Genomic DNA, 56,302 nt, shown 5'->3' on the forward strand with positions numbered 1-56,302 from the left:
GCCGGCCCCGGCCGCGGCACCGGCAGCCGCCACACCGCCGGCGTCCCCCCTGCCCGGGGAGCGCGAGCCGCAGCAGGCCCCGGGGCCCTACCACCCGCCGCGGGCCTACCAGGCGCAGCCGCCGACGGGGGCCGTACGCCGTCCGCGGACCGGTGCGAGCACTACCCCTCGCACCCGCAAGGCGCGGCTCAGAGTGGCGAAGGCCGACCCGTGGTCGGTGATGAAGGTCAGCTTCCTGCTCTCCATTGCGCTCGGCATCTGCACGATCGTGGCGTCGGCGGTGCTGTGGATGGTCATGAACGCGATGGGCGTCTTCTCGACGGTCGGCAGCACGATCTCGGAGGCCACCGGCTCGAACGAGTCGAACGGCTTCGATCTGCAGTCGTTCCTGTCCCTGCCGCATGTCCTGATGTTCACGACGATCATCGCGGTCATCGACGTCGTCCTGGCGACCGCCCTCGCGACGCTCGGCGCGTTCATCTACAACCTCTCCGCGGGCTTCGTGGGCGGCATCGAGCTGACGCTGGCCGAGGACGAGTAAGAACGCGGTCGCAGAGCGCATCCCTGTCGGCGATGCGCTCTCTTGACTTCCGGCCGTCGCCATCGCGGTCCCGGGCAGGATGGAGCCCGCCCCCTGACTATCGATTTTGGGACTTCCCACCTCGTGCGCTAATCTTCAGGGGTCAGCGCGCGGGACACACACCGCAAAGCGCGGCGGGGCTATAGCTCAGTTGGTTAGAGCGCATCCCTGATAAGGATGAGGCCACAGGTTCAAATCCTGTTAGCCCCACAGATGAAGATCCGAGAAAGCGGGCGTTCCCGATGGGAAACGCCCGCTCTTCGTTTTGGGGCTCTGCTGCGGCCTCAGGGAGCTGGTTTTTCGGCGGCTGTGTCAGCGGCGTCTTGGACCCCGGCACGCACATCTGCCGCGTTGCCGGCGCTCTGCCCCAATCTCTCGGACCTCGCAGCTGCGCGCACCGGACCCTGTTCGACTCGGACAGGACGCGCTGCTTGCGGTCGATCCGATCCGCTGAGCAGGTCGTGGTCCGGCCGCTTCACATGACCGATCCGAGCCGTGGCCGTGCAGTGAGTGTCACGGCGCCGGCCGCGGCCCGCGTCAGTTCCGGACGTCCCAGGACGTCTGTGCTGTCGACGAACTGGTCCACCGCCCCGACCACCGGCAGGTCCCGCAGGGCCGGGTCCTTGATGCGCGCCGTCAGCGCCTGCGTGAAGCGTTCGGCGCGCAGTACGCGGAACGGTCGGGAGTGGTAGGCGCGCGTGGTCGGGTCGACCTGATCGGTGAGTTCCAGCTGGTTGTGCATGAGCGCGACGATCTCGTACGCGTGGGCGAGGTGGTCTTCGCGGGTACGCCAGTCCGTGGCGGCGAGGGCGGCGGTGAGTACGGGGGTGAGCCGAGGGGCGGTGGGGGTGCGGGCGAAGGCGCTGCCGAGCCATTTGCCGTACGGGGGGTAGCGCCGGTCCATCAGCAGGCAGAGCCGCATGAGGTCGCGGACCAGGCGCGCGGCGATGACGGCGGAGCCCAGTTCGTCGCCGACTTCGCCGCAGCGGCCGACGAAGGCTTCTTCCTGGGAGACGCGCTGCCACTGGCAGGCGAGGACGTGGAGCCAGATGTCGTGGGGGTACCAGCGCAGGGCGGTCCGCAAGGGGGAGAGGACATGGAGACCGTCGTGGAAGACGGCGCCGGCGGTCACCTCGGCGAGGAGCTGGGTGGGCGTGGCGAGCCAGTCGGCGGGGGTGATGCCGGATGCCGGGTCGAAGCCGAGGGCGGCGGTGAACCAGGAGGAGACGCTGGTCACTTCGACGCGGTGGTGAACGGGGCCGTCGGTGACCTGCATGACGCGGATGTCCCCGTCGCCCGTGGGGGCGAAGTGGGTCGGGTAGCCGTGGAAGATCTTCGGGAGGTGTTCGGCGAGCACATGTCTGATGTGTGCGGCGTGGCGGGGCACGTCATGGGGGTGGAGGAAGAGCTGCAGGCGCGGGCCCCATTCGTGGTCGGCGGAGCGTGCGGTGTCGTAGCCGAGAACTTCGGAGCCGCTGCCGATGCGGGCCCCGGAATGGGGAATGCCGGGGGCCGCTTCCTCCAGCAGGGGGCGTACGGCTTCGGTGTAGAAGCGGCGGGAGAGTTCGAGGCCGGGTATGAAGGCTTGCATATGTGCTCGGCTCATGCCGGGACACCTGCCCCGGTTGTGCCCGGTAAAGCACGGGGCTTTCACGCCTCCGCCACATTGCTGCCGCCTCGTCTGCACCGAGGCCGGTGATCGGGGCCGCCCGCGTGTCGGCCGGCTCCCGGTCGTCGCCGAGGCGCCTCTGCCGGGCCGCACCCGAGCCGTGGTCCTCAACGTCACCGCATACGTTTCGCTGTCGATCAACAACGGTCTGTGTCCAAAGGCCGGTGAGAGTACGGCTTCAGTGAATCTGTACATCGAATGCGCAACCGCGGCACGGCGTGCGAAGAATCTGCACAAGTGCCTGCCGGATGTTGCTCTCTTGGCGTCGAGTGTCCCGTTCTCCATCCCGGTGGCAAGACCAGTCACGTCCCCGGTACCGAGCAGCATGTGGAGAAGCCGCCCTCAACCCGTGTGCACGCCTGCACGAATGCGTAGCCTGCGGGTTCAACTGCCGTGATGGGAGTGCCGATTGATTGGATGCCCGGCGCGCTCCGTGCTTTCATCCTTTGCGCCGCGGGCGTCTCGCGAGGGTTTCCGGGAACGGGTGTCGCTCGCCCGCGGTGGCGGCCCGCCACCTGTCCCAGCCGGGCCTGCTCCCCCCTTGTGGAACATCCATGCGAAGGGAAGTCTGATCATGAATTCCGCTCCCCGTATCCAGACCGCTGAGATCTCCGACGCCGAGCTCGACAACGTCTCCGGCGGCCTGAGCCCGCATGCCGGCGTCATCGTCGGCCCCACGGCGGTCAGCGACTCGGATGTCCTGGCTCAGATCGGCGCAGCCCAGAGCGAGGTCCTGGGCACCGTCGGCCAGTACCACCAGGCAGGCTTCAGCGTCTCCTTCTGATCTGCGGCTGAGCGCCGGTCAGTGGGCCCTGGGCCACAGGTCCGAATCCTGTCAGCCCCACCAGGGAAAAGGCTCCCAACCGATCAAGGTTGGGGGCCTTTGGCATCTACGGCTGACATCAGCCGATGAGTGGATCTTCCAACAGCTCGGCGAGCAGGAGACCCGTCGTGCCGGAGGATCGCCTGAGCGACCTTGGGATGCACCTCCGGGAAGGCCGGCTCTTGCAGCTTCCGACGCCCGACCGCTGATTTCTGGCCATGCCGTACGGCATTGGCGGCTCATGTCACCATGTCAACGGCCCGGCACCGTGAATCAGGTGCCGGGCCGTTTGCCATGCGGGGCGTTGTACGCAAGATCGCCGGTGGTGCGTCCGCGATGGCGGTGGGTGGTGGGGGGTCGTTGGCGCGGCGGGGAGAGAGGTGCGGATCAGCGCCTGAGGTGAGTGGGCGGCTCGAGGTGGCCGGCGGGTTCGGAGAGGGGCCGGCGGGCGCGAGGGATGATCTGGCCCGCTGTGAGGGTGTCCGCGTGGCGTCGGTGGCGGCAGGCCGGGGCGGAGCCGTGGGCCTCGGCGTGGATGCGTTGCTTCATCGTGGGAGGCAGCGACCGGCCGCGGGACCATCTGCCGTGGGCCGGCCTCGGGAGCATCACGTGCGTCCCGGTGTTGCGCGCCGGCTGGGTCTGGGGCACGGCGGCCTGGGCGGCGGTGGCGGTGGTGGAGACGAATCCGAGCGCGGTGCACAGCGCCAGGAAGGCGGTGACGACGGCGGTCCACAGCTTCATGACCTTGTTCCGGGCCATGGCCCCTCACTTTCGGGTCGGGCGATTTGCGTACTTTCCTCATGATGTGTAAGAGGGATCCGAAGTGGTGGACCAACGCCCGTGGCGCGTCGTTCTTCGGATGAACACCACCCGGATGGACGCACAAGGCCCGGAAAATCCATGAATGGCGAGGGAGGGCGGTGAATGTCACAGCCTGTGGGGGTGCGATCACCGGCAGATCGGAGCGATCCCGTCCGGTTGTACTGCGGTATGCCGGAGGGGAGTTGAGGGCCGACGCAGGTCACCGATCGATATCGATCGGTGTGTATAGTCGGGCGCCAGAGGTCCCCTACGTCAAGGAAAGACGAGGTCGCGCGGTGAAGAAGCTTCTCCTGGTCGCACTGGCCGCCATCGGCGGGCTCCTCGTGTACCGCCAGATCCAGGCGGATCGCGCCGAGCAGGATCTGTGGACGGAGGCGACTGACTCCGTGCCCACGGGTTCGTGAGTCCCGCCAGACAACAGGTTCAGAGCAGGCCCCGACCGCCGATGCGGTCGGGGCCTTGTGTTGCGCCGGGTGCGGACGGGTCGTAAGGGGCGATCGCCCATGGCGTGCGGTCCTTACATCGTTTCGCGTGAGCGGAGAAAACGCTTGCGATGGCACATTCGATGCCCTTGGGGGGAACGTTTCGGCCGCTCGTCCGCAATGCGCGGATGCCGCCGTGGCGTGCGGGGCAGGATGGGCGACGGCCGGCAACGGTCCGGGGCTACGTACGGGGGTGGCACGTGATGAGGCGGCGTACGGAGGCGGGGCGCGGGCACGTCGGGCGCGGTCGGATGCCGGCGCGCGTGACGGTGGCCCTGTGTCTCGCGGCGGCGCTCGGCGTGACCGTGACGCTCCCGGCGCGGGCCGCCCAGGCCTCCGCGGCCGGTACGCCGACCCCGTACGCCTTCGACCGCGACGCCAGGAGGGTCGAGGGCGCCGCGGGCACCACGGACGCCGTACGCCTGGATCCCGGCCGTACATACCGCAGTGGCCTGCCCGTCGCGGGCAAGCGCTACTACCGCCTGGAACTCGACGCCACCACCAACGCCTACGTCTCCGCGACGGCCGTCCCCCGGCCCGGGGCGGCCGTCTCCTCCTCCGACGGCCTGAAGATCTCCCTCCAGGACGCCCACGGCACCACCTGCTCCTCCGGGACCGCGTACTTCGGCCCCACCCAGAGCCCGCACCCGATCGCCGCCCTGGCCTCGCGCGAGACCGGCCCCGGTACGTTCGTGTGCAAGGGGGCGGGGGCGTACTACGTGGTCGTCGAGCGGCGCGACCTGTCCGCCTCCGCGCCAGGCGACTGGGACCTGGAGCTGGACTACGCGTCCGAGCCGGCGCTGCGGCAGACCGGTGCGACGACCCCGCCCGGAGCCTGGAACTCCGCGACCCCCGAGGCCGTCCTGGGCGACGCCAGGAGGCGCGCGGGCGGGGCGGGCTTCGCGGCGGCGAGCGCCCTGGGTCAGGGCGTATGGCAGGACGCGATCAAGCCTGGGCAGACCCTCTTCTACAAGGTGCCCGTCGACTGGGGCCAGCAACTGTCCGCCACTGTCGAGATGGGCAGCTCCACCGGCGGCGACGGCTACGTGGGCACCGCCCTGGCCATGTCCCTGTACAACCCCGTCCGCGCCTACGTCGACGACGCCGACGCCGGTTACAGCGGCGCCCAGACCTCGGCGGCGCTCGAACCGCTGCCGCCCGTCGACTACGCCAACCGCCATGCCGTCGGCAACCGTGTGAGCGGGATGCGGTTCGCGGGCTGGTACTACCTCGCCGTGCACCTCGGCGCACCCGTCGCGGTCCGCTTCGGGAACGGGCCGTTCGGGCTGACGCTTCGTGTGCGGGTGAACGGGACGCCGAAATCGGGGCCTGCGTATGCGGGGCGGTCCGCACCGCGCGGCGTGTTCGAGGTCACGGCGGCGGACCGGGAGGTGGCCGCGGCGGCCGGGACGGAAGGGAACGGCACGGGAGGCGGCTCCGCGGGGCCCAGGGTGACCGCGTCGGGCAGCGGCAGCGGCAGTCCCGACAGCGCCGACATCGGAAAGGGCGGAGGAGGCGGGGACACCCGCACGATGCAGCTGGTCGCGGCGGGCGGGATCGGCACCGGGAGCGTACTGGTCCTGGGGCTCGGGGTGTGGACGCTGGCCGCGCGGCGGCGGGCGCGGGGCCGATGGGCCGGATGACCGCCGCTCAGATCCGCGTGAGAGCCCAGAACCCCACGATGTAGCAGGCGAGCGCGAGGAGCAGGACGGGCACGGCGACCTTCGCCGGAGGCCCCGGGCGCCGCGCGGCCCGTCTTCTGCCGCGCCGCGCGATCTGCCGCGGCTGTGTGGCGGCGTGCGGGGACGGGACGGCGTACGCGTAGGACGCGTACGCGGACTGATGCACCGCGGCAGTTGGGGTCATGGACGGGCCGAGGGAGGGAGCCGTGTACGCCGGGGCCGGGACCACGACCGCGGCGGGTGGAGTGGGCGGCTGCTCGGGCGGCCGCGGCACCGCAGGGAACGCCTCTCGCGGCAGCGGTGGCGGCAGATGGAAACTCCCGGTGTCCGACATCGTGGCCGGCCGCGGGGGCGGTGCCGGATCGACCGCGGGTCTGGGCGGTACGACGGGGGGCGCGGACTCCGGCCGTTCAGCAGGGGGAGGAGGCGCGGGCGTGACCGCGGACATGCCGGTGCCGGGGGCTGCGGGGGCGGTGGTCGGCCGCGGGGGTATCGAACCGGCCGTGGGCCGTGCCGGTCCGCTGTCCTCCGTCCGAGGGGTGCCTGTGTGGGGCGCCTGCCGGGGCGTATCTGCGGTGCCGGACGGTGTCTCCTCCGGGGCCCGGCCGACGGATGGCGTTGCTTCAGCCCCGACGAACGCCCCGCCGGACACACCGCCCGAGGTGCGTCCCGGACCCGTCCCGGAGCCCCCAGCCACCCCGGACGCCGTACGCAGCGGCCCCTCGGGGCCGAACCCCGCCGGGAGCGGCCCGAGTTGGTCGAAGATCTCCACCTGCTCGTCGTCGGGGCCCGGCTCGGGCAGCAGCTCGGCGGCCGCGGTGAGCGCCTTGCGCGCCCCCGTGGCGGTGCGGAACCGCGCGGCCGGGTCCGGCTGCAGCAGCGTCGCCACGACCTCCCACAGGGGCCCGGGTATGCCGCGTGGCGCCCCCGGTGTGCCGTTGGCCACGAAGTGCTCGATCAGCGCCCTGGTGTCGGGCTTGGCGCCCTCCAGCAGATACACCGCGACCAGACCCACGGCGAACAGATCGGCGCGGAAGTCCGGCTCAGCGCCCATCAGTTGCTCGGGCGCGAGGTAACCGGGCGTGCCCACCACGTAGTCGGTCTCCGTCAGCCGTGGCTCGCCCAGGCGCATCGCGATGCCGAAGTCCGACAGGCGCAACCGGGGCCGGGCGGTGCCGGTGGCCTCGAGGAGCACATTGGCGGGTTTGATGTCCCGGTGCACCACGCCCTCCGCGTGCACGGCGGCGAGCCCGGACAGCAGCTGGTCCAGCAGGGTGCAGACGAAGGCGGGCGGCAGCGGGCCGTAGTCCCCGACCAGGTGGACCAGCGAGCCCCCGCCGACCAGGTCCATGGTGAACAGGACCTTGTCGTCGTCGGCGGCCCAGCTGGCGGGTGCGAGCACATGAGGGTGGTCGATGCGCAGCGCCTGCTCGCGCACGAACCGCAGCAGCGAGTGGGCGTCGCTCTGCTGCAAGACCTTGGCGGCCACATAGCGGCGACGCCGGTGGTCCCAGGCGCGCCAGACCGCTCCGACTCCCCCGCGCCCGATGGGGTCGACCAGTTCGTACCGTCCGGCGAAGACCTCACCCATGGTCGTGTGTCGTTCCCCCTTCCGGACGGCGATGAGGACTCCCGCGCACCCCCCGGCGCGAGAGTCCCCGGCGGCCGAGGCGCCGGCTTCAGTTCTGGTGGGACTGGTAGTGGGCGACCGCGTCGGAGGTGCGGCCGGCGCCGTACACCCGGAGGAACTCTGCCAGTTCCGGGTGGGTCGGGGCGAGGGTGTCCGCCGCCTCGATGATGTCCCCCGCCGCCGCCACCGAGCGCAGCAGCGACTGGATCTCGCGGACCACCCGCTTGACGGTGGGCGCACCCGAACTGCTCGTCGTCTGCGTGGTGTTGCTGAGCACGGAGCCCCCCTGCGACTTCCTGATCTCGTCCATCCGCTCGGTCGCCTCGGCGGCGCTCACACTGCCGTCTGCGACCTGTCCCGCCAGGTCCTGCAGCAGTTGCACCCGCTGTACCACCGCGGGATTGCCGATCTTGGCGCGCTGACCGCTCATCAGCTGCGACAGCATCGGAGCGGACAGCCCCAGCACGCCCGCGAGACGAGCCTGGTTGAGCCCCAGATCCTCGATGAGCTTACGGAAGAGCGCCCCCAACGGCTCTCCGTACCAGTTCCGCTGCAGCTCCCGCGCTCTGGCGGTGGCTTCCTGCTGTGCGGCGTCCATTGCGTCTCCCCATCGCTTCCCCAAGTACTGCGGTTCGCTGTAGCGAACCACGTCGAGCATCTTACGGAGAGTGGTCGTCCACGGGGACCCCCAATCTTTTTGTGAGATACGGGGGGTGACCCGGTACTCTGGTGCGCAGCGCCCGCCGGTCCGTGTCGTACCGGCCGGATGCGTCCTTTCGGGGCCTTAGCTCAGTTGGTAGAGCGCTGTCTTTGCATGGCAGATGTCAGGGGTTCGACTCCCCTAGGCTCCACACCTCACACCGGTCAGGTGCCCTTTGCGGCGGCTGACCGGTTTTTTCTTGGCGGTGACCCGCGTCACACGACAGAGTTTGCAGTCGTTGCATTCCTTTGCGCAAACATCTGCGGGACTGCAAGCCGTCGCGGACTCGTGCGCAGACCGCCAGGGTGGCCGGAGGGCGGTATGCGGCGCCATGCCGGACCTTGTATGAGGTGGTATGCCCCGTGATGCGTAAGCAGAAGGGTGCGCTCTGTAAGCGAAGTCTCCACGGAACTTGCACAGATGGTGCGTTGCAAACGTCACCATGAAGGGAACGGGTAAAGCCCTCTCGGGGTGTTCCACGTGAAACATCGCTGTGGGGCAGGAGACGCTCAAGTCTCCTGCCCCACAGCGATGTTGGAGCCGGATCTGCCAGTCGGGCTGGACTCAGTGGCGGTCGTCGCGGTCCGTGGAGTCCTCCTCGGCCTGCTTCGCCTGGACCTCGGGGTCCAGCACGCTCTGACCGCTGCCGTCCACCGACGAGAGGCGGTCGCCCTGCGGCACCTCGGTCGCGGCGGGCGGCTCGACCAGCCAATCGGGGTTGGCTTGCCTGTCCCACCACTTCCAGGCGGCGAAGGCGCCGCCGACCAGGGCGCCCAGCACGGCCAGCCCCTTCATGACACGGCCGGCCCTGGCCCGCCGCTCCTGCCGGCGCGCCAGTTTCTGGATCTGCTGAGGCGACACCTGGCCCCGCAGCGCCGCCAGTGCCGCGGCACCACGGGCCGCCGCCTCTTCCCGTACCGGACCGGCCGCGGCCACCGCGTGCTCGAGCTTGGGACGGGAGTAATCGGCGGCCTGTCGAGCGGCCTTGCGGGTATAGGTGGCCGCTCCCTGGGCAGCCTGGTCCACCATGGGCGGTACATGTGTGCGGGCCTGTTCCAGGCGCGGGGCGAGAAGGGCGTCGTACTGGACGCGAGCCTGTTCGGCGGCCTGCGACACCTTGGGCGCGAGACGGACGCGCGCCTCATGTGCGTAGTGCGCTGCCTTGTCCTTGGCCGTGTCGGCGTAGGGCGCCACCACTTCCGCGGCATGCAGCACGCTGTCCTTCGCCGAACCGGTCGCGGCGCGCACGCTGTCGATGCGGGTCACGGGTTCCTCCTTTTTGGTGGCGTACGTATTTCGACTTTCCAGCCTTTTACGGATCATGCCTCTCGAAGAGCGCCTGGGCATGCGAGGACAGGCATCCGGGTCATGCGGCCCATAGAAGGACGAATCCTTTCCGCATCCGGACGGGCGACGATCGGGATGATCATGTGCATCGGCTGATCACGTGCAATAGCGGATGAATACGGGGCAACAGGAGCTTGTCGACGACAATGCCACGGTTCGTCGCGCCGCGCTCCCGCGACGGGACGACTCGACCGGTTTTCTGCGCGGCTGGAGCCGTGCACGGACCCGTTCGTGCCCGGATCCGGCGCCCCCGTCACCCTGGTACACCTGGGGAACAATCCTCGGGTCTTCGCCCGGAGGCGGTGGCCGGACGACGCAGGGCGCGTACCGTGCGAGGATCGGGGGGTCACAAAGGACAACGGAAGGCAGATCGTGGCCGAGCAGCTTTACGCCACCCTGAAGACCAACCACGGCGACATCGTCGTCCGGCTCTTCCCGGACCACGCCCCCAAGACGGTCAAGAACTTCGTCGAGCTCGCCACGGGCGAGCGCGAGTGGACCCACCCCGCCACCGGCGAGAAGTCCACGGCCAAGCTCTACGACGGTACGGTCTTCCACCGGGTGATCAGCGGTTTCATGATCCAGGGTGGTGACCCGCTGGGCAACGGCACCGGTGGCCCCGGCTACCAGTTCGAGGACGAGTTCCACCCGGACCTGCGCTTCGACAAGCCGTACCTGCTGGCCATGGCGAACGCCGGCCCGGGCACCAACGGCTCGCAGTTCTTCGTCACCGTCGCTCCCACGGCCTGGCTGAACCGTAAGCACACCATCTTCGGCGAGGTCACCGACGCGGCCAGCCAGAAGGTCGTGGACTCCATCGCCACCACCCAGACCAACCCGCGCACGGACCGCCCGGTCAACGACGTCGTCATCGAGTCGGTCGTCGTCGAGACCCGCGAGGGCTGAGCCCCCCGGGGCACACCGCACGAGGGAACAAAAGCGCCCCGCCCGTCCGTAGAAGGAAGGGCGGGGCACCCCGTCGTACGGAGAGTGAGGGGACCCCATGGACCAGGCGCCAGGCAGCCCGCAGGGCCCGCAGAACCAGGGGCCGCACGGTGCCCGTGAGCTACCGGTCTGCTACCGGCACCCGGACCGTGAGACCGGCATCCGCTGCACCCGCTGCGAGCGTCCCATCTGTCCCGAGTGCATGGTCAACGCCTCGGTCGGCTTCCAGTGCCCCGAGTGCGTCCGCACCGGCTCGGGCACCGGCCATGCGCCGGCCGCCTCGCAGCCCCGTACGCTCGCGGGCGGCACCGTCACCGCCGACCCCCGGCTGCTCACCAAGCTGCTGATCGGTGTCAATCTGGCCGTCTTCCTGGTCCAGCTCTCCGTCGGCGACCGCTTCACCGACCGGTTCGAACTGCTCGGCCAGGCCTACGTCCCCCTGCTCGGCTCGGTCGAGGGCGTCGCGCAGGGCCAGTGGTACCGGCTGCTGACCGCGATGTTCCTGCACGGCAGCTATATCCACATCCTGTTCAACATGCTCAGCCTGTGGTGGATCGGCGCCCCCCTGGAGGCGGCCCTCGGCCGCGCCCGCTATCTCGCGCTCTACTTCACCTCCGGGCTGGCCGGCAGCGCGCTCACCTATCTGATCGCCGCCCCCAACCAGCCCTCACTCGGCGCCTCCGGCGCGATCTTCGGGCTCTTCGGCGCCACCGCCGTACTGATGCGCCGGCTCCGCTACGACATGCGCCCCGTCATCGCACTGCTGGTGATCAACCTGATCTTCACCTTCGGGTGGAGCAACATCGCCTGGCAGGCGCACATCGGCGGACTCGTCGGCGGTGTCGTGGTCGGCTACGCCATGGTCCACGCCCCGCGTCAGCGGCGGGCCCTCGTGCAGTACGGGGTGTGCGCGCTGGTGCTGGCCGCCGTGGTGGTCATGACAGTTCTGAGGACCGGCCAGCTCACCTGAGCGGCGGATATGCACAGGCCGTAGCCCCAGGTTGTACCCAGCGTTGTCCACAGTCCCTGGCGGATCTTGTGCATGGAGTGGGGAACATGCGTGCCCCCTGTCACCGACCGGAGTTTCCGCAGGTGGGACAGGGGGCGAACAGGTTTGCGGAGGCCGGTGATTCCGTCATACCGGCGTCAATGCCCGATGGGTTATCCACAGATCGTCGTTCTTTTTCCACTGGTCGTCGACTCTGTGGACAAGGCTGTGGATAACTCAGTGCATGGCCATGGGTAAAGCCGGCCGCGGGAGGACCGAAGCCGCTACTTCCACTGAGTGGAGACGCCGAACCCCGCCGCGATGAATCCGAAGCCCACCACGATGTTCCAGTTGCGCAGCGCGTGGATCGGCAGCGACCCGTCGGTCACATAGAAGACGACGATCCAGGCGAGACCGATGAGGAACATGGCCAGCATGACCGGTACGACCCAGCCGTGGCTGCTCAGCTTGATGTTCGCGGCCTGCTTCGACGGCGGCGGCGTGTAGTCGGCCTTCTTGCGGATACGTGACTTCGGCACGAGGGTCTCTCCTGTCGATGCGCTGCGTGGCCGCGCAGGGAAGTGGGGCGGGCTCCGGGGCAGCGTACAAGGGGACACTGAGTGCTCCCCCGGGCGTCCGTTAGCGTAGTGCTTCCGCGGCGCCGAAGGAGATAAGGGTACGTTGAGCAATACGGCCGACTCCCCCGAGACGGGTTCGGGTTCCCCGGAAACGGAGTCCACCTCCACCCGTACGCGTCATTTCCGGCCCGTGCGCGTGCTCACCGTGGGCGTTTTCGCCCTCGCCGGTCTTCTTTTCATCACGAGCTTCAACACGGCCAAGGGCACCAACCTCCGCACGGACTCCTCGCTGCTGAAGCTCTCCGACCTCATTCACGACCGCAGCCAGAAGAACGCCCGGCTCGACGAGTCCGACGCCGCACTGCGGGGCGATGTCGAGGCGCTGGCCAAGCGCACCGGCGGCCGCACCAGCAAGGCCGAGCAGGAGCGGCTCGCGGCACTGGAGAAGAACGCCGGCACCCAGAAACTCACCGGCAGGGCCGTCACGGTCACCCTCAATGACGCCCCGCCCAACGCCACCGCCAAGCTCCCCGGCTATCCCGAGCCGCAGCCCGACTATCTGGTCATCCACCAGCAGGACCTGCAGGCCGTGGTGAATGCCCTGTGGCAGGGCGGCGCCCAGGGCATCAAGGTCATGGACCAGCGGCTGATCTCCACCAGCGCCGTGCGCTGCGTCGGCAACACCCTGATCCTCCAGGGCCGCGTCTACTCGCCCCCGTACAAGATCACCGCGATCGGGAACCCGGACAAACTCCAGAAGGCGCTCGCCGCCTCGCCCGCTATCCAGAACTACATGGTCTACGTCAACGTCTACGGCCTCGGCTGGAAAGTCACCGAGGACGGGACGGTGACTCTTCCCGGCTACTCCGGCACAGTGGATCTGCACTACGCGAAGCCTGTGGACTAGAGCCCGGGAACAGCTGCCGCTGGGGGACCTGTGTCGGTGCGCTTGATCGTCCGGACCGTCAGCGAACTGTGCATCAGCGTCGGCGCCCTCATCGTGCTCTTCGTGGCCTACGTCCTGTTCTGGACCGGGGTGAAGGCCGACAGCGCGATGAACGACCAGATCGACCAGCTGCAGAGGCAGTGGTCGCAGGGGACGGTGAAGCAGACGGCCGCGCCCGGCAGCTCGGCGAGCCCGAAGAAACCGGCGCCGTACGCCCCGGGCAAGCCGTTCGCCATCATGTACATCCCGCGGCTCGGTTTCACGTGGAACAAGCCCGTGCTCGAGGACACCGCCGTGGACACCCTCAAGAAGGGTCTCGGCCACTACGCGGGCACCGCCCAGCTCGGCCAGGTGGGCAACTTCGCGGTCGCCGGCCACCGGCGCACGTACGGCGATCCCCTCAAGGACTTTCCGCAGCTGCGGCCGGGCGATGCTGTCGTCCTGACCGACGGGACCACCTGGTTCACGTATCGGATCGACAAAGGCCCCTACAAAACGGTTCCCACGGATGTCGAGGTGATCGACCCTGTGCCACGTACTTCCGGGTACACGCGCCCGGGCCGGTATCTGACGCTGACCACGTGCGATCCGGAGTGGGGGCACAGTCACCGGCTGATCGTCTGGGCGCACCTTGATTCCACACAGCCTGTGGAGGCAGGGAAACCGGCGGCTCTACGCCGTTAGTCTGGTGGCGTACGGCGTGAGTCTGGTGCCGTGGTGAGACGGAAGGGACGGCATGTACGGCTGGATCTGGCGGCATCTGCCGGGGAACGTGTGGGTGAAGGCGCTGATTTCCGTCGTGCTGATCCTGGCCGTGGTCTACATCCTGTTCCAGTACGTCTTCCCGTGGGCCGAACCGCTGCTGCCCTTCAACGATGTGACGGTGGACAACCAGTGAGTGCGCGCATTCTCGTCGTCGACAACTACGACAGCTTCGTCTTCAACCTGGTGCAGTACCTGTACCAGCTGGGCGCCGAGTGCGAGGTGCTGCGCAACGACGATGTGTCGACTGCGCACGCCCAGGACGGCTTCGACGGCGTGCTGCTGTCTCCCGGGCCCGGCACCCCCGAGGAGGCCGGCGTCTGCGTCGAGATGGTCCGGCACTGCGCAACGACCGGCGTACCGGTCTTCGGTGTCTGCCTGGGCATGCAGTCGATGCAGGTGGCGTACGGCGGTGTCGTCGACCGTGCGCCGGAGCTGCTGCACGGCAAGACCTCGCTCGTCGAGCACGAGGGCAAGGGCGTGTTCGCGGGGCTGCCGTCGCCCTTCACCGCGACGCGCTACCACTCCCTGGCCGCCGAGCCGGACACCGTGCCGGCCGAGCTGGAGGTGACGGCACGCACGCACGACGGGATCATCATGGGCCTCAGGCACCGTGAACTCCCGGTCGAGGGCGTGCAGTTCCACCCCGAGTCGGTGCTCACCGAGCACGGCCACCGGATGCTGGCCAACTGGCTGGTGGAGTGCGGTGACCAGGGGGCCGTGGCGAGGTCGGCGGGGCTCGCCCCGGTGGTGGGCAGGGCCACGGCGTGACCGCGCTGCGCCCCGAGCGCGAGAGCGGCGCCGCCTACGGGGACGCCGCAGAACCCGGATCCCCCTACGGGCAGCAGCCGTACGGGGGTTCCGGCGCGTGGCAGGGACAGGAGAGGTCCGGCTACGGCCAGGACCTCATGGGCGGCAGTGCGGGCTACGGGGAGCAGGCGTACGGGCAGCAGCCGCCGCAGCCCGCGTACGACGCGACGGCGGTGCTCCCCCCGTACGGCGAACCCGTGACCGTCGCGTCGTACGGCGAGCCCGTTTCGGCGCCCTCGTACGGCCAGCCGGCCCCCGTGGACGGATCCGGGTCCCTGGGCGGCCCCGTGGACAACGAGACCGTCGCGCTGCGGGCCTCGGACGTCGAGGAGGCGCGGCGGGCCGCCAACCGCGCAGAGGAGTCCCTGGCGGCCCCTGGCGGCCGTGCCGCGCGCCGTAAGGCGGCCCGGAGGCACGGGCGGCACGGGAGCGGGCCGCAGACGGCCGAGAAGCCCCCTGGGACGGCCGCGGAGGCGCCCCGGTCCCGGATGGAGGCCCGGCGGGCCGCGCGGGCGCAGAAGCCCGGTGCGGCGGTCATCGTGAGCCGTGTGGTCGGTGAGCTGTTCATCACCACCGGTGTGGTGATGCTGCTGTTCGTGACGTACCAGCTGTGGTGGTCGAACGTGCTGGCGCACCAGGAGGCGGGCAGCGCCGCGAAGCACCTCCAGCAGGACTGGGCGAGCGGCAAGCGGGCTCCGGGGGCGTTCGCGCCCGGGCAGGGCTTCGCCATCCTGCACATCCCGAAGCTGGACGTGGTGACACCGATCGCGGAAGGCACCAGCAAGGCGGACGTGCTGGACAAGGGCATGGTCGGGCACTACGGCGAAGGCACCCTGAAGACGGCGATGCCGGACGCCAGGACGGGCAACTTCGGGCTCGCGGGCCACCGGAACACGCACGGCGAACCGTTCCGGTACATCAACCGTCTCCAGCCGGGCGACGCGATCGTGGTGGAGACACAGGACGAGTACTACGTCTACAAGATGACCTCGACCCTGCCGGTGACGTCGCCGTCGAACACGACCGTGCTCGACCCCATTCCGAAGGGGTCCGGTTTCACCGAGCCGGGCCGCTACATCACACTGACCACCTGCACGCCGGAATTCACCAGCAAGTACCGGCTGATCGTCTGGGGCAAGATGGTCGAGGAACGGCCGCGCAGCAAGGGCAAGCCGGACGCGCTCATTTCGTAGGGCACGTGGACGCACGGGTACGTGGAACAGACGGGGCGGATGCAGTGGGAGTGACGACCGACCAGGACGAGCAGACCGACGTGCCGTCGCCGGGCTCCGACTCCCCGTCGGCATCGCGGCGCCGCGGGCGCGGCCGGATCGCGCAGGTCGTCAGCGTCTTCGGAGAGCTGCTCATCACGGCGGGCCTGGTGCTCGGCCTGTTCGTCGTCTACTCGCTGTGGTGGACGAACGTCGTCGCCGACCGCAAGGCGCACCAGCAAGGCGACAAGGTGCGCGACCACTGGGCGGCGGAGAAGGACAGCGGCCCCGGTGCGCTGGACACCGAGGACGGCATCGGCTTCCTGCACGTGCCGGCGATGAAGAACGGCGAGGTGCTCGTCGAGAAGGGAACGTCGACGAGCGTCCTCAACGACGGCGTGGCCGGCTACTACACGGACCCCGTCAAGGCGACGCTGCCGATGACGGGCAGGACCGGCAACTTCTCGCTGGCCGCGCACCGCGACGGGCACGGGGCGAAGTTCCACAACATCGACAAGCTGAAGAAGGGCGACCCGATCGTCTTCGAGACGAAGGACGACTGGTACGTCTACAAGGTCTTCGCGATCCTCCCGGAGACATCGAAGTACAACGTGAAGGTCCTCTCCGCGGTCCCGGACGAGGCCGGAGTGAAAAAGCCCGGCCACTACATCACTCTCACGACGTGCACCCCGGTCTACACGTCGGAGTACCGCTACATCGTGTGGGGCGAGCTGCAACGGGTGCAGAAGGTGGACAGCAAGCGGACTGTGCCGAAGGAACTGAGCTGAGCGGCACCGGTAACGACTGAGCCCCGGCGCCCTGAGCAGGGCGCCGGGGCTCAGTCGTCGTACCGGGGGCTCAGTTCCCGCCGATCACTCCGCCGAAGTTGTTCCCGCCGTTGCTGCCGCTCTGGCCGGCGGTGAGCAGGTTCACTGCGGTGCCCTGGGGGACTTGCGTGCCTTGGGCCGGGTTCGACCCCAGGACCACTGCGTTGTCGTCCTGGGAGCCGGTGATGTTGCCGACCTGGAGGCCCACCTGCGCCAGCGCCTTCCTGACGTCCTTGAGCTTCTGGCCCTGGATGTTCGGGACCGTGACCGGTGCGTTCTGGGCCTGCTTGCCGATCTGGATGTTGACCGTGGAGCCCTTCTGGACCTGGCTGTTGGCCGACGGGGAGGTCTGGATGACCTTGCCGACCTGGTTCGGGTCCTGGGTGTCCACCTCGGTGCAGTTGCCCGTCAGGCCGCTCGCCTGCAACTGCTGCTTGGCGGCGTCACAGGTCTGGTTCGTCACGTCCGGCACGGCCACCGTCTGCACGGCCTTGGCGACCGTGAGCGTGATCGTGGAGCCCTTCTCGACTTCCTTGCCGAACTTCGGGTTCGTCTCCAGGACCGTGCCCGCGGCCTGCGCGGACTCCTGCTGCTGGGTCACGACCTTGAACTGGTAGTCGTTGCCCTCCAGCTTCGTCGTGGCGTCGTCGACGTTCTGGCCGACGACGTCGGGCACCGTCACCTTCGGCGCGCCCGTCGACACCACCACGTTGATCGCGGTGCCCTTCTTGACCTCGGTCTTCGCGGCCGGGTCCTGGGAGCAGATATTGCCCTTCTGCTGGTCGGCGCAGGGCTTCCTGGAGACGGTCCCCACCTTCAGCTCGGCATTGTTCGCCTGCTGCCTCGCGTCATTGAGGCTCTGCCCGACGAAGTTGGGCACGGCGACGTTGCCGTTGTCCACGCCCCCGTTGCCGCTGAAGATCCACTTGCCGATGAGGATCGCGCCGACCAGCACCAGCACACCGGCGACGACAAGCAGGATCGTCGACGTGTTGTTGTTCTTCTTCTGGCGGCGGCGGTCCGGACGGTCGTCGTAGCCGAAGCCGCCGTCGTCCGGGCTCATCGGGGGCATCATCGTGGTGGCGCCGGCGTTCGGGTCGGAACGCAGGGCCGTCGTCGGCTGGTCGTCGGGGTAACCGCCGTAGCCGACGGAGCCCATGGCCGCCGTGGCCGCGACCGGCTGGCCGTCGAGGCAGGCCTCGATGTCGGCGCGCATCTCGTCGGCGGACTGGTAGCGGTAGTCCGGGTCCTTGACCAGCGCCCTCAGCACGATCGCGTCCATCTCGGGCGTGATCTCGGGATCGAAGACGCTCGGCGGCTGGGGCTCCTCGCGGACGTGCTGATAGGCGACCGCGACCGGGGAGTCCCCGACGAACGGGGGCCGCACCGTCAGCAGCTCGTACAGCAGACAACCCGTCGAATACAGGTCCGAGCGTGAGTCGACCTGCTCGCCCTTCGCCTGCTCCGGAGAGAGGTACTGGGCCGTGCCGATGACCGCCGCGGTCTGCGTCATCGTCATGCCCGCGTCGCCCATGGCGCGCGCGATGCCGAAGTCCATCACCTTGACCTGGCCGTTGCGCGTCAGCATGACGTTCGCGGGCTTGATGTCACGGTGGACGATGCCGTTGCGGTGGGCGTACTCCAGGCCCTGGAGGATGCCGATGGTCATCTCCATGGCCCGCTCCGGCAGCAGCTTTCGGCCACTGTGAAGAAGTTCACGGAGTGTGGACCCGTCGACGTACTCCATCACGATGTACGGGATCGAGACCCCGTCGATGTAGTCCTCGCCCGTGTCGTACACCGCGACGATCGCGGGATGGTTGAGCGAGGCGGCCGACTGGGCCTCCCGGCGGAACCGGGCCTGGAAGGAAGGGTCACGCGCCAGGTCGGCGCGCAGCGTCTTCACTGCCACGGTGCGGCCGAGGCGGGTGTCGTGCGCGAGGTAGACCTCGGCCATGCCACCACGGCCGAGCACCTGGCCCAGCTCGTACCGGCCGCCGAGGCGACGCGGCTCTTCCATAGCTTCCTACCAGCCCTCTCCGTCGGTCCCGACCACACCCGCGTGTGGTCCGGCGGTGTGCTGTCCGGGCATACGGTACCCGGCTCGCTCTGTGTGACCTGGCCACATCCGCCACCCGATACAGGACCGGTATCGCAACGTGCACCGATGTGAAGGGGACGTGACGGGGGTCACTTCTTGCTGTTGATGACCGCCTCCATGACGTTCTTCGCGATCGGGGCGGCCAGACCGCCACCGGAGATGTCGTCACGGTTGGCCTTGTCGTCCTCGACCACCACGGCCACCGCGACCGGCGAGCTGCCGTCGGGGAGCTTGGCGAAGGAGAGGAACCAGGCGTACGGCTTCTCGCTGTTGTTCAGACCGTGCTGGGCGGTACCGGTCTTACCGCCCACGGTGACGTTGTCGATCTGCGCGTTCTGGCCCGTACCGTCCTTGACGACCGTCTCCATCATCGACTGGAGGACCTGGGCGTTCTTCTCGGACAGCGGGCGGCTCAGCTCCTGCGGCTGGGCCTGCTCCAGGGTGTCGAGGTTCGACGACTGCAGCTTGGCCACCATGTACGGCTTCATCAGCTTGCCGTCGTTGGCGACCGCCGAGGCGACCATGGCCATCTGCAGCGGGGTCGCGGCCGTCTCGAACTGCCCGATCGAGCTGAGCGCGGTCTGCGGCTTGTCCATCTTCTCGGGGAAGTTGGAGGCGACCGAGCGCACCGGGGTGTACTGCTCGGAGTCGAAGCCGAACTTCTTCGCCTCCTCGAGCATCTTGTCCTTGCCGAGGTCGGCGCCGATCTTGCCGAAGACGGTGTTGCACGAGTACTGCAGCGCGACACGCATGGTCGCGTTCTTGCAGGGGATGTTGCCCTCGTTCTTCAGCTCGGTCGTGGTGTTCGGCAGGGTGTACGGCAGCGGGGAGTCGGTCTGCTGGTCCGCGCTGTTGTACAGCCCGTTCTCCAGCGCCGCCGCCGCGGTGACCACCTTGAAGGTGGAGCCCGGCGGGTAGGTCTCGCGCAGCGCCCGGTTGAGCATCGGGTCGTTCGGGTCGTTGCTCTTCTGGAGCGCGGTCCAGGCCTTGGAGTCGACCGACGTCGAGTTGCCCGCGAACGACGACGGGTCGTACGACGGGTACGAGGCCAGCGCCAGGATCGCGCCGGTCTGCGGGTCGAGCGCCACGGCGGCACCCTTGCCGCCGACCTGCTTCAGACCGTTGTACGCGGCCTTCTGCGCGGCCGCGTTCAGCGTGGTGACGACGTTGCCGCCCTGCTTCTCCTTGCCGGTCAGCATGTCGAGGGTGTTGCGGAAGAACAGCCGGTCGTCGGAGCCGGACAGGATGCCGTCCTCGATGGACTCCAGTTGCGTGGCGCCGAACGCCTGCGAGGCGTAGCCGGTGACCGGCGCCCACATCGCGCCGTCCTTGTACGTCCGCTTGTACGCGAAGTCGTTGAGGCTGTTGGTGGACGTCTTCTTGGACCCGGTGATCGGGTTGCCGTCGACGATGATGTCGCCGCGCGGCGTGGCGTACCGGGCGATCAGGACGCGGCGGTTGTTCGGGTCGGTGCGCAGGCTGTCGGCCTGGACGTACTGGAGCCAGTTGTCGCGGATGAGCAGCGCGAGGACGAGAAGCCCACAGAAGATCGCGATCCGGCGCAGGGGCTTGTTCACGGGCGGACCACCTGGGTCATCTCGGCGTCGGGGTTGGGGGCGGGAGACGGGGCCGGCCGGCGCGCGGTGTCGCTGATGCGGATCAGGATGCCGATCAGGGCCCAGTTGGCGATGACGGAGGAACCGCCGTACGCCAGGAAGGGCATCGTCATACCGGTCAGCGGGATGAGCCCCATGACACCGCCGGCGACCACGAAGACCTGGAGCGCGAAGGCGCCGGAGAGACCGACGGCGAGCAGCTTGCCGAACGGGTCGCGGGCGGCGAGGGCGGTGCGCACGCCGCGCTCCACGATCAGGCCGTAGATCAGCAGGATCGCCATGATGCCGGCCAGGCCCAGTTCCTCGCCGAAGGTGGCGAGGATGAAGTCGGAGTTGGCGGCGAACCGGATCAGGTCGGAGTGGCCCTGGCCGAGGCCGGTGCCGAGCGTGCCGCCGGAGCCGAAGGCCCACAGGGCCTGCTGCAACTGGTCGGAGTGGACGATGCCGTCGTGGGTCACGACCCGGCTGAGCTGGTACTCGCGCATCGGGTTGAGCCAGGCCTGCACACGCGTCTGGATGTGCGGTTCGAAGCTCGCCACACCGACGGCACCGACCGCGGACATCAGCAGACCGAAGACGATCCAGCTGGTCCGCTCGGTGGCGACGTACAGCATGATGACGAACATTCCGAAGAACAGCAGCGACGTACCGAGGTCGGTCTCGAAGACCAGGATGAGGATCGAGATCGCCCAGACGACGAGGATCGGGCCGAGGTCGCGGCCGCGCGGCAGGTACAGGCCCAGGAAGCGGCGGCTGGCGAGGGCCAGTGCGTCGCGCTTCACCATCAGATAGCCGGAGAAGAAGATCGCCAGCACGATCTTGGCGAACTCACCGGGCTGGATGGTGAAGCTGCCGATCTGGATCCAGATGTTGGCGCCGTAGACATTGGCACCGAGGCCCGGGACCAGCGGGAGCAGCAGCAGGACCAGCGCGCCGACCATGGAGATGTAGGTGTAGCGCTGCAGGACCCGGTGGTCCTTGAGGAAGATCAGCACGGCGACGAAGAGCGCGATGCCCATCGCCGTGTACAGCAGCTGGTTGGTCGCCTTCCCACCGCTCACATGGATCGACTGCAGCAGCTTGGACTGGTCGAGCCGCCAGATGACGACCAGACCGAGCCCGTTCAGGAGCGTGGCCAGCGGCAACAGCAACGGGTCCGCGTACGGGGCGAACTTGCGTACGACCAGATGGCCCACGCCGGCCAGCAGACCGAGGCCGATGCCGTAGCTCAGCAGGCCGGCCGGCACCTTGCTGTTGATGGCGAGGCCCACGTTGGCGTAGGCGAACACCGGGATGGCGACGGCGAACACCAGCAGCGCCAGTTCGGTGTTGCGTCTGCTCGGTGCGCCGATCGCGCCGATCGTGGACGTGTGGTGCGTCGACGTGTTCGTACTGCTGCTCATGGTGTGACAGGGCCCCTCACGGCTTGCTTACTGCTTACCGCACAGTGAGACGACCTTCTGCTCTTCCTCCGAGAGGGTGGGGCCGGGTGTGGGAGTGGGTGCGGTCTGGGTCTTGGAGGCCGACGGGTTCGGGGTCGGGGACGGACTCGATGTGGCCTTGGACGTCAGGGAGGTCTTCCTGGTTCCCGTGGCGCCGCCCGCCTGGCCCTCGCCGGTCTTGGAGTTGTTCTGGCTCTCCGCCTTCTGGCGCTCGCTCTCCTTCTTGCACGCGGACGCCTGCACGGCCAGCTCGGAGACCTTCGACTGGGCCACCGTGAGACCGCCCTCGGCGATGGTCGCCTTGACCTGCTTCTGCTGGTACGGCGGCAGGTACTTGAGTTCGATCTCGGGGTGGTCCTTCTCCACCTTCGACAGCGACACCCAGGCCAGGTCCTGGCTGATGCCCCGGTACAGCGCGACATGCGTGCCGTTGGCGCCGACGTAGTACTGCGTCTGCGTCCACTGGTAGCCGCCGTAGGCCCCGCCGCCGATGACGGCGAGCGCGAAGGCCGTGTAGAGGGATCTCTTCAGCCACCTGCGGCCCTTCCTCGGCTTGACGAAGTCCTCGTCGCTGTAGGAGCCGAAGCTGCCCGCCGGGACGTAGCCGGTGGTGTCGCCGCTGCCGGGCGGGCCGAACTCGCCCCCACCGCCCTGTCCGGGCAGCTGGCGGCCGAGGCCCGAGGCGCGGCCCGCGGGCGTCTGCATGATGCCGTTGTCGTGCAGGTGGTGCTGGTTCTCGGCGACCGCGCCCACCACGACCGGAGTGTCGTGCAGCTGCCCCGCGAGGGTGTCGCCCGTGTCCAGGTCGAGGACGTCGGCCACGATGACCGTGATGTTGTCGGGGCCGCCGCCGCGCAGCGCGAGCTGGATCAGCTCCTGCACGGTCTCCTGCGGGCCGTGGTAGCTGGCGAGGGTCTCCTCCATCGTCTGGTGGGAGACCACCCCGGACAGCCCGTCGGAGCAGATCAGGTAGCGGTCGCCGGCACGCACCTCACGGATGGACAGGTCGGGCTCGACATGGTCGCCGCTGCCCAGCGCACGCATCAGCAGGGACCGCTGCGGATGGGTCGTGGCCTCTTCCTCGGTGATGCGGCCCTCGTCGACGAGCCGCTGCACCCAGGTGTGGTCCTGGGTGATCTGCGTCAGGACGCCGTCCCGCAGCAGATACGCGCGGGAGTCGCCCACATGGACCAGGCCGAGCCGCTGACCGGTCCACAGCAGCGCGGTGAGCGTGGTCCCCATGCCCTCGAGCTGGGGGTCCTCCTCGACCATCGCGCGCAGCTGGTCGTTGGCGCGCTGCACCGCCGTACCGAGCGAGGTGAGGATGTCGGAGCCCGGGATGTCGTCGTCGAGCGCGACGATGGTGGAGATCACCTCTGAGGAGGCGACCTCGCCCGCGGCCTGGCCGCCCATCCCGTCGGCGATCGCGAGCAGACGCGGACCGGCGTAACCGGAGTCCTCGTTGCCCTCGCGGATCATGCCTTTGTGCGATCCGGCGGCGAAGCGCAGTGACAGACTCATGCGCACCTCGCCCGTCGGCTCCGGGTACATCCGCACGGTGCCCACCCTCCGGTCGGGAGCGCGCCGGGACCCTGGGTGTGGGCCGCCGCTGCGTGCTCGCTCCGCTCGCTCATTGTCGTACTACTTCCGCAGCTCGATGACGGTCTTGCCGATGCGGATCGGCGCACCCAGCGGAATCGGTGTGGGGGTCGTCAGCCGCGTCCGGTCGAGGTACGTGCCGTTGGTGGACCCGAGGTCCTCCACGATCCACTGGCCGTCCCGGTCGGGGTAGATCCGGGCGTGCCGGCTGGAGGCGTAGTCGTCGTCCAGCACGATGGTGCTGTCATGGGCACGGCCGAGCGTGATGGTCTGGCCCTGCAGTGCGACCGTGGTGCCCGTGAGGGAGCCCTCGGAGACGACCAGCTTGGTCGGGGCCCCGCGGCGCTGACGGCCGGTGTTCGGCTGCTGGCGCTGCGGCGGGGGCGCCGCCTGACGGGCGGCCTGCTGCGGCCGTCCGCCCTCCCGGCGCGAGCCGCGCTGTGTGACACGCGTACCGAACAGGTCGCTGCGGATGACCTGCACGGCCACGATCACGAACAGCCACAGTACGGCCAGGAAACCCAGCCGCATGACCGTGAGGGTCAGCTCTGACATTGCCCCCGCTTCACCCTTCGGCTTGCCGGTAAATGATGGTGGTGCTGCCCACGACGATCCGCGAGCCGTCGCGGAGCGTAGCGCGGGTGGTGTGCTGCCCGTCCACCACGATGCCGTTGGTGGACCCGAGATCCTGGATCGTCGAGGGCGTTCCGGTCCGGATCTCACAGTGCCGGCGCGAGACGCCGGGGTCGTCGATCCGCACGTCGGCATCGGTGCTGCGGCCCAGCACCAGCGTCGGGCGGGAGATCTGATGGCGGGTGCCGTTGATCTCGATCCAGTAGCGGGTGCGACCGCCCGCCGTGGGCGCGGCCGCGGGACGCTGGCCATAGGGCGCGTTGCCGGACCGTCCACCGGGCGGCGGCGCGGACGGCATGGGAGGAGCGCCCGTGGGCGCGGCGGCCGGCGGGTAGCCGTAGCCGCCGGGGCCCTGCCGCCCTGCCGGGGCGGACTCAGGGACCTGCTGGCTGCTGGAGGAGGCGAGCGTACGGCTGCGCACCCGGTACAGACCGGTGTCGAGGTCGTCGGCCTTCTCCAGATGGACCTTGATGGGGCCCATGAAGGTGTAGCGCTGCTGCTTGGCGTAGTCGCGCACCATGCCGGCGAGCTCGTCGCCGAGCTGGCCGGAGTAGGGGCTGAGGCGCTCGTGGTCCGGCGCGCTCAGCTCCACGATGAAGTCATTGGGAACCACGGTCCGGTCGCGGTTCCAGATGGTCGCGTTGTTGTCGCACTCGCGCTGGAGCGCACCGGCGATCTCCACGGGCTGGACCTCGGACTTGAACACCTTGGCGAAGGTGCCGTTGACCAGGCCTTCGAGACGCTGCTCGAACTTCTTCAGGACTCCCATGGGGCACCTCCTCCGTCGTTGCCGCCCTGTGTACTGCTTACCTGGTACTGCTTACTGATCGTATCCACGCGCCGGAAAATCGGCTGGTTCCCCCTGTCGGCCCTGTCGACGGTTGTCGACGCCTGCGGAGTTCCCTCCGGACGACCTCTTCGAACTCCTTCCGGACGTACTCCTTTGTCGTACTCCTGGCATGGATCGTAGAGGTGGCCGCAAACCAGTGTCCCGCACCTGACTGTGGACCCCGTCCGTCTCCTGGAGAGATGAGGGAGACCGGTACGAGGTTGATACGTGAACAAGCACACGTTGAGACGTTGCGGAGGGGGTGGCCGGGGCGGTGGCGGCGGTGGGGGCGGCGGGGATGTGGATGGGTGGGGCTGGGCGGTATCGGGGTGGTGCGGTGCGGTGCGGTGCGGTGATGGGTGGGGAGCGGTGGCGGGGTGTTGTGGTGCCGCGGTGCTGCGGTGTCGGGAGTGTTGGAGGGTGCCGGGGATTGCCGTGTCTGCTCGTCGGGGCGAGGGCTTGGGGCGCGCCAGGGTCGGGGCGGAGGCGGAGGCTGGGTCGGGGTCGGGGTCGGGTTGGGGGCGCGGCCGGAACCGCGCCCGCCCGTCCCGCGGTCTGACGGCCCTCCCGGGGTCGCTGCTGGTCGGGCGGGGGTTTCCCTTGCGGGCCGGGGTCCCCGGCGGGAAAGGGATGTGAACCCACCGTCTCCAGCGTGCTAGTGTTCTGGATGTCGGAAGGCGCCAGCTCTGAAAGGGTCGGGAGTCGGAAGACACACCCAATGCGCGGGTGGCGGAATAGGCAGACGCGCTGGATTCAGGTTCCAGTGCCCGCAAGGGCGTGGGGGTTCAACTCCCCCCTCGCGCACCACGACGAAACGGTCGTCATCGGATCCCGATGGCGGCCGTTTCGCTATGCAGGGGGCCAGGCCTGGTTGTGGGGCCGATATTTGCCGATGGGTAGGTGCAGGCCGAGGTGTGAGGAAGCTCTCAGCTTCGAGGAGCTGGTGATTCCGGGTGGGGCGGCTCTCCGGTCAGGGCCTGATGATCTTGAGGGTGCTCATCCAGCCCGGGCCGTCGGGACGGGTCTGCAAGGCCATGTGGAGGAGCTGGATGCCCTCCAGTTCCCGGGCGTGGTGGAGGCCGCCCACGTCGATGGGGTTGAGGCCTCCCGAGGAGGCCAGCTCGGCGACCCGCTCACGCGAGGCCTGGTCGTCGCCCGCGATGAACACGTCCAGGGGCACGCCGTCGACCTCTCCCGCCACCAGCGTCCCGGCGAAGGTGGTGTTGAACGCCTTGACCACATGCGCGCCCGGCGCAGCAGCAGCCGCGATCTGCTCGGCCGCCGAGGTGCCCGGGGGCACGGTCAGCGAATCGAACGTGGTGAAGTCCACCGGGTTGGAGATGTCGACCACCGTCGTGCCCGCCAGCTTCTCCCCGTACGAGGCCACGACCTCCTTCGCCGAGTCGAACGGGACCGCCAGCACCACGACGTCGGCGTCCCCCACCGCGGCGGCGTCCGCCACGTCGACGTCGGCGCCGGGCACCCGCCCCCCGAGCGTCTCCGCCAGCTCCTGAGCCCTGGCCGGGTCCCGGCCGATCAGCCGGACCGCGTGACGGCCCACCAGCGCACGGGTGGCGATCCCGCCGCCCATGTTTCCGGTGCCGACGATGAAGACCTGCATGGCGGTGACCTCTGATCTGCCGTCGTTGGATCTGCCGTCGTTCGATCTGCAGTCGTGCAGTCGTTCGATCTATCGTTCGAACTTCTGTCTGATCTGCGGCTGATTGCCCTCGTTTTCCCCTTTTGTCACTGAAGCAGGCTTCGGGGGACCGGGCGACCTCTGGTGGCCCGTCGGGTGTGCGACGGCCAGGAGACGAGCATCCGGCCTGGCTGGCGCCCGGGTTTTCCACAGCCGTGGAGTTGTCCACAGGGCCTGACGCGTCCCCGCGCCAGGGCTGTACGGTCGTCGGCAGTTGATGTTCATACGGCTGCGTGGTCAGCGGGGGAGGCGGTCGGTGTGACCGAAGTCGGTGCAGGGGGCGGGGCGGCAGTGCCGCCGCAGAGGGCCAGGGTCTCCGAGGTGCGGGGCTTTGCCCAGTGGCCGGTGCAGGGCTCTCCCAAGGAGGAGGGCAAGGCACTGCGCGCGCGGGTACGGCGCCGGGCCCACGCCGAGCTGTTGGTGGACGGCGACCGACCTGACGCTGTCACCGCGGTCGAGGAGTCCAGCCTTGGCCGCATACCCGAACTCACACCGATACGCGTAGGCAGGATGGCGGCGACACCCTTCGCGTTCCTGCGCGGCTCGGCGGGCCTCATGGCGTACGACCTGGCACGCACCCCGACGACGGGCATCGGCGCACAGATCTGTGGCGATGCCCACGCGGCGAACTTCGGCCTGTACGGGGATGCGCGCGGCCGTCTGGTCATCGACCTCAACGACTTCGACGAGACGGTCCACGGCCCCTGGGAATGGGACCTCAAGCGCCTCGCCACGTCGCTGGTGCTCGCCGGCCGCGAGGCGGGGGCCGACGAGGACACATGCCGGGAGGCGGCGCACGACGCGGTGGGCGCGTACCGGCGCACGATGCGGCTGCTGGCCAGGCTCCCGGTCATGGACGCGTGGAACGCGATCGCGGACGAGGAGCTGGTCTCCCACACGGACGCCCACGACCTGCTCGGCACGCTGGAGCGGGTCTCGGAGAAGGCACGGGCCAATACGAGCGGACGGTTCGCCGCGAAGTCGACGGAGCCGGTCGAGGGCGGCGGACGGCAGTTCGTGGACGCACCGCCGGTGCTGCGCCGAATAGCGGACGTCGAGGCAGCAGCGGTTGCAGCGTCGCTGGAGGAGTATCTGACGACACTTTCAGAGGACCGCCTCCCGCTCCTGGCCCGGTACGCGGTGCACGACGTGGCGTTCCGCGTGGTCGGCACGGGCAGCGTGGGCACGCGCTCGTACGTGGTGCTGCTCCTCGACCACCGTGGGGAACCGCTGGTTCTCCAGGTCAAGGAGGCTCGCCCGTCCGCCCTGCTCCCCCATCTGGCCACGGCCGGCCACCCGGTGCCGCAGGTGGAGCACGAGGGCCGCCGGGTCGTCCTCGGCCAGAAGCGCATGCAGGTCGTCAGCGACATCCTGCTGGGCTGGACGTCGGTGGAGGGACGCCCGTACCAGGTACGGCAGTTCCGCAACCGCAAGGGCAGCGTGGACCCCGCGGCCCTTGCTGCCGACCAGATCGACGACTACGCCCGCATGACCGGAGCGCTGCTGGCCCGCGCCCACAGCCACAGCGCCGACCCGCGCCTGATTTCGGGCTACTGCGGCAAGAACGAGGAACTGGACGAGGCGATGGCCACGTTCGCCGTGTCCTACGCGAACCGCACGGAGGCGGACCACGCGGAGCTGGTGGCGGCGGTGCGCAGTGGGCGGATTGCGGGGGAGATGGGGGTCTGAGGGGGGAAGGGGGCGGGGGGAGGGGGGAGGGGGCGACCCCCCGTTCCGGACCTGCGCCTTGTTCCCCTTGTTCCGTGGACCGGAGAAGGGCGTCGCGGACGTGTCTTACGCTGGTCCGGTGACTACGCCCGAAGCCGAGCAGAGCGAGTCCTTGTCCGCTGCCGAGGAGCCGGTCGCCGAGGGCGCCGGATCCGGGGAGGCCCCGGGCACAGGCGGGGACGGGGAGACGGTCGGGGCGCGGCCCGAGGAGCGGCTGGAACGAGCCGTGCGGGCCGCCGAGCAGGCGTTGATCGAGTACGAGATCGCCGTGGAGACCTTCCGCGTCGAGGTCGAGAACTTCTCGCGGCTGCACCACCAGAAGCTCGGGCCGATGTACACGCGCCTCGACGAGCTGGAGGCGGAGATCGCCGAGGTGCGGGCCGCCCGCTCCGGTGACCCCGAGGACATACGCCGCGCCCATGAGGCACGCGCCCGGGTCATGCCGATGCCGGGTGTCGAGGAACTTTTCCACGGCTGGATGGACTCCGAAGAGGGACTGTTCCCGGAGGCCCAGGCCATGCTGACGGACCAGCCCGTACGGCCCCCGCAGCGGGTCCGTCCCAGCGAGGAGGCCCGCAAGCTCTACCGCGAGCTCGCCCGCAAGGCCCACCCCGACCTTGCCCAGGACGAGGGCGAGCGGAAGCGGCGGGACGAGTTCATCGCCCGGGTCAATGCCGCCTACGCCCGCGGCGACGAGGCCCTGCTGCGCGAACTCTCCGAGGAGTGGGCGGCCGGCCCCGTCCCGGAGGAGCGCGGGCCGAGCCGTGGCGAGGAGCTCTACGCCCGTCTGGAGTGGCTCGCCCAGCGCAAGGAAATGCTGACGCTCGTGGCCCGGGAGCTGGAGGAGAGCGCGATCGGCTCGATGCTCCGGCTCGCCCCCGACGACCCCGACGCTCTCCTGGAGGAGATCGCGGAGCAGCTGCTGGCCCAGGTCGCGGAGAAGGAAGCCGAGCTGGAGGCGCTGCGCGGCTGAGTGCCGCCTGCGGCCTGAGCCGTCGGGCCTGAGCCTGATCCGTCCGGCACGGTCCATCCGGATCGGTCCATCCGGATCGGTGTGGCGAGATCCCGCCGACCCGGCATGATCCAACCGCGTCGGGGAACGTTCGCGCTTGCGTCGGGTAGCGTCGGAGTATGCATTTCGGAGCTGGTGTGCCCACGGTCGAGGTCGCGGACCTCAAGGACGGCGACTTTCTGCTGGATGTCCGCGAGGACGACGAGTGGCAGGCGGGTCACGCCCAGGGGGCGCTGCACATTCCCATCAGCGAGTTCGTCGCGCGCTACGGCGAGTTCACCGAGGCGGCCCCGCAGGACGGCCGGGTGAATGTGATCTGCCGCTCCGGTGGCCGCTCGGCCCAGGTCGCGATGTATCTGGTCCAGCAGGGATTCGACGCGGTGAACGTCGACGGCGGTATGCAGGTCTGGGCCGCTGCGGGCCGCCCCGTCGTGGACGCCAAGGGGGAGCCGGGCTTCGTGTTGTAGTCGGAGCCCGGGTCTGCTTCCGACGGCGGCGGCCGCTCACGCAAGCGGATGCGCCGCCAGCAGATCTCCCAGCGTCTCCTCGTGGGCCGCGGCAGGGCCGAGAGACAGTTCCAGGTGCTTGGCCCAGGCGTGGTACCGGTGCAGGGCGTAGTCGGTGTCGGCGCCGAACCCTCCGTGCAGATGCTGCGCGGTCTGCACCACTCGCCGTACGCCCTCCGACGCCCAGATCTTTGCCACTGCCACATCCCCGGCGGCCGGCAGCGCGCCCCCCGCGCCGGAGCTGATCCGCCACGCGGCCTGCCACAGAGTGGCCTCCATGGCGCGCAGATCGATGTACCGGTCGGCGGCCTGTACGGCGACCGCCTGGAACGTGGCGATCGGGTATCCGAACTGCTCTCGCTTGCTGGTGTAGTCGCTCGTCATCCTCAGCACGCCATCGCCGAGGCCGAGCGCGAGCGCGCATGTCCCGGTGGTGAGCAGCAGGCGGAGCCACTCCCACGCCCCCTCGGTGTCGAGCACGTACGGCGCCGTGATCCGCGCGGACTCCAGCCGAAGCTGCGCGAGCCGTTCCCCGGTGGTGGAGATCTGCTCGGCGAGGACGACGCCCTGGTGTACCCGTGGTACCAGGGCGAGGACGGCGTGGCGGGAGTCGTCGGTGTGCGCCGGTACGAGGACGAAGTCGGCGTTGTACGCCCATGGCACCGCCGTCTGCATTCCGTCCAGCACCCAGGTGCCGTCGCCGTCCCGTCGGGCGACCACCGCTAGTTCGGCAGGGTCGTGCCCGGTCCGGCCGTGTGCGGCGACCGTGAGTACCAGTTCTCCGCGGCCCGCCCGGGCGAGCAGTTCCTCCTTCACCTCTGCGCTTCCGTACGCCTGCACGGTCGCGGCTGCGGCCGTGCTCTCCAGCAACGGCACGCGTGCCAGTACCTTCGCCGACTCGCGCAGCACCAGGCAGAGGGCGATGGCGTCGAGGCCGGCCCCGCCGTACTCCGTGTCCAGCAGCAGGCTCAGCAGGTCCGCGTCCGCGAGCCGCGCCCACAGCGTCCGGTCGAAGTCGTCGGCGACGGCGCCCGTGGTCCGCGCGGGGCTGGGTACCCCGTCCGGGGCGACCCCGGCGAACACGGCCTTCGCCGCCTCGACCGCCGCCTGGTGCTCCTCGCTGAAGGTGAAGTCCACGGCCTGTCCTCCTGGCGGATCCGCTGATCTGACGGAGCGTCAAGATAGAACAGGTTCTATAAGAAGGGAACGGTCGGTCGACGAGCAGCAGCAAAGGTACCGTCGGCCCGTATCCACCGGCTGAGGCCGCCGGTCACCGGTCGAAGTCCAGCTCCACCTTCTCCGTGACCGGATGCGACTGGCAGGCCAGGACATACCCGGCTTCCGTCTCCTCCGGCTCCAGCGCGAAGTTGCGGTCCATCCGCACCTCACCCGAGACCAGGAAGGCCCGGCAGGTCCCGCACACCCCGCCCTTGCAGGCGTAGGGCGCGTCGGACCGGTTGCGCAGCACCGTTTCCAGCAGCGACTCCCCGTCCTGGACCGGCCAGGTGCCGCCGCGCCCGTCGAGCCGTGCGGTCACCGTGCTGTGCGCGGGGGCCGCTACGGATGGCGTGGCCAGGGCTCCGTCGTCCACGTGGAAGATCTCCTCGTGGATACGGGTCCGGGCCACCCCGAGCCCGCGCAGCGCCCGCTCCGCCGACTGCACCAGCCCGAAGGGTCCGCACAGGAACCAGCCCGCGACCCTGTCCACCGGCAGCAAGCTCGGCAGCAGCCCGGAAAGCCGCTCCTGGTCCAGCCGCCCGGACGGCAGTCCGGCCTGTTGTTCCTCCCGGGAGAGCACCGTGACCAGCTGGAACCGTTCGGGGAAGCGGTCCTTGAGGTCGGCGACCTCGTCAAGGAACATCGTCGAGGCGGACGTCCGGTCGCTGCGTATCAGGCAGAACCTGGCCCGGGGCTCCCGAGCCAGCAGCGTTGCCGCGATCGACAGCACGGGTGTGATTCCGCTGCCGCCCACCACCGCTGCGTACAGCCCGGGCGCGGGGTCCAGCGTGAACCGTCCCGCCGGTGTCATCACCTCCAGCTCGTCTCCGACGGCGATCTCCTTGAGCGCGTATGTGGAGAAGGCTCCGCCCTCGACCAGCCGCACCCCGACCCGCAGCGTGTGCGCACCCTCCTGGTCCGGCGCCGGGGCGGGGGAGCAGATCGAGTACGTGCGCCGTATCTCCGTGCCGTCGACGGTGCGGCGCAGGGCGAGGTGCTGGCCGGGCGCATGCCGGTACTCCTCGCGCAGCGCGGGCGGCACGGCGAAGGTCAGGGCCACGGAGTCGTTGGTGAGCCGGTCGACGGCGGCCACCGGGAGCGGGTGGAACCGGGCCATCACAGCTCCTTGAAGTGGTCGAACGGCTCGCGGCAGTCCAGGCAGCGGCGCAGCGCCTTGCACGCGGTGGACGAGAAACGGCTCAGCAGCTCGGTCTCGGCGGAGCCGCAGTACGGGCAGCACACCGGACCGTCCGGCTCGGGAGAGCCTGCGACCGTGCGCGTCGGGCCCAGTTGCAGGGTCACCGGACCGGATGCCTGCGGGTGTCGTGCACGCGGCGGCGCTATCCCGAACTCCCGTAGTTTGCGGCGGCCTTCGTCGGAGATGTCGTCCGTCGACCAGGCGGGGGCGAGTACCGTGCGCACGACGACCTCCCGTACGCCGTGCTCGTGCAGTACCCGCTCTATGTCCAGGGACATCGCCTCGATCGCGGGGCATCCCGTGTACGTCGGGGTCAGTTCGACCTCCACCGTGTCCGTGCCGCGCACATGGACTGCCCGCAGAACGCCCAGCTCTTCCAGCGTGAGCACGGGCAGCTCCGGGTCGGGGACGGAGCCGGCGAGCCGGCGCAGTTCCTCTTCGAGAGCCGTGGCCGTCGTCACCATGACGCCCCCGGGTGGCTGCGGTGCAGATGCTGCATCTCGGCGAGCATCCGTCCGAAGGGTTCGGTGTGCAGGCCTTGTCGTCCTGCGCCCGCGGTCCACGCCCCGGACTGCGGCCCTTCGGGGACCTCCAGGGTGGCCCGGCGCAGGACGTCGCCCACCGACTCCAGCCAGGTGGCCTTCATTCCAGTCCAGTCGACGTCCACGCCCTCGACCGGCTGGAACATCTCCCCCGTGAAGCGCCACAGGGCCTCGCACGCGCGCCGTATCCGCTCGTGGCTGATGTCCGTGCCGTCGCCGAGCCGTAGTGTCCACTGTTCGGCGTGGTCCTGGTGGTAGGTGACCTCCTTGACCGCCTTGGCCGCGAGGCCCGCGAACTCGCTCTCTCCCGCGGCGAGTTGGGTGTACAGGAGTCGCTGGTAGGTGGAGAAGTACAGCTGGCGGGCGATCGTGTGCGCGAAGTCGCCGTTCGGCTGTTCCACCAGTTGCAGGTTGCGGAAGGCGCGTTCCTCCCGGAGATACGCCAGCTCGTCCTCGTCGCCCGCCATGGACAGCAGCACCCGGGCCTGGCCCAGCAGGTCGAGCGCGATGTTGGCGAGGGCGACCTCCTCCTCGAGCACGGGCGCATGGCCCGCCCACTCCCCCAGGCGGTGCGAGAGCACCAGGGCGTCGTCGCCGAGGGCCAGGGCGGCGGCGGTGTGCACGGTGACGGTCACAGGTGCTTCACTCCTTCCGGGATCTCGTAGAACGTCGGGTGCCGGTACGGCTTGTCGGCGGCTGGTTCGAAGAACGGGTCCTTCTCGTCCGGTGAGGACGCGGTGATCGAGGCGGACGGCACGACCCAGATCGAGACGCCCTCGCCGCGCCGGGTGTACAGGTCGCGCGCATTGCGCAGGGCCAGCTCGGCGTCCGGGGCGTGCAGGCTGCCCGCGTGGGTGTGCGAGAGTCCACGGCGCGAACGCACGAAGACCTCCCACAGCGGCCACTCTTCCGTCGTCGTCATGCTCGCGCCTTCCCGCTCTCACCGGCCGGGGTGGCCGACGGTCCACCGGCCACACGTGCGGGCCCGTCGGCCGCCCGTGTCCCGCCGTTGTGCTTCGCCGCGTACGCCGCGGCCGCTTCCCGCACCCATGCGCCCTCGTCGTGCGCCTGCCTGCGCTGGGTTATCCGTTGCTCGTTGCAGGGGCCGTTCCCCTTGAGGACCTCCCAGAACTCCGTCCAGTCGATGGGGCCGAAGTCGTGGTGCCCCCGTTCCTCGTTCCAGCGCAGTTCCGGGTCGGGGAGCGTCAGTCCCAGCGACTCCGCCTGCGGGACGCAGATGTCCACGAAGCGCTGGCGCAGTTCGTCGTTCGAGTGGCGCTTGATCTTCCAGGCCATCGACTGCGCGGAGTGCGCCGACTCGTCGTCGGGCGGGCCGAACATCATCAGGGACGGCCACCACCAGCGGTCCACGGCGTCCTGCGCCATCGCGTGCTGTTCCGGTGTGCCCCGGCTGAGGGTCAGCAGCAGCTCGTACCCCTGGCGCTGGTGGAAGGACTCCTCCTTGCAGATGCGGACCATCGCGCGGGCGTACGGGCCGTACGAACAGCGGCAGAGGGGCACCTGGTTGGTGATCGCGGCACCGTCCACGAGCCAGCCGATGGCGCCGACGTCCGCCCAGGTCAGCGTGGGGTAGTTGAAGATCGAGGAGTACTTCTGGCGGCCCGTGTGCAGCTTGTCGAGGAGTTCGTCACGGCTCGTGCCGAGCGTTTCCGCCGCGCTGTAGAGGTACAGCCCGTGGCCGGCCTCGTCCTGGACCTTGGCCATCAGGATCGCCTTGCGGCGCAGTGAGGGAGCGCGCGTGATCCAGTTGGCCTCCGGCTGCATGCCGATGATCTCGGAGTGCGCGTGCTGGGCGATCTGCCGGACCAGGGTCGCGCGATAGGCGTCGGGCATCCAGTCGCGCGGCTCGATGCGCTCGTCGGCGGCGACGGCGGCGTCGAAGACGGCCTCGTACGCCTCCGCGCCGGACTCTGCCGTGCCGTCCACGCGGGCCGTCCGGTGCGCTGCTGCAGTCGCCATGCGGTCCCCCTCGACCTCTCGCTTCTCTCCCGACCGATCGTTCGGTTCGGTCGGTTCAATGGTGGGACGAGGCGCCGTAGGGTGTCAACCGCTGTGGACAACCTCCGGGCCGCTGCCCGGCCGCTGTGCCCATTGGGCTGTGCGGGGCGGGTGGGGCTGAGTACCGTTCCCGTGCAAACGCCGCGGTGTGCTGCGAACGGGTGATGCCTCCGCGCGGGCCGTGGCGGGAACGGCAGGTGGACCGGGGCCGTCGGCACGGGGCGGGGCCAGGACACGGAAAGCTCGGGAGACGGGGCGGGATGGACGCGTACGACGAGGGACCGGACGCCCGGCGGGAGCAGCCGGGCGGTTCCGAGGACCCGGTGTCCTCCGTGCCCGAGGGCGCGACGAGCGACGTACCGGAGGACCCGGCGCCGGGCGGGGTCGCGGGGCCGCGGGGCCCGGGCGGTCCCGGCCCCGACGCCGCGGCTGCGTCCGGGCCCCCGCCTGCCCCCGCCACCTCCTCGGAACCCGCGGAATCCGGCGGCGCCACGGAGCCGCCCGCCGTCCCCGGTATCCCCCTCGCCCCCGAGCCGGCCCCCGAGCCTGGCGCTGGTGTCTCCACGGAGCCGGTCCCCGGCCCTGACAGTGGCATCTCCACGGAGCCGGTCCCCGGCCCTGACAGTGGCATCTCCACGGAGCCGGCCCCCGGCCCCGACAGCGGCATCTCCGCAGAGCCCGCCCCCGGCCCCGACGCCGCCCTCGCCCCCCGCACCGGCATAGCCGCCCTCTCCCTGCGCTACCAGATCGCCGCCGCGCTTGCGCTCGCGGTCCTCGCCGTCGCCGCCTGCGTGCACCTCGGGATGGTGTTCCTGCACGTCGCACCCGCGAACACCCTCACCAAGAAGCACGGCAAGGCGATCGACGACTGGATCTACCCCGAGTTCGAGCAGAACTGGAAACTGTTCGCTCCCAATCCGCTGCAGCAGAACATCGACGTCCAGGTCCGCGCCGAGCTGCGCACCGGGAACGGCGGCGAGCGGACGACCGGCTGGTACGACCTGTCCGCGCTCGACGGCGCCGCCATCCACGGCAACCTGCTGCCGAGCCACACCCAGCAGAACGAGCTTCGCCGCGCCTGGGACTTCTACCTCGCCTCGCACGACGGCGAGAACCGCCCCACGGGCCTGCGCGGTGCCCTGTCCGAGAACTATCTGCGCCGTGTCGTCGTCCTGCGCCTCGCCCGCGAGCACGCGGCCGGCCGCGGCGAGACCCTCGAACGCGTCCAGGTCCGCTCACGCACCGCCAATGTGCCGTCTCCCAAGTGGAGCGACGAGAAGGTCTCCACCACGCCCGCGTACCACCAGCTGCCCTGGTGGTCGCTGCCGGACGGCGAACGGACGGAGGCGAGCGCCTGATGAACCGGATCGCCCTCTGTGTCTCGCGTGGCGTCGCCCGTGTCACCGACGCCGCCCTCGGCCCCCGCCAGACCGCGGTCGTCCGCATCGGCTTCGCCGCCACCTGGCTGCTGTTCCTGCTGCGCGAGTTCCCGCACCGCCAGGAGATGTACGGGCCCGACGGACCGTGGAGCTGGGACCTCGCCCAGCAGCTCATCGCGAACAACCACGCCTTCACGATCCTGATGTGGTCCGACAGCCAGGTGTGGTTCGAGACGGTCTACGCCCTCGCTGTGCTGTCGAGCGCCCTGCTGCTGGTCGGCTGGCACACCCGCGCGATGTCCGTGCTGTTCATGGTGGGCGTGCTGTCGCTGCAGAACCGCAGCGTCTTCGTGGGAGACGGCGGCGACAACGTCATCCATCTGATGGCGATCTACCTGGTGTTCACGAGATGCGGACAGGTGTGGTCGCTGGACGAGCGGCGCGCCCGGCGCGCTGATGCGGCACGCGCGCGTGGAGAGCTGCCGGGACCCGACCGGGTCGGCCCCGCCCTGTGGGGGGTACTCGGTTTCGCGCTGGCCCTGGCGACGGGAGCGGGCCGGGTCGACGGCGACTGGCTGATCGTGTTCTGGGGTCTGTGGGCCGTGCAGGGCTTGTGGTGGTACGTCGACCGGCGTGCGTCGCACACGGAGCCCCGCATCCTGCTGGACGTCGTCGCCAACCTCGTCCACAACGCCGCCCTCCTCGTGATCATGGCCGAGGCGTGCCTGATCTACTCGACCGCCGGCTGGTACAAGATCCAGGGCTCGCGCTGGCAGGACGGCACCGCGGTCTACTACCCGCTCCACCTCGACTACTTCTCGCCCTGGCCCGCCCTGTCCGACCTGCTGTCCTCGTACGGCACGTCGGTGCTGCTGGTGACGTACGGGACGGTCGCCGCGCAGGTCGCGTTCCCGTTCACCCTGTTCAACCGGCGCGTGAAGAACGTCCTGCTGGCGCTCATGATCACTGAGCACGCGGTGATCGCCGTGGTCCTCGGGCTGCCGTTCTTCTCGCTCGCGATGATCGCCGCGGATGCCGTGTTCCTGCCGACGTCCTTCCTGCGGCGGCTGGGGGAATGGGCGGCACGCGCGCGTGAACGGCTGACGCAGAACGGCGCCCGCCGTGTGCTGCCCGGCCCCCGAGCGCCGCGCGCCGAGGCGGCGGCCGAGCACACGCATGCGAGTTCGACGGCGTGACCGGTGCGCGAGTGCGCCGTCCGAGTCCACCGTCGTTCTCCTGGCCCCCTGCGGGCGCCGGGGCCGTCCGGCCTGCGCCGCACGTAGGCTGCACGACATGACGGACCGGCTCCGCAGCACCACCGACCCGCTGAGCACCTGGCGCAGGCTCGCCGACGCCTCCGTCCTGCTCGACGGCTTCCACGCGCTCAAGCACGCGGTGCGCTTCCACGCGCGCGTGCCGGTCGCCGTCACCGTCGACCGCCGCGCGGCGCTCGCCCTGGCCGACGAGCTGGCCCCCGACGTACGGGACACCCTGGACGCGCTCCTGACCGAGGTGCCGGAGGCCATGTACCAGGCTCTCGTGCCGCGCCCGCACCCCACCGGGGTCGCCGCCCTCGCCGAGCGACCCGCGCGCGAGGCCAATCTGGAGACCCTCCGGCGCACGCCCCGCACTGCCCCCGTCGTCGTCCTCGACAACCCGCGCAACCTCGGCAACGCGGGCGCGGTGATCCGGCTCGCGGCCGGCTTCGGCGCGACCGGAGTGGTCACGACCGGCACGCTCGACCCCTGGCATCCCACGGTCGTCCGCGGCGGGGCCGGGCTGCACTTCGCCACGGCCGTGGAGCGGCTGTCGGTGGGAGAGCTGCCGCCGGGCCCGCTCTTCGCGCTGGACCCGGAGGGCGACGACATCCGCGGGCTGAAGCTCCCGGACGACGCCGTGCTCGCCTTCGGCTCCGAGCGCACCGGCCTGTCCGCCGAACTGCGCGCCCGCACCGACCACCTGGTGTCCCTGCCGATGCGCCCCCAGGTCTCCAGCTACAACCTCGCGACCAGTGTGGCCATGACGCTGTACCACTGGAGCGCCACCGGGGGCGCACCCGCCTGAGGCGCTGCTACGCCTCCCGGCGGACCTCCACCACCCGGAAGCGGCTCGCCACGAACGCCCCGTCGCACAGGGCCGCGTTGGCCGCCGGGTTGCCGCCCGAGCCGTGGAAGTCGGAGAAGGCGGCCGTCTGGTTGACGTACACCGCGCCGGTCAGGTTGAGCGAGAGCTGGGCGCACTCCTCCAGGCAGGCCTCCTCCACGGCCTGCTCGACCTCCTCGGAGGTGGTGTACGCGCCGACGGTCATCGCGCCCTTGTCCCTGATGGTCCGCCGCAGCAGCTCCACCGCGTCCGCCGCCGAGTCGACCGCGACGGCGAAGGAGACCGGGCCGAAGCACTCGCTCATGTAGGCGGCCTCGGCGTCAGGCTTGGCACCGTCCAGCTTGACGATCACCGGCGTGCGCACGACCGCCTCCGGGAACTCCGGATTGGTGATCTCCCGTGAGGCCAGGGCGACTTCGCCGAGCCCGGCCGCCGCTTCAAGGCGGGCCTTGACGTCCGGGTTCACGATCGCGCCGAGCAGCGCGTTCGCGCGCGCGTCGTCGCCCAGCAGGCCGTCGACCGAGCGCGCGAGATCGGCCACCACCTCGTCGTACGACTTCGGGCCTTCGTCGGTGGTGATGCCGTCCCGGGGGATCAGCAGGTTCTGCGGGGTGGTGCACATCTGCCCGCTGTACAGCGACAGGGAGAACGCCAGGTTCGACAGCATCCCCTTGTAGTTGCCGGTCGACTCCACGATCACCGTATTGACGCCGGCCTTCTCCGTGTAGACCTGCGCCTGGCGGGCGTTGGTCTCCAGCCAGTCGCCGAACGCCGTCGAGCCCGTGTAGTCGATGATCCGGATCTCCGGGCGCACGGCCAGCGTCTTGGCGATGCCCTCGCCGGGGCGTTCGGCGGCCAGCGCCACCAGGTTCGGGTCGAAGCCGGCCTCGGCGAGCACCTGGCGGGCCACCTGCACGGTGAGCGCGAGCGGCAGCACGGCGCGCGGGTGGGGCTTGACCAGGACGGCGTTGCCGGTGGCGAGGGAGGCGAACAGGCCCGGGTAGCCGTTCCACGTCGGGAAGGTGTTGCAGCCGACGACCAGCGCGATACCGCGCGGTACGGGTTTGAACGTCTTGCTGAGCGCCAGCGGGTCGCGCTTGCCCTGGGGCTTGGTCCACTCCGCGGTGTCGGGCGTGCGGACCTGCTCCACGTACGCGTAGGCCACCGCCTCCAGGCCGCGGTCCTGGGCGTGCGGGCCGCCCGCCTGGAACGCCATCATGAAGGCCTGGCCGCTGGTGTGCATGACCGCGTGCGCGAACTCGTGCGTCCGGTCGCTGATGCGCTTGAGGATCTCCAGACACACCACCGCGCGCATCTCCGCGCCCGCGTCGCGCCACGCCCGCTGGCCGGCGCGCATGGCGGGCAGCAGGACGTCGATGTCCGCGTGGGGGTAAGTGATCCCCAGCTCGATCCCGTACGGCGACACCTCGCCGCCCGCCCAGTCGTCCGTGCCCGGCTGGCCGAGGTCGAGACGGGTGCCCAGGAGGGCGTCGAAGGCGGCCTTGCCGGCCGCCGCGTCCAGGCTGCCCCCCTCGCCGTAGGCCTTGGGGTGCTCGGGGTGCGGGGACCAGTAGGCGCGCGTGCGGATCGCTTCCAGCGCCTGGTCGAGAGTGGGCCGGTGCTGGGCGATCAGCTGGTGCGCGGTGAGTTCGGCGGCCATGCGGGACCAACTCCTCGTCTCCTGAGCTCTTCCTTGAGCTCGTGACCTGGGCAGAAACAGGCGGACAGAGTTAGAGTAACCGAACGATCGGTCGGGACAAGGGGGTCCGCCGCATCTGTGGAAAACCCCGTGCGGGAGGATCGCGCACATGACAGCACTCGACCTCAGCAGCCCCGTGGCCGTCGTCGGCACCGGCACCATGGGCCAGGGAATAGCCCAGGTCGCGCTGGTCGCGGGCCATCCCGTCCGGCTGTACGACGCCGTCCCCGGCCGCGCCCAGGAGGCGGTCGCCGCGATCGGCGCCCGCCTCGACCGGCTCGTCGAGAAGGACCGGCTCACCGGCGCCGAACGGGACGCGGCGCGTGCCCGCCTCCTGCCCGCCGGGAACCTTGGCGAGCTCGCCGACTGCTCGCTCGTCGTCGAGGCGGTCCTGGAACGCCTGGAGGCGAAACAGCAGCTGTTCCGGGAGCTGGAGGACGTCGTCGGCGAGGACTGTCTGCTCGCCACCAACACCTCGTCCCTCTCTGTGACCGCCATCGGCGGCGCCCTGCGCAATGCGAGCCGGTTCGTGGGCCTGCACTTCTTCAATCCCGCGCCGCTGCTGCCGCTCGTGGAGGTCGTCTCCGGGTTCGCCACCGACGTCACGTCGGCCACGCGCGCGTACGAGACGGCCCGAGCCTGGGGCAAGACCCCGGTGGCCTGCGCGGACACCCCCGGCTTCATCGTCAACCGCATCGCCCGGCCCTTCTACGCCGAGGCGTTCGCGGTGTACGAGGCGCAGGCCGCCGACCCGGCCACGATCGATGCGGTCCTGCGCGAGTCGGGCGGCTTCCGGATGGGCGCCTTCGAGCTGACCGACCTCATCGGGCAGGACGTCAACGAGTCGGTCACCCGCTCCGTGTGGGAGTCCTTCTTCCAGGACGTGCGCTTCACGCCGTCGCTTGCCCAGCGGCGGCTGGTCGAGTCGGGTCGGCTCGGCCGCAAGACCGGACAGGGCTGGTACGAGTACGGGGAGGGCGCCGAGCGAACCGAGCCGCACACCGCGGAGCGGGCGCAGCCGCCCGCGTACGTCGTCGCCGAGGGCGACCTGGGCCCCGCCTCCGAACTGCTCGCGCTCATCCGCGAGGCGGGCATCGGCGTACGCGAGGACGAGGAGGACCACGGCACCCGCCTGGTGCTGCCGAGCGGCGGCCAGCTGGTGCTCGCCGACGGGCAGACCTCCGTCGAGTTCCGTGACGTCGTCTACTTCGACCTGGCGCTCGACTACCGCAGGGCGACCCGCATCGCCCTGTCCGCCTCCCAGGACACCTCCCAGAAGACCCTCGCCGACGCCATCGGGCTCTTCCAGGCGCTCGGCAAGGACGTCAGCGTCATCGGGGACGTGCCCGGCATGATCGTCGCCCGCACGGTGGCGCGGATCGTCGACCTGGCGCACGACGCCGTGGCCAAGGGTGTGGCCACCGAGGACGACATCGACACCGCGATGCGTCTCGGCGTCAACTACCCGCTCGGCCCGTTCGAATGGAGCCGCAGGCTCGGCCGCAGCTGGGCCTACGACCTCCTGGACGACCTGCACATGCGCGACCCCTCCGGACGGTACGCGCCGTCCCTGGCCCTCTACCGCCACGCGTACGCCTCCGAGAAGCGGGAGGGCACCTCATGACCACCGCCAAGCGCGACACATACACCCCGGAGAGCCTGCTCTCCGTCGCCGTTCAGGTCTTCAACGAGCGCGGCTACGACGGCACTTCCATGGAGCACCTCTCCAAGGCGGCCGGCATCTCCAAGTCGTCGATATACCACCACATCGCAGGCAAGGAGGAGCTGCTGCGTCGCGCCGTCAGCCGTGCCCTGGACGGCCTCTTCGGGATCCTCGACGAGGAGCACGCGTGCGTGGGGCGTGCCGTGGAGCGGCTGGAGTACGTCGTGCGGCGCATGGTCGAGGTGCTCACCGCCGAACTGCCGTACGTGACGCTGCTGCTGCGGGTGCGCGGCAACACCGGCACCGAGCGGTGGGCGCTGGAGCGGCGCCGTGAGTTCGACCACCGGGTCGCCGAGCTGCTCAAGGCCGCGGCCGCCGACGGGGATGTGCGCGGCGATGTGGAGGTGCGGCTCGCGACACGGCTCGTCTTCGGGATGATCAACTCGATCGTGGAGTGGTACCGGCCCGACGGGCGGGGCATGGGCGAGCGTGAGGTGGCCGACGCGGTCGTGCAGTTGGCCTTCGGGGGCCTCCGCAAGGAGCCGTGACCGGGCCTTGGCGGCTCAGCCCTCCGGCTCCAGGTCCTCCTCCTCGAACACCAGCAGAGTGCGCGTGCTGAGCACTTCGGGGATCGCCTGGAGCCGGGTGAGGACGAGTTCGCGCAGTGCCCTGTTGTCGGGCGTGTGCACCAGCAGCAGCACGTCGAAGTCGCCGCCCACCAGGGCGATGTGGGAGGCGCCGGGCAGTGCGCGCAGCTGCTCGCGGACCGCGCGCCAGGAGTTCTGCACGATTTTCAGGGTGATGTACGCCGAGGTGCCCTGACCGGCGCGTTCATGATTGACGCGCGCCCCGAAGCCGCGGATCACGCCGTCCTCGATGAGCCGGTTGATGCGCGCGTAGGCGTTGGCCCGTGAGACATGGACGTGCTCGGCGACCGCCCGTATGGAGGCACGGCCGTCCGCCTGGAGTATGTGGAGGATGTCCCGGTCGATGGCGTCGAGGGGGCGCGGGGACGGCAGAGCGGCTCCGTGCTCCGGCGGCTCGGCCATTTGTTCAGATGCCATATATCCCCGCCTCTCTACCATGGACGTACTGCGTCCATCTCAGGCTGTGGAGAACCGTTTGTCCACAGCCTGGAGGCGCCTGTAGCCAAAATGTGCCGTCGACCGAACAATCGGTAGGTGAGGCGCATCACCACCGTGGCGCGCCATAAGCCGCTCCCACGAGGAGGTGCCGTCATGACGGTCATGGAGCAGCGGGGCGCGTACCGGCCGACCCCGCCGCCCGCCTGGCAGCCCCGCACGGACCCCGCTCCACTGCTGCCCGACGCACTGCCGTACCGCGTCCTCGGCACCGAGGCGGCCGCCAAGGCCGACCCGGAGCTGCTGCGCCGGCTGTACGCCCAGCTGGTGCGCGGCCGTCGGTACAACGCGCAGGCGACGGCGCTCACCAAGCAGGGCCGCCTGGCCGTCTACCCCTCCAGCACGGGACAGGAGGCCTGCCAGGTCGCCGCCGCGCTCGTCCTCGAGGAACGGGACTGGCTCTTCCCCAGCTACCGCGACACGCTCGCCGCCGTCGCCCGCGGCGTCGACCCCGTCCAGGCCCTCACCCTGCTGCGCGGCGACTGGCACACCGGCTACGACCCGTACGCGCACCGTGTGGCACCCCTGTGCACCCCGCTCGCCACCCAGCTCCCGCACGCCGTGGGCCTCGCCCATGCCGCGCGTCTGAAGGGCGACGACGTGGTCGCGCTCGCGATGGTCGGCGACGGCGGCACCAGCGAGGGCGACTTCCACGAGGCCATGAACTTCGCCGCGGTCTGGCAGGCACCGGTCGTCTTCCTCGTCCAGAACAACGGCTTCGCGATCTCCGTCCCGCTCGCCAAGCAGACCGCGGCACCCTCCCTGGCCCACAAGGCCGTCGGGTACGGCATGCCGGGCCGCCTGGTCGACGGAAACGACGCGGCCGCCGTGCACGAGGTGCTCGCGGACGCCGTGGCGCACGCGCGCGCGGGTGGCGGCCCCACGCTCGTCGAGGCGGTGACGTACCGCATCGACGCCCATACGAATGCCGACGACGCGACCCGCTACCGCGCCGACGCCGAGGTCGAGACCTGGCGCGCCCACGACCCGATCGTGCTGCTGGAGCGGGAGTTGACGGAGCACGACCTGCTCGACGAGGACGGGATACGGGCCGCGCGCGAGGACGCCGAGGCGCTGGCGGCGGACCTGCGGGCACGCATGAACCAGGACCCGGCGCTCGACCCCATGGACCTCTTCGCCCACGTGTACGCCCAGCCCACGACCCAGCTCCTGGAGCAGGAGACCCAGTTGCAGGCGGAGCTGGACGCGGAGGCCGCCGGACCGGAAGGAGCCGGACGATGACGACCGTTGCCCTCAAGCCGGCGACCATGGCGCAGGCCCTCACGCGCGCGTTGCGCGACGCCATGGCGGCCGACCCGTCCGTGCACGTCATGGGTGAGGACGTGGGCACGCTCGGCGGTGTCTTCCGCGTCACCGACGGGCTCGCCAAGGAGTTCGGCGACGACCGTTGCACGGACACCCCGCTCGCCGAGGCGGGCATCCTCGGCGCGGCCGTCGGCATGGCGATGTACGGTCTCAGGCCGGTCGTGGAGATGCAGTTCGACGCATTCGCCTACCCCGCGTTCGAGCAGCTGATCAGCCATGTCTCGCGCATGCGCAACCGCACGAGGGGCGCGATGCCTCTGCCGATCACCATCCGTGTCCCCTACGGGGGAGGCATCGGCGGCGTCGAGCATCACAGCGACTCCTCCGAGGCGTACTACATGGCGACCCCGGGCCTCCATGTCGTCACGCCCGCGACGGTGGCCGACGCGTACGGACTGCTGCGGGCCGCCATCGACTCCGACGACCCGGTGGTCTTCCTCGAACCCAAGCGGCTGTACTGGTCGAAGGACTCCTGGAACCCCGAGGAGCCCGAGGCCGTGGAGCCGATAGGCCGTGCGGTGGTGCGGCGCCCGGGCCGGAGCGCCACGCTCATCACCTACGGTCCGTCGCTGCCCGTCTGCCTGGAGGCGGCCGAGGCGGCACGGGCGGAGGGCTGGGACCTCGAAGTCGTCGATCTGCGCTCCCTGGTGCCGTTCGACGACGAGACGGTGACCGCGTCCGTACGCCGCACGGGCCGGGCCGTGGTGGTGCACGAGGCGAGCGGCTTCGGCGGTCCCGGCGGCGAGATCGCCGCGCGTGTGACCGAGCGCTGCTTCCACTATCTGGACGCGCCGGTGCTGCGGGTCGCCGGCTTCGACATCCCGTATCCGCCGCCGATGCTGGAGCGGCACCATCTGCCGGGCGTCGACCGGATCCTGGACGCCGTGGGGCGCCTGCAGTGGGAGGCGGAGAGCTGATGGCCCAGGTGCTGGAGTTCAGGCTGCCGGACCTCGGGGAGGGGCTGACCGAGGCCGAGATCGTCCGCTGGCTGGTGCAGGTCGGGGACGTCGTCGCGGTCGACCAGCCGGTCGTCGAGGTGGAGACGGCCAAGGCGATGGTCGAGGTGCCGTGCCCCTACGGGGGCGTGATCACGGCCCGCTTCGGCGAGGAGGGCACGGAACTTCCCGTGGGCGCGCCGCTGTTGACGGTTGCCGTCGGCGCCCCCGCGGAACCCGGCGAGGAGTCCTCCGGGAACGTGCTCGTCGGATACGGCACGACGGCGGCGCCTGCCCGGCGCCGCCGGGTACGCCCCGCTCAGCCCGCCGCGCAGCCCGCGAACGGGGCACCGCGGGAAGCCGAACCCGTCGGCGGGGAGATGCCGGTGTCCACAGCCCGGCGCCCGGCGTCCGCGCCCGGCCGGACACACCGCGTGGCAGCTCCCGAGCACCACGACGGGCCCGTCCCGGTGATCTCCCCCCTGGTACGCAGGCTTGCCCGGGAGAACGGCGTGGACCTGCGGCAGTTGGCGGGTTCCGGGCCCGACGGGCTGATCCTGCGGGCGGACGTGGAGGGCGCCCTGAGGGCCATGACGGCTCGCCCGGAGGCCCTGGCGGCCCCGGCAGACATGGCAGCAGTGAGCGGACCCGTCACCAGCGCCCCCTCTGCGGCGGTGCGCACCACCGCGCCCACCGGCGGCACCCGCATCCCCCTCAAGGGCGTCCGCGGCGCCGTCGCCGACAAGCTCTCCCGGAGTCGGCGGGAGATCCCGGACGCCACCTGCTGGGTGGACGCCGACGCGACGGAGCTCCTGCGCGCCCGGGCGGCCATGAACGCCGCCGGAGGCACCAAGATCTCCCTGCTTGCGCTGCTGGCCCGCATCTGTACCGCCGCGCTCGCCCGTTACCCCGAGCTCAACTCCACCGTCGACATGGACGCCAGGGAGATCGTCCGCCTCGACGACGTGCACCTCGGGTTCGCCGCGCAGACCGAGCGGGGGCTCGTCGTCCCCGTCGTAAGGGACGCACACACGCGGGACGCCGAGTCGCTGACCGCGGAGTTCGCGCGGCTGACCGAGGCCGCCCGTGCCGCAACGCTCACACCGGGGGAACTCACCGGCGGGACCTTCACGCTCAACAACTACGGAGTGTTCGGCGTCGACGGCTCCACGCCGATCATCAACCACCCCGAGGCGGCCATGCTCGGCGTCGGCCGCATTGTCCCCAAGCCATGGGTGCACGAGGGCGAGCTGGCGGTGCGGCAGGTCGTGCAGCTCTCGCTCACCTTCGACCACCGGGTGTGCGACGGCGGCACGGCAGGAGGCTTCCTGCGGTACGTCGCGGACTGCGTGGAACAGCCGGCGGTGCTGCTGCGCACCCTCTGAGCCCGGGTCCGTGACCGGACACCCGTCGATGATGTGAGCAAACTCCCGCGCACGGACGACGTGCGCGGGAGGCGCATTGATCCACCATGCGCCCATACTCGGGGCATGACCGCGTACGAGCCCCCCGGCGCCCCCGACACCGGCGTGTATGACGCCGTCGTGCTCGCGGGCGGGGCAGCCCGGCGGCTCGGCGGGGCCGACAAACCCGGCGTGCGCGTCGGCGGGCGGGCGCTGCTCGACCGCGTACTGGCCGCCTGCGCCGGCGCCACCGCCACGGTGGTGGTCGCCGACCCCAGGCCCACCGTGCGCCCCGTCGTGTGGGCCCGCGAGGAGCCGCCCGGAGCGGGGCCCGTCGCCGCGCTGGACGCGGGTCTGAGGCGGACCACGGCGGCACACGTCGTCGTGCTCTCCGCCGATCTGCCGTTCCTGGTGGAAGGGACGGTACGCCGGCTGGTGGGCGCCCTGCGGGCGAGCGGCTCGGAAGGGGCGGTGCTCACCGACCCCGACGGCCGCGACCAGCCCCTCGTCGCCGCGTACCGGGGCGCCGCGCTGCGCCGTGAGCTGACGCGGCTGGCCACCGGGCACGGCGGTCTCACCGGCCTTCCGCTGCGGCGTCTGCTCGCCGGGCTGGAGCTCACCCGTATCCCGGACCCCGTCGCGTCCTTCGACTGCGACACCTGGGACGACATCGCAGCCGCCCGATCACGTATCAGGGAGCATGGGCACGTGTTGGATGAATGGATTTCCGCAGTCAAGGACGAGCTGGGCATCGACCTCGACGTCCACACCGGCGTCCTCCTCGACCTCGCCCGCGATGCCGCGCACGGCGTCGCCCGCCCCGCGGCCCCGCTGACGACGTTCCTCGTCGGCTACGCCGCCGCGCAGGCGGGAGGCGGGCCCGAGGCGGTCGCCGAGGCCACCCGCAAGGCCGCCGCGCTGGCCCTGCGCTGGGCGGACGAGGACTCCGGCGGGGCCAAGCCGGACGCCGGATGACCGGGTGGGGCGTTCAGGGGCACGTTCAGGGGCACTTGGACACCGAGGAACGCGACGTGGAGGAGGCCTTGGCCGTGGCCAACGACAGCGGGGGGCGTGGCCGTCCGCAGGAGGCCCGTCCCGCCCGTCCACCGGCGGAGCAGGAGGACCTGGAGCTCGAAGAGGCACTCGCCCTCGTCCGGGACCCGGACCCTTCCACCCCGGGGTCCGGATCGCCCACTCCGGGTACCGGCGCCCGTACGCCCGAATCCGGGTCGCACTCCTCGCAGCGCGCCGACGCCCAGGACCGCCCCGCCTCCGCGTCGAAGCACAACTCCCGCCACCGTGCCACCCCCTGGCCCGAGGCCCGTGCCGTCGCCGAGCGTGCCGCCCGTTGCCTGCCGCGGCGGGAACCTGTCGATGTCCCTCTCGACGCGGCTCTCGGACTCGTTCTCGCCGTGCCCCTCACCGCCCTGACCGACCTCCCCTCTTTCGACACTTCGGCCATGGACGGCTGGGCGGTCGCGGGGCCCGGTCCCTGGGACCCTCGCGAGGAAGGGGTCCTCGCCGGGCACGCGGAGCCGGCGCCCCTCGGTGACGGAGAGGCCGTGCGGATCGCCACCGGCGCGCGTATCCCGCCGGACACCACCGCCGTCCTGCGCAGTGAGCACGGGCACATCGACGACAAGGGACGTCTCCAGGCCAACCTCCCCCAAGCTCCCGGCTCCGCTCGAGCAGGGGGGACCCCCACGGTCGCGCACGGCCAGGACATCAGGCCCCGCGGTCAGGAGTGCCACGCCGGCGACCAGCTGCTTCCCCCGGGTGCGCAGGTCACCCCGGCGGTGCTCGGACTCGCCGCGGCCGCCGGGTACGACACCCTCCGTGCGGTGCCCCGCCCTCGTGTCGAAGTCCTGGTCCTGGGCGACGAGCTGCTCACCCAGGGGCTGCCCACGGACGGTCTGATCAGAGACGCGCTCGGCCCGATGCTGCCGCCGTGGCTGCGTGCGCTGGGCGCGGACGTGGTGGCCGTCCGCAGGCTCGGCGATGACGCAGAAGCGCTGCTCAAGGCGGTAACGTCCTGCGAGGCCGACTTGATCGTCACCACCGGCGGCACGGCCGCGGGCCCCGTCGACCACGTCCACCCCACCCTGGGCCGCATCGGCGCCGAACTCCTCGTTGACGGCGTGAAGGTGCGTCCGGGCCACCCCATGCTGCTCGCCCGCACCCGGGAGAACCAGCACCTCGTCGGCCTGCCCGGAAACCCCCTCGCGGCCGTCTCCGGCCTGCTCACGCTCGCCGAGCCGCTGCTGCGCACCCTCGCGGGCCGCGTGGCCCCGGAGCCGTACACGCTGCCCCTGAAGGACTCCGTCCACGGTCACCCGTACGACACCCGGATCGTCCCGGTCGTCGTACGCGCCGACCGCGCCGTGCCGCTGCACTACAACGGTCCGGCCATGCTGCGCGGCATCGCCGCTGCGGACGCCCTCGCGGTCGTACCGCCGGGTGGCGCTGTCGAGGGGCAGGAACTGGAACTCCTCGACCTTCCGTGGGCATTGGCGGGATGAACTCTGAAGGGTGAGACAGAACGAGGAGTGTTTCACGTGAAACATCCGGACCGGGACGGGATCGCCGGGATCAGCCGGCCGGCAGCGGCAGATTGATCGCGCGGCCCACGTGACCTCATGACAACGGCTCAGGGCTCCCCGGGAGTAGCGTCATCTCCCATGTACGCGATGACGATTCCTGAGCCAGGCGGCCCCGACGCGCTCGTCTGGACCGAAGTCCCCGACCCGGTACCTGGCGAGGGCGAGGTGCTGGTCGAGGTGGCCGCCAGTGCCGTCAACCGGGCGGACATCCTCCAGCGTCAGGGCTTCTACAACCCGCCGCCCGGCGCGTCCCCCTACCCCGGACTCGAATGCTCCGGGCGGATCGCCGCGCTCGGCCCCGGTGTCTCGGGATGGGCGGTCGGCGACGAGGTGTGCGCGCTGCTCGCGGGCGGCGGATACGCCGAGAAGGTCGCCGTCCCGGCCGGGCAACTGCTGCCCGTGCCCGAGGGCCTCGAACTGCGGCATGCGGCCGCGTTGCCCGAGGTGACCTGCACCGTCTGGTCGAACGTGTTCATGATCGCCCATCTGCGGCCGGGTGAGACGCTGCTCGCTCACGGCGGCTCCAGCGGCATCGGCACGATGGCGATCCAGCTGGCCAAGGCCGTGGGCGCGAAGGTCGCGGTCACGGCGGGCACCAAGGAGAAGCTGGACCACTGCGCCGAACTTGGTGCGGATGTGCTGGTCAACTACCGCGAGCAGGACTTCGTGGAGGAGATCCGCCAGGCAACGGCGGGGGCGGGCGCGGATGTCATCCTCGACAACATGGGCGCGAAGTACCTGGACCGCAACGTCCAGGCGCTCGCGCTGAACGGCCGCCTCGCGATCATCGGTATGCAGGGCGGGGTGAAGGGCGAGCTGAACATCAGCACACTGCTGCGCAAGCAGGCGGCGATCACCGCGACATCGCTGCGGGCGCGACCGCTCGGCGAGAAGGCGGCGATCGTGGCGGCGGTCCGGGAGCACGTCTGGCCGCTGATCGCCTCCGGGCACGTCCGCCCGGTCATCGACCGCGAACTGCCGATGAGCGACGCGGCCACGGCCCACCGGGTGCTGGATGAGAGCGGGCACGTCGGCAAGGTGCTGCTGGTGGTGCAGTAAGCAGTGAGCAGTGAGCCCGGCTCGGCGGTCGTCCCGCCGCGGGCCGCCGCTACTCCCGCCGCAGGCGCAGGGCGAGGAGCGCGAGTCCCAGGCCGAGACCTATGAGGACCAGGCCGCTGCCGAGGGGCAGGATCTCCACCACGGGTTCCGAGGCGGCGGCCTCCCGGGCGAGGACGGCGGAGTCCTGCGACGGGACCGGGGAGCCGGCCGTGGGATCGGCCGCGCCGGAGGGCGACTCGGTGTCGGCACTGGGAGCCCCGGTTCCGGTGTACGTATCGGACATATCAGATGGGTCTGGTGTATCCGATGTATCGGATGTCCTGGTGCCGGGGTCGGGGGCCGTGGTGTGGCGGTCCGGCGGGTCCGGTGGGTCCGGCGGGTCGTGGTCCGTGTACGTCGGTGTGTCCGCCCCGTCCTCCGGGTCGGCCTTCGGCCGTCCGGGGCGTATCCGCCCCTCGCCGGGCAGACTGCCGGCACGGGAGGAGTCCGGCGAGGGCCGGACGGAGGACGGGGAGACGGCGGGTCGCCCAGGGGCGGGCGGATGCGCGTGGTCCCTGGACGACTTGTGCCCGGAAACCGGTCGACGGCTCGGGGCGGCGGAGGTCTCGTGCCCGGCGGCGGACGTGGGGGCGGGGGTGTCGGACGCCTCGTGCCCTGGCGTGTGCGAGGGGGCCGTGGGCCGCGTGTCGGGGGGATCGGCGGCGTACGTGAATCGGGTGACGTGCGTCTCCTGGGCGGCCGGATCAGGGGTTCGGGCATCGTCCGTGGGCCGGACGGCGTACGACGCGGGCCGGACGCCGTACCCGGTCCGGATCCCGAACCCGGGCGGAACGCCGTACAGGGACGATATGCAGTACGCGCCCAGGACGGCGGCCGTCGTGAGGAACGGCGGCAGGACGACCACGCGAAGCGTGCGGAACGTGGACGGCGTACGGAGCCTTGGAGTCACGTGCGTGACCCCCTCCCGTGCTCGGGCGGCAAGATCAACGGGACCAGCGTCACACGGACCCCGGCGCCCGGCATCTCGACCGCCCGGCCCGTGCGGACGTGACGACGCGCCGCCCTTCCCGGCTGGCACACCACCACCTCACCGGCTACAGATACGGCCATGTCGATACGCCACGGCCTCCTGGCGCTGCTGGGGCGCGGTCCCGGGTACGGCGCCCGGCTGCGCGCGGAACTGGAGGCGCGGACCGGGGCCGTATGGGCGCCGGACATGGAGCAGGTCCACACGACCCTGGAGCGGCTGGAGCGGGACGGGCTGGTCGAGCAGGAGGGCCGGGATGCGAGGGGACGCGTGCTGTACGCGCTCACCGACGCGGGCCGGGCCGAACTTCACGACTGGTACACCCGTCCGGTGGAGCGCACGCGTCCGCCGCGCGACGAGCTGGCGATCAAGCTGGCCATGGCCGTGGGCGCGCCCGGCGTCGACATTCGGGCCGTCGTCGAGACGCAGCGCCGGCATCTGAGAGAGGCATTGCGGGAGCGCACCCGAGAGCGTTGCGCGGCCCTGGCCGAGCTGCCCTCCCACCGGGACGAGGTCGCCCGCCTGCTCGTCCTGGATCAACTGGTGCTGCACACCGAGGCCGAACTCCTCTGGCTCGACCACTGCGAGGCCAGACTGCAGCGCCTCGCCGGGGCGGCGGCCACGGAACCCCCTGCCGACCCGGATTGAGGGACGTCGCAGGGTGGATCACCGTTCACCGAGGGCACATGGTCAGTGTCGTGTACCGGTGCGAGAGAATGGCGGCATGGAGATGCCGAGGAACGAAAGGTCGTCGGGGAACGCCCAGAAGATCCTGGTCGTGGGCCAGGACGGAATGGCTCTCGGCGGCGGAGACGACGACTCCCGCGAGGTCCCGGTGACAGAACAGGTGGAGCAGCCTGCGAAGGTCATGCGGATCGGCAGCATGATCAAGCAGTTGCTGGAGGAGGTGCGCGCAGCTCCTCTCGACGAGGCGAGCCGGCAGCGCCTGAAGGAGATCCACGCCAGCTCGGTGAAGGAGCTGGAGGACGGTCTCGCCCCGGAACTCGTCGAGGAGCTCGAGCGGCTTTCCCTGCCCTTCACGGACGAGGCGCTCCCGAGCGACGCGGAACTGCGCATCGCGCAGGCCCAGTTGGTGGGCTGGCTGGAGGGTCTCTTTCACGGGATCCAGACCACGCTGTTCGCCCAGCAGATGGCGGCGCGGGCCCAGTTGGAGCAGATGCGCCGTGCCCTTCCGCCGGGCGTCGGCTCACCCGACGGTGAGGAGGACGGCCGCACGGGCGGTCGTGCAGGCGGCCCGTACCTGTAAACCGCAGGTCGTGTAACCCAGGCCATGCAAAGGGGCCCGGCACCTCGAGGTGCCGGGCCCTTCCGTTGTGTCAGGAGCGGTTCACGACGGGTTGCCCGTCGACACGCTGAGCTCGATCTCCGGCATGTGCTTCGGGTCGACGTCAGTGCCGGCCGACGGGAACTGGTCCATGACCGTGCCCTCGCCGTAGGTGTTCTCGTCCACGTACTTGATCTTCATCTGCCAACCGGCGGCCTGGAAGCACGACTTGACGGACTGGATGTACTTGAAGGAGAAGTCCGGAACCTGGATCTTCTTCGGGTCGTCGTAGGACGTGTCGGGTTCCGTGCACTTCGTCGTCTCGATCGTCTTCGTCGTGTCCGGGCCCTTGTGGTTCGCCACCACGCTCGAGGACGCACTGACACTGGCGCTGCTGCTGCTGCCGCCCGCGTTGCCGGAGCCGCCGCCCTTCAGCGTCAGCGCCGTGACCAGGCCGCCTATCGCGATCAGGGCGACCACGACCGAGCCGATGATCACGGCCCGGTTGCTCTTCTGCCCGCCCGAGCCGCCGGTGGCGGGCGTCGAGGGCCCCGGGGTGATGTTGTACGGCGGCGGGGTCGCCGCGGCCTGCTGGGGCGCGTACCCGGCGGTCTGCGGCGGGGTCTGGTAGCCGCCCTGCTGCGGGTAGCCGTACGCGGGCGCGGGGGTCGGGCCGCCGTACGGTCCGGGCTGGTACGGGGTCTGCACCGGGCCCGTGGGGGCCGGCGCCGACTGGTCGACCGGCGGGAAGACGGCGGAGCTCACGCCGGCGCCGTTCGACGTCTGTGCCCCGGGCACGATGCTCGGCGCGGCGGCCGTGAAGGACGCGGCCACGCGCAGGCACTCGTCACGCATCGCCTCGGCGCTCGGGAAGCGTTCGTTCGGGTTCTTCTTCAGCGCGCGGGCGACCAGCGCGTCCACCGCGGGCGGCAGCGCGCGGTTGATCGACGAAGGAGCCACCGGCTCCTCCTGCACGTGTGCGTAAGCGATCGCCAGTGGCGAGTCCGCCTCGAACGGCAGCCGTCCGGTGACCAGTTGGAACAGCATGATGCCGACCGAGTACAGGTCGGAGCGCGCATCGACCCCCCTGCCGAGGGCCTGCTCCGGCGACAGGTACTGCGGGGTGCCGACCACCATGCCGGTCTGGGTCATCGAGGTGACGCCGGACTGCATTGCGCGGGCGATGCCGAAGTCCATCACCTTGACGACGTTCCGCTTCGTCATCATCACGTTGCCCGGCTTGATGTCCCGGTGGACCAGGCCCATCTCATGGCTGATCTCCAGGGCCGCCAGCACATCCGCTGTGATCTTCAGCGCCTTGTCGGCCGGCATCGCGCCGTACTGCCGGATGTCCGCGTCGAGGACCGAGCCGAGCGGCTTGCCCTCGATGTACTCCATGACGATGTACGGGGTCGTCATCCCGTCGAGAGTGTCCTCGCCGGTGTCGAAGACCGAGACGATGTTCGTATGCGTGAGCTTCGCCACGGACTGCGCCTCGCGCCGGAACCGCTCACGGAAGGCCTGTTCGCGACCGAGCTCGGTGTGAAGTGTCTTGATCGCGACCTGGCGGTCGAGCACCGAGTCGTAGGCGAGATGCACCGAGGCCATACCGCCCTCGCCGAGCAAGTCGCGCAGCTGGTAGCGGCCTCCGGCGACCGATCGCCCCGCATACCGGCCCTGCGCGCCGTCCTGGCTCATGTTCTGCGTCCCCCATCGGCGCGGCGGCAGCGGCTGGATGGCGCCCCCGCGGACCGTGATCGATATCCGTGTCTTCGACGATCGACCGCGATTGTTCCGTGATCGACTGGCCTATTCCCGGCCAAGTCTGCCCCAGGGCAGTGACACGTCAAGCTCGGTGCCCGTTCCGTGACCGTACGCGAAAGAAGCGTCGCGGAAGCGTTACAGGGGGTGTACGGGCGGTACACAGAATTTGCACGCGTGACCTCGCGGAAGGTTTGATGGCGGGTCCGTCTCGGCTCCATCTCGGACCGGCGCCTTGCGCGGAGCCTGTAGCGTGGCCCGTGGGAAGACCGTAACAACCACCGCGCAGACCGCGGGCAGAAACGACGGCGAGGACTGATGGCACAGACGCAGCGCGCCCAGGGCCCGTCCGACCCCGAGGCGACTGGCGGCGGGATGTCAGACGCGCCGGAGATGTGGGGCAACGGCGGGCTTGTCGGGGACGGCCGTTACCGGCTCACTCGCAGACTCGGCCGGGGCGGCATGGCCGAGGTGTTCGCGGCCGAGGACGTGCGCCTCGGGCGGACGGTCGCGGTCAAGCTGCTCCGCTCCGACCTCGCCGAGGACCCGGTCTCCAAGGCCCGCTTCACGCGCGAGGCCCAGTCGGTGGCCGGACTCAACCACCACGCGATCGTCGCCGTGTACGACTCCGGCGAGGACTTCGTGGGCGGCCAGTCGGTGCCGTACATCGTGATGGAGCTGGTCGAGGGGCGTACGATCCGCGATCTGCTGCTCAACGCGGAGGCCCCCGGCCCCGAGCAGGCCCTGATCATCGTCTCGGGCGTCCTGGAGGCGCTGGCCTACTCGCACCAGCACGGCATCGTGCACCGCGACATCAAGCCGGCGAACGTCATCATCACCAACAACGGCGCGGTGAAGGTGATGGACTTCGGCATCGCGCGCGCCCTGCACGGGGCGTCCACGACGATGACGCAGACCGGCATGGTCATGGGCACACCGCAGTACCTCTCCCCGGAGCAGGCGCTCGGCAAGGCCGTCGACCACCGCTCGGACCTGTACGCGACGGGCTGTCTGCTGTACGAACTGCTCGCGCTGCGGCCCCCGTTCGTCGGCGAGACGCCGTTGTCCGTGGTCTACCAGCACGTCCAGGACATCCCGGTGCCGCCGTCGCAGACCTCGGACGGGGCGTCGCCGCCGGAGCTGGACGGGCTCGTCATGCGCTCCCTCGCCAAGGATCCGGACGACCGGTTCCAGACCGCCGAGGAGATGCGCGGCCTGGTCCAGTACGGCCTGCAGATGCTGTACGACCAGGGCGGCCACACCGGCACCTGGAACACCGGCCCGGTGGAGATGCACGAGGGCCGGCACACTCCGGCGGGGGGCTTCGCCGGTACGACGGTGATGCCGCACCCGGGTGAGTCCGGTACCACCCAGATTCCGCAGCCGATCCTGCCCGCGGGGTACGGGGGCGGTGACGACGGCGGCTTCGAGGGGCACGGCAACAGGGGCAGCGGCCGCGGCAAGCTGTGGATTCTCGCGGTGCTCGCGATCATCGCCATCTCCGCGGGTGTCGCGCTGGCGCTGAACAACGGCAAGGGCCACAGCGGCGGGACCGGCACGACGCAGTCGCCGACCGCCACGCAGTCCAAGGACGACAAGCAGTCCAGCCAGACGCCGTCGGCCGAGCCGAGCGACACGGCCACGAGCAGCAGCTCGGACACGGGCAGCGGGTCGGACTGGACGCCCTCGTACACGCCGTCGCAGACCTACAGCCAGCCGCCGGCCCAGCCGTCGACCACGCCGGCCCAGCCGAGCGACCAGCCCTCGCAGACGACGCCTTCGGACAAGCCGTCGGACTCGCCCACGGGCGGCGGCCAGACGGACCCGGCGCCCACGGACGGCGGCGCGTCCCCGCCGTCCGGCCTGACCGGCTGACCGACGCGACAACAGCCTGCACGCGCGCGTGGAGCCCGCACACGCGCAACACGCGCCGGGGGGTGTTTTGCCGCGGAATACCGGGGGGGGGGCGGCTGACG

Annotated in this window: 52 protein-coding genes and 3 tRNA genes; 32 read left to right on the forward strand and 23 right to left on the reverse strand. The window is 70.4% G+C overall.

Features of this window, described 5'->3' with window-relative positions; genetic code table 11:
• A partial coding sequence (locus ABT186_RS34110) for a DUF3566 domain-containing protein (protein WP_351928382.1) occupies window positions 1-541 on the forward strand: 541 nt, incomplete at its 5' end.
• Between the two features lie 175 nt (window positions 542-716).
• Window positions 717-790 (forward strand) — tRNA-Ile (locus ABT186_RS34115).
• Between the two features lie 265 nt (window positions 791-1,055).
• Here ABT186_RS34115 and ABT186_RS34120 read toward each other — a convergent pair.
• Window positions 1,056-2,186 carry a DUF4037 domain-containing protein gene (locus ABT186_RS34120; RefSeq protein WP_351928384.1) on the reverse strand — a complete coding sequence of 377 codons (1,131 nt, stop codon included), beginning with the start codon at window positions 2,184-2,186 and terminating at the stop codon, window positions 1,056-1,058.
• Between the two features lie 637 nt (window positions 2,187-2,823).
• On the opposite strand from ABT186_RS34120, the gene ABT186_RS34125 reads away from it, so the two are divergent.
• Complete coding sequence (locus tag ABT186_RS34125; RefSeq protein WP_351221293.1) at window positions 2,824-3,033, forward strand: hypothetical protein; 210 nt, start codon at window positions 2,824-2,826, stop codon at window positions 3,031-3,033.
• A gap of 426 nt (window positions 3,034-3,459) precedes the next feature.
• Here ABT186_RS34125 and ABT186_RS34130 read toward each other — a convergent pair whose 3' ends face one another.
• Complete coding sequence (locus tag ABT186_RS34130; RefSeq protein ID WP_351221294.1) at window positions 3,460-3,831, reverse strand: DUF6344 domain-containing protein; 372 nt, start codon at window positions 3,829-3,831, stop codon at window positions 3,460-3,462.
• Window positions 3,832-4,169: 338 nt separating this feature from the next.
• Between ABT186_RS34130 and ABT186_RS34135 the strand changes: the two genes are divergently transcribed.
• Together ABT186_RS34135 and ABT186_RS34140 are read left to right on the forward strand one after the other, a co-directional pair.
• Window positions 4,170-4,298, forward strand: coding sequence for a DLW-39 family protein (locus ABT186_RS34135; RefSeq protein WP_003999697.1), 129 nt, complete (start codon window positions 4,170-4,172; stop codon window positions 4,296-4,298).
• A 341-nt stretch (window positions 4,299-4,639) separates the two neighbouring features.
• Window positions 4,640-6,019 (forward strand): hypothetical protein, encoded by a 1,380-nt coding sequence (locus ABT186_RS34140; RefSeq protein WP_351221295.1) that lies wholly within the window; start codon window positions 4,640-4,642, stop codon window positions 6,017-6,019.
• Between the two features lie 7 nt (window positions 6,020-6,026).
• Here ABT186_RS34140 and ABT186_RS34145 read toward each other — a convergent pair whose 3' ends face one another.
• Both ABT186_RS34145 and ABT186_RS34150 read right to left on the reverse strand, forming a co-directional pair.
• The gene (locus ABT186_RS34145) at window positions 6,027-7,649 is read right to left on the reverse strand and encodes a serine/threonine-protein kinase (RefSeq protein ID WP_351928386.1); all 1,623 of its coding nucleotides are present in this window, start codon (window positions 7,647-7,649) and stop codon (window positions 6,027-6,029) included.
• Window positions 7,650-7,737: 88 nt separating this feature from the next.
• Window positions 7,738-8,286, reverse strand: coding sequence for a helix-turn-helix domain-containing protein (locus ABT186_RS34150; protein WP_351221343.1), 549 nt, complete (start codon window positions 8,284-8,286; stop codon window positions 7,738-7,740).
• Between the two features lie 180 nt (window positions 8,287-8,466).
• Here ABT186_RS34150 and ABT186_RS34155 point away from each other — a divergent pair.
• Window positions 8,467-8,539 (forward strand) — tRNA-Ala (locus ABT186_RS34155).
• Between the two features lie 413 nt (window positions 8,540-8,952).
• Here the strand turns inward: ABT186_RS34155 and ABT186_RS34160 are convergent.
• Window positions 8,953-9,654: a DUF5324 family protein gene (locus ABT186_RS34160; protein WP_351221297.1), complete on the reverse strand. Its 702-nt coding sequence runs from the start codon at window positions 9,652-9,654 to the stop codon at window positions 8,953-8,955.
• A gap of 453 nt (window positions 9,655-10,107) precedes the next feature.
• Between ABT186_RS34160 and ABT186_RS34165 the strand changes: the two genes are divergently transcribed.
• Both ABT186_RS34165 and ABT186_RS34170 read left to right on the forward strand, forming a co-directional pair.
• A complete protein-coding gene (locus tag ABT186_RS34165; protein WP_351221298.1) occupies window positions 10,108-10,641 on the forward strand; it encodes a peptidylprolyl isomerase in 534 nt (177 codons plus the stop codon).
• A 97-nt stretch (window positions 10,642-10,738) separates the two neighbouring features.
• Complete coding sequence (locus tag ABT186_RS34170) at window positions 10,739-11,650, forward strand: rhomboid family intramembrane serine protease (protein ID WP_351928388.1); 912 nt, start codon at window positions 10,739-10,741, stop codon at window positions 11,648-11,650.
• 302 nt (window positions 11,651-11,952) lie between these two features.
• Here the strand turns inward: ABT186_RS34170 and crgA are convergent, their stop codons facing one another.
• Complete coding sequence (crgA, locus tag ABT186_RS34175; protein ID WP_351221300.1) at window positions 11,953-12,207, reverse strand: cell division protein CrgA; 255 nt, start codon at window positions 12,205-12,207, stop codon at window positions 11,953-11,955.
• Between the two features lie 142 nt (window positions 12,208-12,349).
• On the opposite strand from crgA, the gene ABT186_RS34180 reads away from it, so the two are divergent.
• The 6 genes from ABT186_RS34180 to ABT186_RS34205 are packed head-to-tail and all read left to right on the forward strand — an operon-like array spanning window position 12,350 to window position 16,763.
• Window positions 12,350-13,153, forward strand: a complete 804-nt coding sequence (locus tag ABT186_RS34180) for a DUF881 domain-containing protein (RefSeq protein ID WP_351928390.1) — start codon at window positions 12,350-12,352, stop codon at window positions 13,151-13,153.
• 36 nt (window positions 13,154-13,189) lie between these two features.
• Entirely contained in the window at window positions 13,190-13,876 is a 687-nt protein-coding gene (locus ABT186_RS34185) for a class E sortase (RefSeq protein WP_351221302.1), read from the forward strand.
• Window positions 13,877-13,928: 52 nt separating this feature from the next.
• The gene (locus ABT186_RS34190; RefSeq protein WP_351221303.1) at window positions 13,929-14,090 is read left to right on the forward strand and encodes a hypothetical protein; all 162 of its coding nucleotides are present in this window, start codon (window positions 13,929-13,931) and stop codon (window positions 14,088-14,090) included.
• Window positions 14,087-14,725 carry an aminodeoxychorismate/anthranilate synthase component II gene (locus tag ABT186_RS34195; protein WP_351928392.1) on the forward strand — a complete coding sequence of 213 codons (639 nt, stop codon included), beginning with the start codon at window positions 14,087-14,089 and terminating at the stop codon, window positions 14,723-14,725. The genes ABT186_RS34190 and ABT186_RS34195 overlap by 4 nt, the downstream gene beginning before the upstream one ends.
• Window positions 14,722-15,957: a class E sortase gene (locus ABT186_RS34200; protein WP_351928394.1), complete on the forward strand. Its 1,236-nt coding sequence runs from the start codon at window positions 14,722-14,724 to the stop codon at window positions 15,955-15,957. Before ABT186_RS34195 ends, ABT186_RS34200 begins: the two co-directional genes overlap by 4 nt.
• A 44-nt stretch (window positions 15,958-16,001) precedes the next feature.
• A complete protein-coding gene (locus ABT186_RS34205) occupies window positions 16,002-16,763 on the forward strand; it encodes a class E sortase (RefSeq protein WP_502973406.1) in 762 nt (253 codons plus the stop codon).
• Window positions 16,764-16,833: 70 nt separating this feature from the next.
• On the opposite strand, the gene pknB is transcribed toward ABT186_RS34205, so the two are convergent.
• From pknB to ABT186_RS34235, 6 genes are all read right to left on the reverse strand, one after another.
• A complete protein-coding gene (pknB, locus tag ABT186_RS34210; protein ID WP_351221306.1) occupies window positions 16,834-18,822 on the reverse strand; it encodes a Stk1 family PASTA domain-containing Ser/Thr kinase in 1,989 nt (662 codons plus the stop codon).
• 170 nt (window positions 18,823-18,992) lie between these two features.
• Window positions 18,993-20,480, reverse strand: a complete 1,488-nt coding sequence (locus ABT186_RS34215; protein WP_351221307.1) for a peptidoglycan D,D-transpeptidase FtsI family protein — start codon at window positions 20,478-20,480, stop codon at window positions 18,993-18,995.
• Window positions 20,477-21,922, reverse strand: a complete 1,446-nt coding sequence (locus tag ABT186_RS34220; protein WP_351221308.1) for an FtsW/RodA/SpoVE family cell cycle protein — start codon at window positions 21,920-21,922, stop codon at window positions 20,477-20,479. The genes ABT186_RS34215 and ABT186_RS34220 overlap by 4 nt, the downstream gene beginning before the upstream one ends.
• Window positions 21,923-21,949: 27 nt before the next feature.
• On the reverse strand, window positions 21,950-23,482 hold the full coding sequence (locus ABT186_RS34225; protein ID WP_351221309.1) for a Stp1/IreP family PP2C-type Ser/Thr phosphatase: 1,533 nt from the start codon (window positions 23,480-23,482) through the stop codon (window positions 21,950-21,952).
• A 120-nt stretch (window positions 23,483-23,602) separates the two neighbouring features.
• Window positions 23,603-24,115 carry an FHA domain-containing protein FhaB/FipA gene (locus tag ABT186_RS34230; protein WP_351221310.1) on the reverse strand — a complete coding sequence of 171 codons (513 nt, stop codon included), beginning with the start codon at window positions 24,113-24,115 and terminating at the stop codon, window positions 23,603-23,605.
• Window positions 24,116-24,125: 10 nt separating this feature from the next.
• Window positions 24,126-24,962 carry an FHA domain-containing protein gene (locus tag ABT186_RS34235; protein WP_351221311.1) on the reverse strand — a complete coding sequence of 279 codons (837 nt, stop codon included), beginning with the start codon at window positions 24,960-24,962 and terminating at the stop codon, window positions 24,126-24,128.
• Between the two features lie 780 nt (window positions 24,963-25,742).
• On the opposite strand from ABT186_RS34235, the gene ABT186_RS34240 reads away from it, so the two are divergent.
• Window positions 25,743-25,829: transfer RNA gene (locus ABT186_RS34240), tRNA-Leu, on the forward strand.
• Between the two features lie 163 nt (window positions 25,830-25,992).
• Here the strand turns inward: ABT186_RS34240 and ABT186_RS34245 are convergent.
• Entirely contained in the window at window positions 25,993-26,643 is a 651-nt protein-coding gene (locus ABT186_RS34245; RefSeq protein WP_351928396.1) for an NADPH-dependent F420 reductase, read from the reverse strand.
• 336 nt (window positions 26,644-26,979) lie between these two features.
• Here ABT186_RS34245 and ABT186_RS34250 point away from each other — a divergent pair, with 336 nt between their 5' ends.
• The 3 genes from ABT186_RS34250 (at window position 26,980) to ABT186_RS34260 (ending at window position 29,928) form a co-directional block, all read left to right on the forward strand.
• On the forward strand, window positions 26,980-28,410 hold the full coding sequence (locus tag ABT186_RS34250) for a DUF2252 domain-containing protein (protein WP_351221313.1): 1,431 nt from the start codon (window positions 26,980-26,982) through the stop codon (window positions 28,408-28,410).
• Window positions 28,411-28,528: 118 nt separating this feature from the next.
• Entirely contained in the window at window positions 28,529-29,422 is an 894-nt protein-coding gene (locus ABT186_RS34255; protein WP_351221314.1) for a J domain-containing protein, read from the forward strand.
• Window positions 29,423-29,598: 176 nt separating this feature from the next.
• Window positions 29,599-29,928 (forward strand): rhodanese-like domain-containing protein, encoded by a 330-nt coding sequence (locus tag ABT186_RS34260; RefSeq protein ID WP_351221345.1) that lies wholly within the window; start codon window positions 29,599-29,601, stop codon window positions 29,926-29,928.
• A 36-nt stretch (window positions 29,929-29,964) separates the two neighbouring features.
• Here ABT186_RS34260 and ABT186_RS34265 read toward each other — a convergent pair whose 3' ends face one another.
• The 6 genes from ABT186_RS34265 to paaA all read right to left on the reverse strand — a co-directional run bounded on the left by ABT186_RS34265 (window position 29,965) and on the right by paaA (window position 34,905).
• Window positions 29,965-31,104, reverse strand: a complete 1,140-nt coding sequence (locus ABT186_RS34265) for an acyl-CoA dehydrogenase family protein (RefSeq protein ID WP_351928398.1) — start codon at window positions 31,102-31,104, stop codon at window positions 29,965-29,967.
• Window positions 31,105-31,237: 133 nt separating this feature from the next.
• Window positions 31,238-32,302 (reverse strand): 2Fe-2S iron-sulfur cluster-binding protein, encoded by a 1,065-nt coding sequence (locus tag ABT186_RS34270; RefSeq protein WP_351928400.1) that lies wholly within the window; start codon window positions 32,300-32,302, stop codon window positions 31,238-31,240.
• On the reverse strand, window positions 32,302-32,844 hold the full coding sequence (paaD, locus tag ABT186_RS34275; protein WP_502973408.1) for a 1,2-phenylacetyl-CoA epoxidase subunit PaaD: 543 nt from the start codon (window positions 32,842-32,844) through the stop codon (window positions 32,302-32,304). The genes ABT186_RS34270 and paaD overlap by 1 nt, the downstream gene beginning before the upstream one ends.
• The gene (paaC, locus tag ABT186_RS34280) at window positions 32,841-33,560 is read right to left on the reverse strand and encodes a 1,2-phenylacetyl-CoA epoxidase subunit PaaC (protein WP_351221318.1); all 720 of its coding nucleotides are present in this window, start codon (window positions 33,558-33,560) and stop codon (window positions 32,841-32,843) included. Before paaC ends, paaD begins: the two co-directional genes overlap by 4 nt.
• Complete coding sequence (paaB, locus tag ABT186_RS34285) at window positions 33,557-33,847, reverse strand: 1,2-phenylacetyl-CoA epoxidase subunit PaaB (RefSeq protein WP_351221319.1); 291 nt, start codon at window positions 33,845-33,847, stop codon at window positions 33,557-33,559. The genes paaC and paaB overlap by 4 nt, the downstream gene beginning before the upstream one ends.
• Window positions 33,844-34,905 (reverse strand): 1,2-phenylacetyl-CoA epoxidase subunit PaaA, encoded by a 1,062-nt coding sequence (gene paaA / locus ABT186_RS34290; protein ID WP_351928402.1) that lies wholly within the window; start codon window positions 34,903-34,905, stop codon window positions 33,844-33,846. The genes paaB and paaA overlap by 4 nt, the downstream gene beginning before the upstream one ends.
• Window positions 34,906-35,204: 299 nt before the next feature.
• On the opposite strand from paaA, the gene ABT186_RS34295 reads away from it, so the two are divergent.
• The 3 genes from ABT186_RS34295 to ABT186_RS34305 all read left to right on the forward strand — a co-directional run bounded on the left by ABT186_RS34295 (window position 35,205) and on the right by ABT186_RS34305 (window position 38,387).
• The gene (locus ABT186_RS34295) at window positions 35,205-36,302 is read left to right on the forward strand and encodes a DUF5819 family protein (RefSeq protein WP_351928404.1); all 1,098 of its coding nucleotides are present in this window, start codon (window positions 35,205-35,207) and stop codon (window positions 36,300-36,302) included.
• Complete coding sequence (locus ABT186_RS34300; RefSeq protein ID WP_351221322.1) at window positions 36,302-37,519, forward strand: HTTM domain-containing protein; 1,218 nt, start codon at window positions 36,302-36,304, stop codon at window positions 37,517-37,519. Before ABT186_RS34295 ends, ABT186_RS34300 begins: the two co-directional genes overlap by 1 nt.
• Window positions 37,520-37,616: 97 nt before the next feature.
• Window positions 37,617-38,387, forward strand: a complete 771-nt coding sequence (locus tag ABT186_RS34305; RefSeq protein ID WP_351221323.1) for a TrmH family RNA methyltransferase — start codon at window positions 37,617-37,619, stop codon at window positions 38,385-38,387.
• Window positions 38,388-38,394: 7 nt separating this feature from the next.
• Here ABT186_RS34305 and paaN read toward each other — a convergent pair whose 3' ends face one another.
• Entirely contained in the window at window positions 38,395-40,086 is a 1,692-nt protein-coding gene (gene paaN, locus ABT186_RS34310) for a phenylacetic acid degradation protein PaaN (RefSeq protein WP_351928406.1), read from the reverse strand.
• A 148-nt stretch (window positions 40,087-40,234) separates the two neighbouring features.
• Here paaN and ABT186_RS34315 point away from each other — a divergent pair, with 148 nt between their 5' ends.
• Both ABT186_RS34315 and ABT186_RS34320 read left to right on the forward strand, forming a co-directional pair.
• Window positions 40,235-41,749, forward strand: a complete 1,515-nt coding sequence (locus tag ABT186_RS34315) for a 3-hydroxyacyl-CoA dehydrogenase (RefSeq protein WP_351221325.1) — start codon at window positions 40,235-40,237, stop codon at window positions 41,747-41,749.
• Window positions 41,746-42,336, forward strand: coding sequence for a TetR/AcrR family transcriptional regulator (locus tag ABT186_RS34320; protein ID WP_351221326.1), 591 nt, complete (start codon window positions 41,746-41,748; stop codon window positions 42,334-42,336). The genes ABT186_RS34315 and ABT186_RS34320 overlap by 4 nt, the downstream gene beginning before the upstream one ends.
• Before the next feature lie 15 nt (window positions 42,337-42,351).
• Here ABT186_RS34320 and ABT186_RS34325 read toward each other — a convergent pair whose 3' ends face one another.
• Window positions 42,352-42,837: an Lrp/AsnC family transcriptional regulator gene (locus ABT186_RS34325; protein ID WP_351221346.1), complete on the reverse strand. Its 486-nt coding sequence runs from the start codon at window positions 42,835-42,837 to the stop codon at window positions 42,352-42,354.
• Between the two features lie 189 nt (window positions 42,838-43,026).
• On the opposite strand from ABT186_RS34325, the gene pdhA reads away from it, so the two are divergent.
• The 6 genes from pdhA to ABT186_RS34355 all read left to right on the forward strand — a co-directional run bounded on the left by pdhA (window position 43,027) and on the right by ABT186_RS34355 (window position 50,253).
• The gene (gene pdhA / locus ABT186_RS34330) at window positions 43,027-44,172 is read left to right on the forward strand and encodes a pyruvate dehydrogenase (acetyl-transferring) E1 component subunit alpha (protein WP_351221327.1); all 1,146 of its coding nucleotides are present in this window, start codon (window positions 43,027-43,029) and stop codon (window positions 44,170-44,172) included.
• Window positions 44,169-45,173: an alpha-ketoacid dehydrogenase subunit beta gene (locus tag ABT186_RS34335; RefSeq protein WP_351928408.1), complete on the forward strand. Its 1,005-nt coding sequence runs from the start codon at window positions 44,169-44,171 to the stop codon at window positions 45,171-45,173. Before pdhA ends, ABT186_RS34335 begins: the two co-directional genes overlap by 4 nt.
• A complete protein-coding gene (locus ABT186_RS34340) occupies window positions 45,173-46,576 on the forward strand; it encodes a dihydrolipoamide acetyltransferase family protein (RefSeq protein ID WP_351928410.1) in 1,404 nt (467 codons plus the stop codon). The genes ABT186_RS34335 and ABT186_RS34340 overlap by 1 nt, the downstream gene beginning before the upstream one ends.
• A gap of 105 nt (window positions 46,577-46,681) precedes the next feature.
• Window positions 46,682-47,569 carry an NTP transferase domain-containing protein gene (locus tag ABT186_RS34345; RefSeq protein ID WP_351221330.1) on the forward strand — a complete coding sequence of 296 codons (888 nt, stop codon included), beginning with the start codon at window positions 46,682-46,684 and terminating at the stop codon, window positions 47,567-47,569.
• Window positions 47,566-49,113 carry a molybdopterin molybdotransferase MoeA gene (locus ABT186_RS34350; protein ID WP_351221331.1) on the forward strand — a complete coding sequence of 516 codons (1,548 nt, stop codon included), beginning with the start codon at window positions 47,566-47,568 and terminating at the stop codon, window positions 49,111-49,113. Before ABT186_RS34345 ends, ABT186_RS34350 begins: the two co-directional genes overlap by 4 nt.
• Window positions 49,114-49,272: 159 nt before the next feature.
• Entirely contained in the window at window positions 49,273-50,253 is a 981-nt protein-coding gene (locus ABT186_RS34355; protein ID WP_351221332.1) for an NAD(P)H-quinone oxidoreductase, read from the forward strand.
• Window positions 50,254-50,302: 49 nt separating this feature from the next.
• On the opposite strand, the gene ABT186_RS34360 is transcribed toward ABT186_RS34355, so the two are convergent.
• Window positions 50,303-51,202 carry a hypothetical protein gene (locus ABT186_RS34360; RefSeq protein ID WP_351221333.1) on the reverse strand — a complete coding sequence of 300 codons (900 nt, stop codon included), beginning with the start codon at window positions 51,200-51,202 and terminating at the stop codon, window positions 50,303-50,305.
• 159 nt (window positions 51,203-51,361) lie between these two features.
• Here ABT186_RS34360 and ABT186_RS34365 point away from each other — a divergent pair, with 159 nt between their 5' ends.
• Entirely contained in the window at window positions 51,362-51,928 is a 567-nt protein-coding gene (locus ABT186_RS34365; protein ID WP_351221334.1) for a PadR family transcriptional regulator, read from the forward strand.
• Window positions 51,929-52,004: 76 nt separating this feature from the next.
• Window positions 52,005-52,547: a bacterial proteasome activator family protein gene (locus tag ABT186_RS34370; RefSeq protein WP_351221335.1), complete on the forward strand. Its 543-nt coding sequence runs from the start codon at window positions 52,005-52,007 to the stop codon at window positions 52,545-52,547.
• Between the two features lie 81 nt (window positions 52,548-52,628).
• Here ABT186_RS34370 and ABT186_RS34375 read toward each other — a convergent pair whose 3' ends face one another.
• On the reverse strand, window positions 52,629-54,263 hold the full coding sequence (locus ABT186_RS34375) for a protein kinase domain-containing protein (RefSeq protein WP_351928412.1): 1,635 nt from the start codon (window positions 54,261-54,263) through the stop codon (window positions 52,629-52,631).
• A gap of 381 nt (window positions 54,264-54,644) precedes the next feature.
• Between ABT186_RS34375 and ABT186_RS34380 the strand changes: the two genes are divergently transcribed.
• Window positions 54,645-56,201 (forward strand): protein kinase domain-containing protein, encoded by a 1,557-nt coding sequence (locus ABT186_RS34380; RefSeq protein ID WP_351221337.1) that lies wholly within the window; start codon window positions 54,645-54,647, stop codon window positions 56,199-56,201.
• Window positions 56,202-56,302: the final 101 nt, after the last annotated feature.

Origin of the sequence: Streptomyces sp. NPDC001634 (genome assembly GCF_040298185.1) — a bacterium.
Lineage (GTDB): Bacteria > Actinomycetota > Actinomycetes > Streptomycetales > Streptomycetaceae > Streptomyces.

Coding starts and splice junctions, on each gene's coding strand:
- ABT186_RS34225 (WP_351221309.1), bottom strand. CDS start 23,482: ATGAGTCTGTCACTGCGCTTCGCCGCCGGATCGCACAAAGGCATGATC.
- pknB (WP_351221306.1), bottom strand. CDS start 18,822: ATGGAAGAGCCGCGTCGCCTCGGCGGCCGGTACGAGCTGGGCCAGGTG.
- ABT186_RS34375 (WP_351928412.1), bottom strand. CDS start 54,263: ATGAGCCAGGACGGCGCGCAGGGCCGGTATGCGGGGCGATCGGTCGCC.
- ABT186_RS34120 (WP_351928384.1), bottom strand. CDS start 2,186: ATGAGCCGAGCACATATGCAAGCCTTCATACCCGGCCTCGAACTCTCC.
- ABT186_RS34145 (WP_351928386.1), bottom strand. CDS start 7,649: ATGGGTGAGGTCTTCGCCGGACGGTACGAACTGGTCGACCCCATCGGG.
- ABT186_RS34130 (WP_351221294.1), bottom strand. CDS start 3,831: ATGGCCCGGAACAAGGTCATGAAGCTGTGGACCGCCGTCGTCACCGCC.
- ABT186_RS34335 (WP_351928408.1), top strand. CDS start 44,169: ATGACGACCGTTGCCCTCAAGCCGGCGACCATGGCGCAGGCCCTCACG.
- ABT186_RS34170 (WP_351928388.1), top strand. CDS start 10,739: ATGGACCAGGCGCCAGGCAGCCCGCAGGGCCCGCAGAACCAGGGGCCG.
- ABT186_RS34245 (WP_351928396.1), bottom strand. CDS start 26,643: ATGCAGGTCTTCATCGTCGGCACCGGAAACATGGGCGGCGGGATCGCC.
- ABT186_RS34350 (WP_351221331.1), top strand. CDS start 47,566: ATGACCGGGTGGGGCGTTCAGGGGCACGTTCAGGGGCACTTGGACACC.
- ABT186_RS34295 (WP_351928404.1), top strand. CDS start 35,205: ATGGACGCGTACGACGAGGGACCGGACGCCCGGCGGGAGCAGCCGGGC.
- paaA (WP_351928402.1), bottom strand. CDS start 34,905: ATGGCGACTGCAGCAGCGCACCGGACGGCCCGCGTGGACGGCACGGCA.
- ABT186_RS34300 (WP_351221322.1), top strand. CDS start 36,302: ATGAACCGGATCGCCCTCTGTGTCTCGCGTGGCGTCGCCCGTGTCACC.
- ABT186_RS34150 (WP_351221343.1), bottom strand. CDS start 8,286: ATGGACGCCGCACAGCAGGAAGCCACCGCCAGAGCGCGGGAGCTGCAG.
- ABT186_RS34270 (WP_351928400.1), bottom strand. CDS start 32,302: ATGGCCCGGTTCCACCCGCTCCCGGTGGCCGCCGTCGACCGGCTCACC.
- ABT186_RS34305 (WP_351221323.1), top strand. CDS start 37,617: ATGACGGACCGGCTCCGCAGCACCACCGACCCGCTGAGCACCTGGCGC.
- pdhA (WP_351221327.1), top strand. CDS start 43,027: ATGACGGTCATGGAGCAGCGGGGCGCGTACCGGCCGACCCCGCCGCCC.
- ABT186_RS34325 (WP_351221346.1), bottom strand. CDS start 42,837: ATGGCCGAGCCGCCGGAGCACGGAGCCGCTCTGCCGTCCCCGCGCCCC.
- paaB (WP_351221319.1), bottom strand. CDS start 33,847: ATGACGACGACGGAAGAGTGGCCGCTGTGGGAGGTCTTCGTGCGTTCG.
- ABT186_RS34370 (WP_351221335.1), top strand. CDS start 52,005: ATGGAGATGCCGAGGAACGAAAGGTCGTCGGGGAACGCCCAGAAGATC.
- ABT186_RS34125 (WP_351221293.1), top strand. CDS start 2,824: ATGAATTCCGCTCCCCGTATCCAGACCGCTGAGATCTCCGACGCCGAG.
- ABT186_RS34235 (WP_351221311.1), bottom strand. CDS start 24,962: ATGGGAGTCCTGAAGAAGTTCGAGCAGCGTCTCGAAGGCCTGGTCAAC.
- ABT186_RS34340 (WP_351928410.1), top strand. CDS start 45,173: ATGGCCCAGGTGCTGGAGTTCAGGCTGCCGGACCTCGGGGAGGGGCTG.
- ABT186_RS34365 (WP_351221334.1), top strand. CDS start 51,362: ATGTCGATACGCCACGGCCTCCTGGCGCTGCTGGGGCGCGGTCCCGGG.
- ABT186_RS34315 (WP_351221325.1), top strand. CDS start 40,235: ATGACAGCACTCGACCTCAGCAGCCCCGTGGCCGTCGTCGGCACCGGC.
- ABT186_RS34190 (WP_351221303.1), top strand. CDS start 13,929: ATGTACGGCTGGATCTGGCGGCATCTGCCGGGGAACGTGTGGGTGAAG.
- ABT186_RS34220 (WP_351221308.1), bottom strand. CDS start 21,922: ATGAGCAGCAGTACGAACACGTCGACGCACCACACGTCCACGATCGGC.
- ABT186_RS34320 (WP_351221326.1), top strand. CDS start 41,746: ATGACCACCGCCAAGCGCGACACATACACCCCGGAGAGCCTGCTCTCC.
- ABT186_RS34380 (WP_351221337.1), top strand. CDS start 54,645: ATGGCACAGACGCAGCGCGCCCAGGGCCCGTCCGACCCCGAGGCGACT.
- ABT186_RS34345 (WP_351221330.1), top strand. CDS start 46,682: ATGACCGCGTACGAGCCCCCCGGCGCCCCCGACACCGGCGTGTATGAC.
- paaN (WP_351928406.1), bottom strand. CDS start 40,086: ATGGCCGCCGAACTCACCGCGCACCAGCTGATCGCCCAGCACCGGCCC.
- ABT186_RS34355 (WP_351221332.1), top strand. CDS start 49,273: ATGTACGCGATGACGATTCCTGAGCCAGGCGGCCCCGACGCGCTCGTC.
- ABT186_RS34230 (WP_351221310.1), bottom strand. CDS start 24,115: ATGTCAGAGCTGACCCTCACGGTCATGCGGCTGGGTTTCCTGGCCGTA.